Below are 57671 nucleotides of genomic sequence, written 5' to 3'. Positions count from 1 at the left end.
CACTCGCCGCCCAGGGCACCGCGCTCACGGACGGGGCCACCGGCCTGTCCACCGGCGCGACGAGCCTGGCTGCCGGCACCTCCTCCCTCGCCTCCGGCGCCTCGACGCTCTCCGAGGGGGCGGCCGGCCTGTCCACCGGTGCGACGAGCCTGAGCGGCGGCGCCTCGCAGGTGAGCCAGGGCGCTGTCTCGCTCGCGGACGGGCTCACGAGCCTCACCAGCGGGGTCACCACCCTGTCGAGCGGGGCCGCCTCCGCCTCGGACGGGGCCACGCAGCTGTCCGACGGCGCCTCCCGCCTCACTGAGGGCACCGGCGGGCTCGTCACCGGCTCCGCGGACCTCGCGGACGGAGCCACCCAGCTCTCCGACGGCATCGGTACTGCCGCGCAGGCCCTGCCCTCCTACACCGAGGAGGAGGCCTCCGCCCTGGCCGGGGCGCTCGCCCAGCCCGTCGCCGTCGACGCCACCGGTGCGACGGGGGCCGACGAGCGCACCTCGGTGGCGCCGGGCGCGGTCGCCCTGGCCCTGTGGGTCGGTGCGCTCGTGTGCGTCGCCGGCCTGGGGGTGCTCACCCGCCGCCGGGTCGAGTCGGCCATGACGCCGGCCCGCCTGGCGGTCACAGAGCTGCGGCCCGCCCTGGCGCTCGCCGTGGTCCAGGCGGTGCTCCTCGTGGCCGCCATGCTCCTGGCCGGGGTTGAGGTCGGTGGGGCCGGGGCGGTGGCCCGGGTCGGTGCCCTCGCCGTCGTCGGCGCCCTGGCGATGACGGCGCTGCACGCGGCGCTGGTCGCGGCGCTCGGCAACCGTGCCGGCACGGCCGTCTCCCTGCTCCTGCTCGTCCTGCAGGCCGTCATCGTGATGTCCGTGCCGACCGGGGTGCTGGCGGGCCTGGCCGAGGTCCTTCCGGCCACGGTCCTCGCGCAGACGCTGCGCGGCGTGGTGCTCGGAGCGGCCGGGAGCACCGGGGTGGGCGGTGCGCTCGCCGTGCTCGGTGCGTGGGCGGTGGCGAGCGTCCTCGTGCTCACACTGGCGGTCAGGCGCCGCCGGGCGACGAGCCTCGAGGCGCTGCGCCGTCAGGGCAGCCCCGACGTCGTCCCCGCCTGACGCGCCCCAGCTCCTCGGTTTGCGCTCGAACGTACGGCAAACTTCCAGGGAGCTCGAGCGCGAACCGAGGAGCTGGGCGGGGTCTCAGGGCAGGGGCAGCTCGTCGACGCGGTTGTCGTTAGGGGCCCTCGTCCAGCACCGTCCACACGCGCACGGCCGTCAGCCTCAGCCCCATCCGCACCGCACCGGGCGCCACCTGCGGCGCAGCCTCCACCTCGACGTCGGCCTCCGCACTGAACCAGCCCCTGTGCGGGGCCGGCGTCGGCCCGCTGAGCGTGGCCCGGGGCAGCAGCCCCACCTGCCTCACCTTCGCGGTCCCCGACGTCGCCAGCACGCACACCCTCCCGCTGCGGCCCAGCGGGTCCGCGAACACCGTCACCGGGCGGCTGCGCGGCCCCCGGCACCCGAGGTCGTCATCATGACGACGCTCCCGGGCGCCAGCAGCTCGCCCGCACCGGGCAGGGCGGAGCCGGGCACCGTCCCAGAGACCATGGCCGGCTCCTCCCGGTCCCGGCGCCTCAGGCCGCGCCCCCGCCGTCGGGCACGACGACGTCCCACTGGTCGCGCTCGGCCAGGAAGGCCCGCACCGCCTCCTGCGCCTCAGCCAGGCTGTGGTTCGCCCCCCAGCCGCACTGGACCTCGTTCGCCGCCGGGACCTCCTCGGCCTCCAGCACGTCCCGCAGGGTCACCTCGAGCAGCGCCGTGAGCTCCTGAGGCTCGACGCCGAGGGTCAGGGCGTAGAAGCCCGTCTGGCAGCCCATCGGCGAGAAGTCCACGAGCCGGTCCGTGTGGTTGCGCATGAGCTCGGCCACCAGGTGCTCGATGGAGTGCACGGCCCGCATCCCCAGGTGCTCGACATTGGGCTGGCAGAAGCGCACGTCGTACTTCACGAGCTCGTCCCCGCCGGGCAGGTGCTTGCGGTCCGCCACCCGCACGAAGGGCGCGACGACCTTCGTGTGGTCGAGGTTGAAGGACTCGACGTTCATCCGGGGGCCGTCGGTCAGGGTGCACGACTCGTTCTGCTCGCTCATGGTCCCAGGGTAGGCGGGCGGCGCGGCAGGATGGGGGCGTGCCCGAGACCTCCGCCCAGGCCGAACCGCCCGCCCCGCTCCGCCGCCCTGCGCCGCCCCCGCCCCGCCGCCCGCTGGCCCGCTACGTCCTCGGCGCCCCCGGCGCCCCCACCCTCGTCTACCTCCACGGCATCACCGCCTGCGCCGCCTCCGCCTCCGACGCCCTCGAGCACTGGGCCGCAGCCGGCTACCGGGTCATCGCCCTCGACGCCCGCGGGCACGGCCTGTCCCCCCGGTGGAGCGAGGAGGAGCTGTCCGACGCCGGTGGCATCCTCCTCGACGACCTCCTGCACGCCCTGGCCGACCTCGCCCAGGAGCGCCGCGCCCGCCGCAGCGCCGGCCTGCCGGACGCCGAGACCCGCCCCGTCGTCGTCGGGCACTCCATGGGGGCCGCCACCGCCATGGTCGCCGCCGCCCGGCGCCCCGACCTGCTCAGCGGAGCCGTCCTCATCGACCCCGCCCGCTACGGCACCCGCGGTCCCGACGAGCTGCGCGCCCGCGGCGCCGCCCGGGCCCGGCTGCGCGCCCGGGACCTCACCGACCTGCCCGCCGCCCTGGCCCGGGCCCTGGACGACGACGAGGTGCCCGGCTCCGAGGCCCTGGCCGGCCTCTGGGCCCAGCAGCGCACCGACCCCGCCCTGCTCACCACCGGCGTCGTCGCCCCCGAGGTCCCCTGGGAGCAGGCCATGGCGGCGCTCGCGGTCCCGACCCTGCTCGTCACCGGCGACCGCCCGGGCTCGGCCCGCGTGGGCACCGAGGGCCTGGCGCTCCTGCGCCGCCTGGGCAACCCGTGGGTCGAGCCCGTCCTCGTGCCCGGCGCCGGTCACGACGTGCGCCGCAGCGACCCTCAGGCCTTCCACCGGGCGGTCGACCCCTGGCTGCGCCGCCTCCTGGGAGCCTGAGCCCCACTGGCCCCACAGTCCCACCGGGCCGCGTCTCGAGAACACCCCGAACACTGACGCACCTGTGATCGACCGCATAGGATCGGCCTGTCCCGGCGCTGAGGCCGGGAACCCCGCACCCCGACCGCGGGGCCCGAGGAAGGAAGACCATGCCGACGCCGTCCGTGCGCCGTTCCAGGCCCGCCGCCGTGCGCGACCGCCGCACCACCGCCTCCCGTCCCGCCCGCAGGGAGCCCATGAGCAGGAAGCAGGTGACCGGCCTCGTCCTCGGGGTGCTCGCCTTCCTCCTGCCGCTCGTCCTCGACGTGCCCGACCTCGACGGCATGGGCGAGCGCATGCTCGCGATCTTCCTCCTCGCGATCGTCCTGTGGGTCACCGAGGCCATCCCCCTCGTCGCCACCGCCGTCCTCGTCATCGGGCTCGAGGTCCTGCTCGTGTCCAACCAGGCGCTCCTGCCCGTGCCCGAGGACGCCACCGCCTACTCCAAGTTCCTCGGGGCGCTGGCCAACCCTGTCATCATCCTCTTCCTCGGCGGCTTCCTCATCGCCGACGGCGCCGCCAAGTACCACCTGGACAAGAACCTCGCGGCCGTCCTCATCAAGCCCTTCACCGGCTCGGCGCGCACCACCGTCCTCGGCCTCATGGTCATCACCGCCCTGCTGAGCATGTTCATGTCCAACACGGCGACCACGGCCACCATGTTCGCCGTCATCATCCCCATCCTCGGGGCGCTGCCCTCCGGCAGGCCCCGCGCGGGCCTGGCCCTGTCGATCCCCGTGGCCGCCAACGTCGGGGGCATCGGCACCCCCGTGGGCACGCCCCCCAACGCCATCGCCCTGGGGGCCCTGGCCGAGCGCGGCTACCACATCTCCTTCGCCTCCTGGATGGTCATGGCCGTGCCCCTCATGGTCGTCATCCTCATCGGCGCCTGGCTGCTGCTCATCACCCTGTTCATCCCCAAGGGACTGGGCATCGAGCTCGACATGAAGGCCTCCTGGGCCACCGACCGCAAGGCCGTCACCTTCTACGTCATCGCCGGCTGCGTCATCCTGGCGTGGATGACCGAGTCCCTGCACGGGGTCAACGCCAACGTCGTCGGCTTCCTCGCCGTCGTCGCCCTGCTCGTCACCCAGGTCATGGGCGGCGACGACATCGGCCGGCTCTCCTGGCCCGTCCTGTGGCTCGTCGCCGGCGGCATCGCGCTCGGCGACGGCGTGGGCGCCACCGGCCTGGACGCCTGGATCCTCAGCCTCTTCGACTGGGGCGCCATGCCGGCCCTCGTCGTCGTCATCGTCATGGGGGCCCTGGGTCTGGGCATGTCCAACGTCATCAGCCACTCCGCCGCCTCCAACCTCCTCATCCCGCTGGCGATGGGCCTGGCCACCGGCATCGACGGCCTCGAGCCCGTCACCATCGCCGTCGTCCTCGCCCTGGCCTGCTCGCTGGGCATGAGCCTGCCGATCTCCACGCCCCCCAACGCCATCGCCTACGCCACCGGCGAGGTCAGCACCGCGGACATGGCCAAGGTCGGCGTCGTCGTCGGCGTCGTCGGCACCGTCCTGCTCGTCCTGCTCATGCCCCCGCTCTGGGGCGCCCTGGGGCTGCTGTGAGCGGCCCCGTCGCGCGCACCGCGCACGCCCGCGCGCCGGTCACCGTCGCCGTCCTGTCACCGGGCATGGTCGGCGGGCAGGTGGCACACGAGGCCAGGCGCTCGGTCGGGGAGGTCGCCAACGTCGAGCGCCTGCACTCCCTCAGGGAGCTCATCGCCCTCGTCGACGGGCCCGAGGCCGCCCGGGTCGGGGACGTCGCCGTCATCTTCGCCACCGACGAGGTCGGCCCCCTCGACGACGTCGCCACCGTCCTGGCCGCCCACCCCGCCCTCGCCACCGCCCGCCTCGCCCTGCTCACCGAGCGCACCGCCCTGACCGGCATCGGCCGCGCCTTCGACACGGACCTCGTGCGCGAGGTCATCGCCGTGCCCTGGCGCCCCGGCGCCATCGAGTTCCGGGCCGCCGCCCAGCTGCGCCGGTGGATGCGCGACAACCGCCCCGGCGACGAGCGCACCCGCCGGCTCAGCGCCGGCTCCGCCGCCGGCCTCACCCACGCCCCCCTCATCGAGTCCCTGTCGCACTCCACCGACCGGCTCACCGAGGAGTTCATCGACGCCTGCGAGAAGGTCCTGGGCCCCCGCCCCCGCCTCCAGCTGCCCGCCGGGGTGCGCCTGACCCACCAGGGCCAGCCCGTCGACGCCGTCGGCGTCGTCCTGTCCGGCTCCGTCGCCCTCACCCGCGACACCCCCGTCGGCGAGGTCGTCCTCCACCACGCCACCACCGGGCGCATCGTCGGCCTCGTGTCCCTGGCCGAGCGCGGGCAGGCCTTCGTCACCGCGACCACCACCACCGACGTCGAGCTCATCCTCCTGTCCATCGAACAGCTCGACCGGGCCCTGAAGGAGAACCCGGTCACCGAGCAGATCCTCGCCGCCCTGCTCATCTCCTCCCTCACCAAGCGCCTGTCGCGCTCCGAGATCCTCCAGGTGGAGAAGATCGAGCTGGCCGCCGCCGTCGAGGCCCAACGCGCCGCCACCCAGGAGGCCCTCGACGCCCTCGAGCAGGCCCGCCTCGAGCTGCTGGCGCAGGAGCGCTTCGCCACCCTCGGCGAGCTCGCCGCCGGCGTCGCCCACGAGCTCAACAACCCCGTCTCCGCCCTCGAGCGCGCCAACGACCACCTGCGCGCCGACCTCATCACCATCATGTCCACGCACCCGCAGGGCCCCCTCATCCGCGAGTCCGTCATGGCGGCCCTCAGCCGACCGGCGGTCTCCACCCGGGACGAGCGCGCCGCCCGCCGGGCCCTGGAACGCGTCGTCGGGGACCGCGAGCTCGCCCGGCGCCTGGTCACCCTCGGCATGGACGGGACCACCCCCCGCCAGGAGGTGCAGGCCCTCGTCTCGGACCCGGCCCGCCTCGAGGTGGCGCTCGCGGCCGCCTCCATCGGCCGCGAGGAGCGCAACGTGCGCACCGCCACCGAGCGGGTGCGCAGACTCGTGTCCTCCCTGTCCACCTACGTGCGCCCCGAGGGGGAGATGGACCAGGACGTGGACGTGCGCGAGGTGCTGGAGGACTCCCTGAGGCTCACCGCACACCGGCTGCGCGGCGTCGAGGTCGAGCGCGTCTACGACGACGTGCCCACGGTCCCGGGACGGGCGGGCGAGCTCGCCCAGGTGTGGACCAACATCCTGTCCAACGCCGCCGACGCCCTGTCCGGCGCCGTCAAGGACGCCGAGGCGCAGGGGCGCGCCTTCCGCCCGACCGTCACCGTGCGGGTGGCGGCCGGGGCGGCGGGGGTGCGGGTCGACGTCGTCGACAACGGCCCCGGCATCGCACCCGAGGCCCTGCCGCGCATCTTCGAGCCGCGCTTCACCACCAACCACGGCCAGGTCCGCTTCGGCCTCGGCCTGGGCATGGGCCTGGCCAAGTCGGTCGTCGACGCGCACGACGGCACGATCGACGTCGAGTCCCGCCCCGGGCGCACCTGCGTCCGGGTCGTCCTGCCGACCAGCACCGGCGCCCAGCGCCCCGACCCCAAGGAGCAGCCATGAAGCTCACCATCCTCGTCGTCGACGACGAGCCCGAGGTCCGCGACGCCGTCGTCGGCGACCTGCTGCCCTTCGCGGACGTCGTCCGCGTCGAGCCGGCCGAGGACGTCGAGGACGCCTGGGAGGTCGTGGAGGAGGTGGAGGACGACGGCGACGTCATCGCCCTCGTCCTGGCCGACCACCGCATGCCCGGCACCACCGGTGTCGACATGCTCATCGCCATGGAGGAGGACGAGCGCACCGCCGACGCGCGCAAGGTCCTCGTCACCGGCCAGGCGGACCAGGCGGACACGATCCGCGCCGTCAACGAGGCGGGCCTCGACCACTACGTCGCCAAGCCCTGGCGGCCGGAGGACCTGCAGGCGGTGGTGCGCGAGCAGCTGACGGACTTCGTGGTGGCCACCGGCCTCGACCCGCTGCCGCACCTGCGGGCGATCGACGGCGCCCGGGCCATGGAGATGCTGCGCTGAGCGCGGCTCCTCCTGCGGGCGGAGGGCGTGCGAGCGGACGGCATGACAGGATCTGAGCCATGAGCGACCACCAGCACGCTGTCGCAGGCCGACGGACCCAGGGAGAGGCCACCGTCCTCACCATCGCCGCCCTCGTCGTCGGCTGCGTCGGCATCTACTTCACGCGCAGCCTCATCGGGCCGGCCTTCTTCGCACTGACCCTCGTGCTCACGGTGCGCCCGCTCGTGTCCTGGGCCTCGCGCCACCACGTCCCGCGCCCCGTGTCCGCCCTGGCGGCGGTCCTCATCATCTACACCTTCGTCATCGGGCTGTTCGTCGCCCTGGGGATGGCCATCGCCCAGCTCATCGAGACGCTGCCGCAGTACTCGGCAAAGCTCCAGCAGATCTGGGAGCAGATCCAGGCGCTGCTGGTCTCGCTCGGCATCGAGCAGGACATGCTCCTGGACCAGCTCTCCTCGATGATCTCCACGAGCCGCGTGGTGGACCTCGCCCAGGGGCTCATGGGGCAGCTGACCTCCTTCGGCTCGATCCTCATGGTCATGGCCATGACGGTCGTCTTCCTCATGTTCGACATGTCCCGCATCGAGGTGCGGGCCACGGCCCTGGCCGAGCTCAAGCCGGGGATCGCCTCGGGCCTGGCCGGCTTCGCCCAGTCGGTGCGCTCCTACTGGCTGGTCTCGACGGTCTTCGGCCTCATCGTCGCGGTCCTGGACGTCGTGGCCCTGGGCTTCCTCGGGGTGCCCATGGCGATGACCTGGGGCGTGCTCGCCTTCATCACGAACTACATCCCCAACATCGGCTTCGTCATCGGTGTCATCCCGCCGGCCCTGCTGGCCCTGGTGGACTCCGGGCCCTGGACCGCCCTGTGGGTGGTCGTTGCCTACGTCGTGCTCAACTTCGTCATCCAGTCCCTCATCCAGCCCAAGTTCACCGGTGACGCGGTGGGGCTCAACACGACGACGACCTTTCTGTCCCTCATGTTCTGGTCCAGCGTCATCGGCGCGCTGGGCACGATCCTGGCCGTGCCGCTCACGCTCTTCGCCAAGGCCGTGCTCATCGACTCCGACCCGCGCTCGGCCTGGGTGGGGATCTTCCTGTCCGCCGGGGACGAGCCGGTGGACCGCCCCGAGGCCGTCGGCCCGAGGACCGTCGCCGCCCTCGACCCGGACGGCGACGGTGCGGACGAGGCCGTCGGTGCCGTGTCCGACGAGCTGCGCGAGGCCATCGGGGACCGCCGTGACGGGTCCGACGGCCTCGGGCCCGTCTCCCGGGAGGCCGCAGCGGGCAGCGGGGCCGGGTCCTGCGGTGGGGACCGCACGGGGAGCGCCGGCGCCCCCGCCGACGCATCGGACGGTGCCTCCGATGGCGGGCCCGGAGGCCGGGGCGCGCGGTAGCCGGGCGTGTCGGCCCGCCGCGCGTCATCTAGGCTGAGTGGCGCACTACGCACGCGCCGTGCCTGAGAAGAAGGACCCGCCCATGCCCACCCGCGCCGACTCCGCGCAGCTGCGACTCGTCGTGCGCATCGCACGCATGTACCACGAGCTCGGCATGCGGCAGACCGACATCGCCCGCGAGCTGCACGTCTCCCAGCCGCGCGTCTCCCGCCTGCTCAAGCGCGCCGCCGAGGAGGGCATCGTCCGCACGGTCGTCACGGCCCCGGAGGGGACCTACACCTCCCTGGAGGAGATGGTCGAGGAGCGCTACGGCCTGGCGGAGTGCATCGTCGTCGACTCCGGCGAGGAGGAGGCGGAGGTGGATGTCGCCCTCGCCTCCGCCGCCGCCACCTACCTGGAGACGACCCTCACGGGCGGTGACGTCATCGGCCTGTCCTCGTGGAGCGCCACCTGGCTGGGGGCCGTCGAGCAGCTGCCGGCCTTCCGCGTGGCCGTGGCGGAGAGGGTCATCCAGCTCTTCGGGGGCGTGGGCCACCCCGCGGTCCAGGTCAAGGCCACGCGCCTCATCGACCTGCTGGCCCGCGCCACGGGCGCCGAGGCCGTCTTCTTCCCCTCGCCGGCCGTGCTCGGCTCGCGCGCGGCGGCCGCGCAGCTGGCGGAGGACCCCGCGGTCCAGCGGGTCATGAGCCTGCTGCCCTCGGTGACGATCGCCCTGGTGGGCATCGGCAGCGTGGAGCCCTCGCCGCTGCTGCGCGAGTCCGGCAACATGACGACCGGCACGGACACCCAGGACCTGGTGGCGGCGGGCGCCGTGGGGGACGTGTGCCTGCGCTTCTTCGACGCGGAGGGCCGGCACGTGCCCACGGACTACGACGCCCGGCTCGTGGGCGCGGACCCGGAGCAGCTGCGGGTCATCCCGCGCCGGGTGGCCGCCGCCGGCGGCGAGCGCAAGCACGCGGCGGTGCGCGCCGCCCTGCTCGGCCACTGGGTCAACGTCCTCATCACGGACGTGCGCACGGCCCGTGCCCTGCTCGCGGACTGAGCCGTGGTCCCCTCTGGCAGGCCCTCGCGCCGGGCGAGCATGGCCGATGTCGGCCGGCTCGCGGGTGTGTCCGCGCAGACCGTCTCGCGCTTCTTCAACGACGGCTACGTCTCGGCGGACGCCCGTGCCCGTATCCGGGCGGCGGTGGGGCAGCTGGGCTACGTGCCCAACCGCCTGCCGGTGCAGCTGCGCCGGGCGAGCACCGACGTCATCGGCGTGGTCCTGTTCGGTCCGCTCAACTACGGCAACGCCCGGATCATGACCGGCCTGTACCGGGCGGCCCGCGAGCTGGGGCGGACGGTGATGACGACGCACATGGAGGCGGACCCGGCCTCCTCCTCGGCCCTGTGGAACACGACCCTGAAGGAGGTCGAGTCCTTCGTCGCCTCGAGGGTGGACGGCCTGGTGGTCGCCTCCCCCTACGCGAGCGTGCGGCGCGTGCTCGAGGCGGTGCCGCCCGCGGTGCCGGTGGTGACGCTCGCCGAGCTCGAGGATGACGGGCGTGACGCCGTCGGCTCCTACTCCTACACGGCGGCCCGGGCGGTGGTGGAGCACCTGCTTGAGGAGGGTGCGAGGCGGGTGCTGCACGTGGGGGGCCCGGGGGACCGGGCCCAGTCGTGCACCCGCCGGCTGGCCTGCGAGGACGTGCTGCGGGAGGCGGGGCTGAGCCCGGTGGGGGTCCTCGAGTGCCCGGAGTGGACGGTCCAGGACGCGGCCCGTCTGGCCGAGGGGGTGGAGCCGGGGAGCTTCGACGCCGTGTTCGCAGCGAATGATGACCTCGCCCTGGGCTTCATGAGCGTCATGCGCGAGCGCGGCCTGGTGGCACCGGAGGACTACCTCATCGCGGGCTACGACGGGATGCCGCAGTCGGGCTTCTTCGCCCCGCCCTTGACGACGGCGTACGTGGACTTCGAGCGGATCGGTGAGACGGCGCTGCGCCGGGTCGTGGCTCAGGCCGCGGGGGAGCCGGTGGAGGGCAGCCGCTGGTCGGTGCCGACGCAGGTGCTCGTGCGCGAGTCCACGACGCGGGTGGGGCGCGGGCGGGCCTGACGGGGTCCGCTGGGATGCCTTCTGCGGGCCAGGCGGGGACCTCCGGCTGCGAGCCGGGTGCGGGTGGCTGCGCCGGCCCGTGCTCGGGTGGGGACGATGCGCTCTTGATGATCCAAGCCTCGATGCGTTACGCTTAACATGCACGCATTCAGAGACGAATGCATATTCGCTACCTTGACGGAGACCCCATGACGGACCACGCTCCGACCCCCAGGCGCTGGAGCCTCGGCACCGCCCCCTGGGCGGGCATCGAGACCACCACCCCGCGCAGCCGCGTCATCATCGACAACGACTTCTCAGGCGACCCGGACGACTTCTTCCAGCTTGTCCACCACCTGCTCAGCCCCACCGTCGAGATCCCCCTCGTCGTCGCCTCCCACCTGCGCCCCGATGACCCCATGGACCCCAGCGACCGCACCGCCGAGAACGCCGAGGCCCTGGCCAACACGGTCTGCGACCTCATGGGGCTCGAGCACGACGGCCTCGTCGCACGCGGCTCCAACACCGCGCTGACCGACCGCAGCACACCGCGCAGCGCCCCCGCCGTCGAGCGCATCATCGCCGAGGCCATGCGCGAGGACACCGACCTGCCCCTGTACTACGCGGCCGGAGGGGGCCTGACCGACCTCGCCAGCGCCTACCTCATCGAGCCCCGCATCGCCCGGCGCCTCACCCTGCTGTGGATCGGTGGGAGCGAGCACCCCGGCACCGTCGACGCCCCGCCCCGGATCGAGGACGCCCCCGAGTACAACCTGCGCATCGACGTCACCGCAGCCCAGGTCCTCTTCGACGCCGAGGACCTGCCGATCTGGCAGTTCACCCGCGACATCTACCGCCAGTGCCTCATCTCCGACTCCGAGCTGCGCCTGCGCGTGCGCACCGCCGGCCCCGTCGGCCGCTTCCTCCACGACGCCGTCACCGACGTGCGCGCACGCATGGCCGAGCACGGCGTTCCCGTCGGAGAGACCTACGCCATCGGCGACCAGCCCCTCGTGCTGGCCACCGCCCTGACCTCCCAGTTCCAGCCGGACACCTCCTCCTCCTTCCACGAGGTGCGCCCCTGCCCCTCCATCAGCGACGACGGCGCCTACATCCACCGCCCCGACGGCCGCCCCATCCGGGTCTACCGCCAGGTCGACACCCGCCTCATGTTCGAGGACATGTACGCCAAGCTCGCCGAGCTCGCCGCCTGGCAGCGCGCCTGACCCCACCCAGCCACCAACCCCCATGCGGCAAGGACGCCGCCCAACAGAACAGGAGACCCCCATGACTCCCATGACCACCGTGTCCCGCCGCCACGCCCTCGGCCTGGGCGCCGCCCTCGTCGGCGTCCTCACGATCAGCGCCTGCGGGCGCCAGGGCGGAGGATCCTCCTCCGACGCCAACAGCCTCACGATCTGGCTCGGCGACCTCAACAGCTTCCAGAAGGCCGACGTCGAGCGCTTCATCGCCGCCTTCGAGGCGGCCCACGAGGGCTACACCTGCGCCTTCCAGACCCACTCCACCGACGACCTCAAGGAGGCCATGCGCCAGGTCTCCGGCACCACCGCTGGGCCGGACATCTACTGGTACTGGGAGGGCCCGGGCCTCGGGGGCGAGATGGTCCAGGCCAAGATGAGCGAGGACCTCACCCGCTTCTACGAGCAGTACGGGTGGGAGGACCGCTTCACCTCCGCCTCGCTGGCCGGCATCACCCAGTACGGCGGCTACCACGGCATCCCGTGGACGCTCCAGGCCGAGGCCCTGTACTACAACAAGGACCTCTTCGAGCAGGCCGGCATCACCTCCGAGCCCACCACCTACGCCGAGCTCACCGCCGCCTGCGACGCGCTCGTCGCCGCGGGCATCACCCCCATCCAGTTCGGCGGCACCGTCAACTGGCACGTCATGCGCCTGCTCGACACCCTCATCGAGATGTACTGCGGTGCCGACGTCGCCACCACCCTCGTCACCGACAAGAAGGGGTGGGACACCGAGGCCGGCGTCACCCAGGCCTTCACCGAGCTCAAGCGCTGGGCCGACACCTACTTCAACAAGGGGTACATGTCGATCTCCAACGACGACTCCAACCTGCTCTTCTACAACGGCACCGCAGCCATGGCCCTGGAGGGCACCTGGTTCAACGCCAACGCCGTCGACAACGGCATGGACCCCACCCGCATCGGCATCTTCCCCTTCCCCACCGGCACCGGCCGCCTCTACGGCTTCGGCGAGGGCTTCTACATCAACCCGAGCTCGACCAAGATCGACACCGCCGCGATGTTCCTCGACTTCATCACCTCGACCGAGCAGATGAGCGAGGGGGCCGGCACCTGGGCCGCCATCAGCGTCAACAAGGACGTGCCCGTCGGTGAGGAGAACCCCCTCGACGCCCTGTGGGTCCCGATCCTCGAGTCCTCCGACGAGATGTACAACAACTTCGACCAGGCCCTCAGCCTCAACGAGACCACGGAGTACTGGCGCATCCAGAACGCGGTCCTCATCGGCCAGATGACGCCCGAGGAGGCCGGTCCGGCCATGCAGAGGTTCATCGACGCGAACGCCTGACAGGTGACGGCGGGAGGGGCGCCGCCCCTCCCGCCGCCGACCCCCGTCTGAAAGGTCCCCGCATGTCTGTCTCCCCGGCGCAGCAGCCGACGAGGGGGCGCAAGGAGCACCGCGGCCTGCGCTCACTGCCCTACCTCGCCCCGGCCATCCTGCTCTACGCTGTCTTCCTGCTGTACCCGATGGTCGACTCGGTGCGGCTGTCCTTCTTCTCCTGGTCCGGCTACGCCTCCGACGAGCAGGTCCTCGTCGGCCTGAGGAACTACGTCTACCTCTTCACCCAGGACACGGTCTTCTGGACCGCCCTGCGCAACTCCGTCATCTGGGTGGTCCTGTCCGTCGCCATCCCCATGGTCATCTCCCTGCTCATGGCGCTCGGGCTCAACCAGAGGATCTGGGGCCGCAACGCCTTCCGCTCGATCTTCTACATCCCCAGCGTCTTCGCCTCGATCACGGTCGCGGCGATCTGGCGCTGGATCTACAACCCGACGCTGGGCGTCATCAACCAGCTCCTCGAGGGCGTCGGGCTCGGCGCCTGGGCCCACGAGTGGCTGGGCGACCCGGACACGGCCCTTTACTCGATCTTCGTGGCCTCCATCTGGCAGGGCGTCGGCTTCAACCTCGTGCTCTTCCTCGCCGGGCTGCAGTCGGTGCCCTCCGAGCTCGTCGAGGCGGCCAAGATCGACGGCGCCGGACGGTGGAACGTCTTCTGGAACGTCACCTGGCCCTCACTGAGGCCGACGACGACCGTCGTCGTCATCCTCACGATCATCAACTCGCTCAAGGTCTACGACCTCGTCGTCGGCATGACCGGTGGTGGCCCGGCCCAGTCCAGCCAGGTGCTGGCGCTGTGGTCCTACCAGCAGTCCTTCTCCAACCACAACTTCGGTGCGGGCGGTGCCGTCGCCACCGTGCTGCTCATCCTGTCGCTGTGCCTGGTGATCCCCTACCTGGCCTGGTCCATGAAGGGGGAGGACTGACCATGAGCACCTCAACCGCACCCGTTCTGCCCCGCAACAGGAGGCAGCGCGACTGGGTCCTCGTCGGCCTGTGGGTCGCCCTCGTCGTCGTCGCCCTCACCTGGCTCATGCCCTTCGCCGTCATGCTCCTCACCTCCGTCAAGAGCGGGGCGGACCTGGCCTCCGGCTCGACCATCGGGCTGCCGGAGGAGTGGCTGTGGGGCAACTACCTCACCGCCGCCCAGGTCGGGGACCTGTGGATCACGGGGTCGAACTCGCTGCTCGTCGCGGTCATCAAGGTCCCGCTCGGGCTCTTCCTCGCCACCCTGGCCGCCTACGCCCTGGCTCGCATCCGCATGCGACACCACAAGCTGCTCGTCGCCTTCTTCGCCGTCGGCTCCATGGTGCCCATCCAGGTGGCCCTGGGCCCCATGTTCCAGCTGCTGTTCAAGGCGGGGATGCTCGACACCTACGCGGGCCTCATCCTGCCGTACCTCGCCTTCGGCGTGCCCTACCAGATCTTCATGATGTACGGCTCCTTCCGGGCGATCCCGGACTCCCTCGAGGAGTCCGCCCGCCTCGACGGAGCCTCGAGCCTGCGCATCTACTGGCAGATCTGCCTGCCGCTGGTCAAGCCGACCCTCGCGGCGCTCTTCGTCCTCGACTTCGTGGCCACGTGGAACGAGTACGCGATGGCCTCGACGATCATCCAGTCGGACCTCATGAGCACGATCCCCATGGCCGTGCAGAACTTCTCCTCCCAGCACGGCACGGACTACGGGCCGCTCAACGCCTTCATCATCATGACGGCCATCCCGGTCCTGCTCGTCTACCTCATCTTCCAGCGCTACTTCGTCTCCGGCGCCTTCACCGGGGCCGTCAAGGGCTGAGGGGGTCCTGAGGGGGGCGCTGAGGGAGGCACCGAGGCGCCGTGAGTGGACCACCTACCGCTCCCAGGACAACCTGTCGCCCCAAGGACAACCTGTCGCGTGTTGGACAACCTGAGTGACGCCAACAGGTTGTCCAACGACACGCAGGTTGTCCTCCCGCGCGCACGTTGTCCTCCGGGCACGCAAGGACCGGGCAGGACGAGCCACCGAGCCACCCGGCACGCCGACCTCAAGCCCCACGCTCACGCCGGCACCTCGGCGTTATCTCATCGCACCTCGAGTGATGTGGGCTCGGCCCCTAGTGATGTGCCTTCGAGGGCCAGTTATCTCACAACAGGCCGAGTTATCTCATAACTCGGTCGTTATCTCATGGTGGCCGGGGCGAGTGTGCGGCTCGGCAGGGATCCTGTGTGAGTGCCCGCGCCGGAGAGACGTGCTCGGCCCTTCCGCTCGAGGAGGGGTCGTGCTAGGCTCGATACGGAGATTCAATAACGAATAAACATTCGAGTCGGGTTCGGCTCACCCAGGAAAGGAGCTGTCGACGATGACAGGACCGACGCCCTACGTCCTCGCCCTCGACGAGGGCACCACCAACGCCAAGGCTTTCGCCGTCGCCCCCGACGGCACCGTCCTCGCCTCCGGCTCCGCACCCGTGGCCGTCTCCTACCCCCGCCCCGGCTGGGTCGAGCAGGACGCCGACGCCATCTGGGACGCCCAGTGCACCGCCATCCGCGACTGCCTGGGCTCCCTGCCCGCCTCGGCCGGCGTCCCCGCCGGCATCACCATCTCCAACCAGCGCGAGTCCGTCGTCGTCTGGGACGCCACCACCGGACGGGCCCTCGCCCCCATGCTCGGCTGGCAGGACTCGCGCACCGCCGAGTTCTGCGACTGGCTGCGCTCCCCGGAGCGCGAGTTCGCCGTCGCCTCCACCACGGGCCTGAGCCTCGACCCCATGTTCTCCGCGCCCAAGATGCGCTACCTCCTCGACCAGGTCGGCGACGCCGTCACCGACGGCACCGCCCGCATCGGCACCGTCGACTCCTGGCTCGTCGGGCGCCTGACCGGCCAGGCCTCCTACGTCATCGAGGCCGGCAACGCCTCACGCACCCTCCTGCTCGACCTCGCCACCCTCGACTGGTCCGAGGAGATGTGCACCCTCTTCGGCATCGGACGCACGCTCCTGCCCGCCGTCGTCGCCTCCAACAGCGACTTCGGCACCACCCGCGGCCTCGACCTCCTGCCCGACGGCGTGCCCGTCGTCGGCGTCCTGGGAGACTCCCACGCCGCCCTCTTCGGACACGGCTGCCGCACCACCGCCGAGGGCAAGGCCACCTACGGCACCGGCTCCTCCGTCATGATCCCCTCCGGCGACGACCGCACGACCCGCGCCGGCGTGTCCACCACCCTCGCCTGGCTCACCGACACACCCATGTACGGCCACGAGGGCAACATCGTCGCCTCCGGAACCGCCATGGACTGGACCGCCCGCATGCTCGGCGTCGCCCCCGGCCGCGAGCTCGACGCCCTCGCCGCCACCGTCCCCGGACCCGCCGGCACCACCCTCGTGCCCGCCTTCACCGGCCTGGGCGCGCCCTGGTGGGACCGCAACGCCGTCGGCCTCATCAGCGGCGTCACCGCCGGCACCGAGCGCGGACACATCGCCCGTGCCGCCCTCGACGCCGTCGCCCACCAGATCGCCGACGTCATCGAGGCCCTCGACACCACCGACCTGACCGTCCTGCACGCCGACGGCGGTGCCACCGCCTCCCGGCTGCTCATGCAGCGCCAGGCCGACCTGCTCGGCCGCGACGTCGTCGTCTCCTCCAACGCCGAGGTCTCCGCCCTCGGCGCCGCCCTCATGGGCTTCACCCGCCTCGGCTGGGACCTGCCCACCGCCTGCGACGAGGGCCACCGCTACACCCCCCAGATCACCGACGCCGAGCGGGACCGGGAGCGCCGCCAGTGGGCCCAGGCCCTCGCCCGCTCCCGCACCCACGTCTGACCCGAGCCCCCGACCACCACACAACACCTACGGAGTGAGCACCATGACCGACACCACCACCGGACCCGTCTTCGGCGCAGGCCTGTGGAACTTCGCCACCTACGTCGACCGCTACGCCACCGACGGCTACGGCGAGCCCCGCACCACCCTTGAGCAGATCGACCTCGCGGGCCAGGTCGAGGACATCTCCTACGTCGACATCAACTACCCCTGGACCAAGGGCGTCACCACCGCCGACGTCGCCGCCGCCCTGGAGTGCAACGGACTCAAGGCCATCGGCGTCACCCCGGACATCTACCTGCGCGAGCACCAGCTCGGCGCCTTCACCAACCCCGACCCCGCCAAGCGAGCCTCCGCCATGCGCATCATGCAGGGCGCCGCCGACGCCGTGCGCGAGCTCGGGGCCCGCTACGTCAAGATCTGGCCCGGCCAGGACGGCTTCGACTACCCCTTCCAGGTGGACTACGCCGAGCTCGACCGCCTCGCCGTCGAGGGCATGCGCGACCTCGCCCAGGCCAACCCGGACCTCAAGTTCGTCATCGAGTACAAGCCCCGCGAGCCGCGCACCCACATGTTCTGGTCCTCGGCCGCCAAGACGGTCCTGGGCATCCAGCGCATGGGCGTCGACAACGTCGGCGTCCTGCTGGACTTCGGCCACGCCCTCTTCGGTGGCGAGTCGCCCGCCGAGGCCGCCCAGCTCCTCATCGACCACGGCCTGCTGTGGGGCATGGACGTCAACGACAACTACCGCGGCTGGGACGACGACATGGTCGTCGGCACCGTCCACATCACCGAGGTCTTCGAGTTCTTCCACGTCCTGCGCAAGAACGGCTGGGAGGGCGTCTGGCAGCTCGACCAGTTCCCCTTCCGCGAGGACGTCGTCGACAACGCCACAACCTCCATCCGCTTCCTCAAGGCCCTGTACCGCGCCCTCGAGCGCCTCGACGAGGACGCCCTCGCCGAGGCCCAGAGGCGCCAGGACCCGCTGGCCGCCCAGCGCGTCGTCCAGGACGCCCTGCTGTCCTGCATGGCCTGAGACCCCACCGACCGAGGAGACCACCCATGACTCTCGATGTCGACCTCCCCGTCGTCGGACGCACCGCGCCCGGCGCCACCCGCCAGGAGGTCATCGCCCACCTCAAGGAGGGCGCCCGACTCATCCGCATGAAGGACCTCGCCAACGTCGTCAACGCCGGCCAGGGCCACATCGGCGGCGAGTTCTCCATCACCGACGTCCTGGCCACCCTCTACCTGCACGTCGCCAACATCACCCCGGACAACCTCGACGACCCGGACCGCGACCGCGTCATCCTGTCCAAGGGCCACGCCGCCAACGCCCTGTACTGCACCTTCGCCGCCGCCGGCCTGCTTGACCCCGCCGCCCTGGACACCTTCATCCAGCCGGGCTCGGCCCTCAACGGCCACCCGGCGCGCACCAAGGTGCGCGGCGTCGAGGCCAACACCGGCCCCCTCGGACACGGCCTGCCCATCGCCGTCGGCGACGCCATCGCCGCCAAGATCGACGGCTCACCCCGCCGCGTCTTCGTCCTCACCGGCGACGGCGAGCTCCAGGAGGGCTCCAACTGGGAGGCGCTCATGTGCGCCGCCCACCAGGGGCTCGACAACCTCGTCGTCATCACCGACCGCAACCACCTGCAGCAGGGGGCGAGGACCGAGGACACCAACGACCTGTCCCCGCTGGACGCCAAGGCCCGCGCCTTCGGCGCCCACGTGGTCGAGGTCGACGCCCACGACCACGGCCAGCTCCTCGACGCCCTCCAGGCGCCGCCCCAGCCGGGCAGGCCCACCTACATCATCGCCCACTCCCACAAGGGCCACCCGATCTCCTTCATGAGCGACAACCAGCCGTGGCACCACAAGCTGCCCTCGCTCGAGGAGGCCGAGGCCGCCCTCGCCGAACTGGAGGCCCTGAAGTGACCGAGCTCTTCGACTGCCGTCAGGCCTACGTGGCCACCCTCACCGACATCGCGCGCGACGACGACCGGCTCGTCGTCGTCGTCAACGACTCGGTCGGATCCTCCAACCTCGGGGGCTTCCAGAAGGAGTTCCCGGGCCGCCTCATCAACGTCGGCATCGCCGAGCAGAACCAGGTCGGCGTCGCCGCCGGCCTCGAGAACGGCGGCAAGATCCCCGTCGTGTCCTGCGCGGGCTCCTTCCTGTCCGCCCGGGCCACCGAGCAGGTCAAGATCGACGCCGGCTACTCCCAGCGGCACATGCTCCTGTGCGCCCAGTCCCCGGGCCTGGCCTACGGCCAGCTCGGCTCCACCCACCACAGCGCCGAGGACGTGAGTATCATGCGCTCCTTCCCCGGCATGACCGTCATCATCCCGGCGGACCCCGCCGAGACCGCCGGCGCGCTGCGCTGGGCCTACCACGAGCTCGACGGCCCCGCCTACATCCGCATCTCGAGGATGAAGGTGCCGGCCGTCCACGGCCAGGACTACGAGTTCACCCCCAAGGCCGTCACCCTGCGCGAGGGCACGGACGTCACGGTCATCGCCAACGGCACCACGGTCCACCGGGCCCTGGAGGGTGTCGACCGACTGGCCGCCGAGGGCGTGAGCGCGCGCCTGCTGTCGATCCCGGTCGTCAAGCCGCTCGACGAGGAGGCCGTCCTGGCCGCCGCCCGGCAGACCGGCCGAATCATCACCATCGAGGAGGGCACTATCAAGGGCGGGCTCGGGGGCGCCGTCGCCGAGCTGACCGCCGAGAGGTGCCCCGTGCCCGTCAGGCGCCTGGGCGTGCCGGACGAGTGGGCCCCCACCGGCTCCGAGGCCTGGCTCATGGACCACTGGGGCATCAGCGCCGACGGCGTCGTCGCCGCCGCCCGGGAGCTGCTCGCCTGACAGCGCGCGCCCTGGCCGCCCACCTCCTCGGTTTGCTCGCGAGCACCCCGGGTAAACCCCGTAGGTTCGCGAGCAAACCGAGGAGGTGGAGGTGGGTGCGGGGGTCAGGCCCGACGACGGTGCAGAGCCGCTCCTGCGCCCACCAGCACCGTACTCATGAGACCGAGCAGCACGAGCTCACCGGCACCGGTGCGGGCCAGCGAGCCCGACGTGCTGCCGCGCTGCGCCTGTCCGGCAACGGGGGCGCCGTCGGTGGAGGTGCCGTCCTGCGGGCCACCAGGCTGACCACCGGGCTGCTGCGTGGCGTCCTCGTCCGGGGTCGGGTCGGGTGCCGGCTCCGCACCCGGCTTCTGCGCCTCCACGTAGACGGCGACCGTGCGGGCGGGGACCGTCGCCGTGCCGGTGGCGGCGTCGAAGGTCGCGTGCTTCACCACCGGGTCGGCGCCCTCGGCCTGGACCGAGTGCAGGGTGAAGGTCCGGCCGGCCAGGTCGGTGACCGTCTCGGACACCGGCTCGCCGGTGGCGTTGAAGACGGTCAGCACCGCCCCCACCTCGGGGTCGACGTCCACCGCGCCGGTGACCACGGCGCTCGCTCCCGCGGTGCTGCTGGTCTCGGCCTCAGGACGGTCCTCGATGAGCATCGTGATGACGCCCGGCGTGGCGCCCGGCCCCGAGCTCGGGAAGGTCACCCGCTCCTGGATGAGCTCGGCCGAGCCCAGGTGGAACAGGGACGTCGAGCTGCGCAGGCGCAGCAGGTCGAGGGCCTGCGCCTGGGAGGCCGCGATGTCCTCCGCGCTGGGCTTGAGGGCGGGGTCCTCAAGCAGGGGCCGCATGATGTCCCACTTGGAGCCGTTGGACGAGGCCACCGGCAGGCCGTTGCCGTAGCCGTTGTCCTGGCCCGTCCAGTCGATGGCGTTGAAGTGGTCCCCGGAGTTGTAGGAGTCGCGGTCCAGGGACTTGCTGCGCAGGATCTCGGTGCCGGCCGCCCACAGCGTCGGCGACTGCCCCAGGGCCACGGTCGCCAGCGACAGCGTGCTCATGCGCGCCCGCTCCGCCGTGCTCATGCCCGTCGGCAGCTTGAGCACCCCCAGGTCGTAGAGGGTCTCGTTGTCGTGGGCGTCCACGTAGTTGACGGTCTCCTCCGGGCTGGAGGCATAGCCGGCGGGCTGCCCGTTGTAGTCGATCTGGGAGCCGGACCGCACCGTGCCGTCGTGGGTGGTGAAGGTGTAGCCCGACAGGTTCCCCGCCAGGCCCAGCTGGATGAGGTCGGTGGCGTGACCCAGGGCCGCCAGCTGCTCCTCCTGGCTGCGCGGGTCCATCCCGTTCGGGGCGGTGCACAGGCCCGTGCCGAAGCCCTGGTAGGTGCGGGGGTCCTGGTCGAAGGGCCCGCCGCCGTGGACGGCGTCGCGCAGGCGGTCGTTGAAGGTGCCGATGCCCGTGCCGTTGAGCTGGCCCTGGGTGGCGGTGGTGAACAGCGCGTTGTCCGCGATCTCCCCCATGTTCCAGCCCTCGCCGTAGAGGTAGATGGCCGAGCCGTCCACGCCGTCGGCCTCAAGGGTCAGCTCGTCCAGGGCGGCGCGCAGCGCCTGCATGGTCGTCACCGAGTGGTAGCCCATGAGGTCGAAGCGGAATCCGTCCACGTGGTAGTCGCGCGCCCAGGTGACCACGGAGTCGATCATGAGGCGCTCGGCCATCGCGTTCTCGGTGGCGGTGTTCGAGCAACAGGTGGAGGTGAAGATGTCGCCCTTGGCGTCCAGCCGCTGGTAGTAGCCCGGCACGATCCGGTCGAGCACCGAGGTGGGGGACTGGCCGGCGGCCGCGGTGTGGTTGAAGACCTGGTCGAGCACCACCTGCAGGCCCGTGGCGTGCAGGGCGCCCACCATCTGGCGGAACTGGTAGGTGCGGGCCCCTCCGTCCTGGTGGCCCTCGGTGGCGTAGGAGCCCTCCGGGGCCCGGTAGTGCCACGGGTCGTAGCCCCAGTTGTAGGCGTCGGCGTCGCGCACGGCGGCGACGGCGGCCTGCTGGGCCTCGGAAGCCGGGCCGGCGTCCTCGGGGATGTCCGGCACCTGGTGGCGGCTGCGGTCCTCCCCGATGGAGGCGATGTCGAAGGTCGGCAGCAGGTGCACCGTGTCCACCCCGGCCTCGGCGAGCCGGGTCAGGTGGGTCATCCCCGCCGACTCCGGGTGGGTGAAGGCCAGGTAGGTGCCGCGCTCCGCCTCGGGCACGGTGGTGTCGGCCGCCGAGAAGTCGCGCACGTGCAGCTCGTAGATGGTGCGGCCGGCGTCGGAGTCGACGACGGGGCTGGCAGTCTCTGCCCACTGCCGGGGCGCCAGGTCCGGGTGGCTGAGGTCGACGGCGACCGAGCGCTGCGAGTCCGTGGTCAGGGCCAGCGAGCTGGGGTCGGTGACGGTGTTGGTCTCGACCCGGCCGGTGTCCGGGACGTAGACCTCGACCTCCCACAGGTACTGCGAGCCCGCGGTGATGGCGCCGTCGGCGTTGTCCACGACCCAGCGCCCGTCGGCACCTCGCACGGCCCCGGTGCGCACGGCCTCGCCGGCCACCTGCGGGGCGGAGCCGGTGGCCTGGCCGGTGGCCCAGGTGAGCAGGGTGACCGACTGGGCGGTGGGCGCCCACAGCGCGAAGGAGGGGACGCCGTCGGCGAAGGTGGCCCCCAGCGGGGCGTCGGCCGCGGCCGGGGCGTACAGGGCGTCGATGACGGCGGCGCTCTGCACGCCGGTGAAGGCGGTTACGGCGCCGTCGGCCCGGCGCTCGACGACGGCGACCTGCCCGGTCAGGGCCCGCTCGACCTGGCTGCGGGTCATCAGCGCGGTGCCGTCGGCCTCCGTGAGCGACAGGGCGATGTAGCCGACGAGGTTGGGGTGGTCGTCGATGACGTCGGTGCTCAGGTCCCCGGTCACGCGCAGCGGCGTCTCGGTGCCGCCGGTGACGGCGCCGTCCACCAGGGACGCTCCGCCGTCGGGGGCGGTGACAAGACTGAAGGCGACTGGGGCGGGCGTGCCCGAGGCCACTGCCTGGTCGCGGGTGACGCCCTCGGGCAGGAGGGAGACCGGCCAGGCCAGGGTGGTCTCGTCGACCCAGTAGGCGCGGTTCTCTCCGGTGCCGGCTGCGGGCGGGTCCACCACGGCGATGGTCAGCCGGTGCGTGGACGGGTCGTAGGTGAAGGTGACGTCCTTGCCGGCGCTCGCGGAGAAGGAGTAGTTGGCTCCGCCGGCCACGCCGTCGACGCCGTAGTTCTCGTCCCACGAGCGGCCGTGGGCGACCTTGACCTCGTAGGAGCCGGTCGCCAGGGCGCTGGTGGTGAAGGTGAAGGTGCCGTCGGCCGCCGGTCGCATGAGGGTGGCCAGGCAGTCGGGCGCCCAGTCGGCGGTGCAGCCGAGCTCATCCTGGAAGGAGCCGGGCAATGTGATGTAGGGGGTGGCGGCGTCGGCCCAGGACACGTGGCTCACGGGGTCGTAGAAGAAGGTGACCGGGCCGCCGGAGGTGGTGTAGTGGATATTGGCTCCGCCCGCCACGCCGTTGGCCCCGTAGTTCTCGTCCCACGTGGCGCCGATGGCGACCTTGTACTCGTAGCTGCCGGCGGGAAGGTCGATGGCCGCGGTGTACAGGCCGGAGACCTCGTCGCGGCTCAGGGCGGCGGCGGTGCAGTCGGGCGCCCAGTCGGCGGTGCAGCCCATCTCATCGTTGTGGCTGCCGGGAAGGGTGACCTGGAGAGTGGGCTCTTCGGCCTGGGCGATGGGCGAGGCTGCGGGGCCGACGACGCAGGCCACGAGCGCCAGCACCGCAAGGGCGGCGGTGGGCAGGGCCCGCACACGGGTGTGCCGCCGGGTGGGTCCCGTGGGCCGGCTGGGCCGCGGGGTGTGCAAGAGCTGCAAGAGCACAGTAACTCCTTCGTCTGTGCCGGCGCGCCTCGACAATGAGGCGCGAAGATGTGTGCTGAAGGGGCGGGAGGGTGCTTCTGCCCGTGGTGTCCCGAGCTGTGCACCTCGAGGCAGACTAGGGGGCCGGGCCAGGGGGTGCAAGACTCTTTCAGAGTCTTGCGCCCCTTTTATGTGCAGGTGTGAGAGCGGGGCTCGTCACCACGCGCAGTGGTGGCGAGCCCCGCTCAGTGACGGTCACTGACCGCCTCAGTGGCATCCGCCTCAGGCCGCCGGCACGAGCTCCTCCGCCTCATCGGTCTCGGGCGTGCTGCCGGTCTCGGGCGCCGGTACGGTCGCCGTGGGCGTCTCGACCGGTGCGGGAGCTGCGCTCGGCAGCGGGTCGGTGGAGACCTGCGCGCACAGGGCAGGGGAGGTGTAGACGACCTCGTCGAAGGCCCACTCCTTCTCCCAGGCCGGCAGGATCCTGATGCCGAGGATGACGAGCTGGCCGAACACGCCGACCCCTCCGTTCACTGACAGGTTGATCGTGCACGTGCCGGAGAAGGTGCCGGGATTCTCCAGCGTCGCGCCCGGTCCGCCGGCTCCCGCCACGGCCTTGATGTGCGTGTCGAGCCCGGAGCCCAGGCGGGCGCTGACCCCGATCATGTTGTAGAAGGAGACCTTCTCGGAGGCGGAGATGTCGACGCTGCCGGTGAACTCGCCACCGCCTGCGATGACGGGGTTGCGCACGGTGGAGGTCGGCTCGCCAACGAGGTCGAACTGGCCGTTGCTGTAGTCGAAGCCGGCCTCGATCGCGGCGTCGGCACCGGCCGAGGCGGTGATCTTCGCGCTGGCGTCAGCGGTGACGGTCGCGGTCACGGTCGTGTCGGAGTTGATGACGATCGGGATCGGGCCGATGTAGAAGGAGATCTGCAGGCTGTAGGTCGCGAAGGGGAAGGTCTGCTCGCCCTCGAGCGCCCCGGTCGCCTCGATCGACACGTCGGTGCTCACGAAGGGGCCCACGGTCAGACGCGCGCGGTTGACCCTCAGGCCCTTGGCGTCCCACAGCCAGCTGGAGCAGGCCCCGACGGTCGCGCGCAGGTCGAGCGTGAGGGAGGCATCGCCCTTCCAGTGCTCGCTGTCGAGCGTGGAGGAGTAGGTCGGGTTGACCTGGAAGGTCCGCGAGGCCTCCCTGATGACGGGCTGGGGCCCGGCGGGGGTGGGGGCGGCGGTCGGCTCGGGCTCGGGCTCCGGGGAGGGGCTGGGCGCACCGGGCTCACCGGGCACCTCCGGCTCGGGAGCGGTGGTGGCCGAGTCCTCGTCGGGCTGCGGCTCCTCCTGCTCGTCGGTGCCCGCCTCGGAGACCGGGACCGCGTCGTGGTCGACGAGGTCGACGCCCTCAGCCGGGGTGACGATGGGCTCGTGGGGGACGCCCTCGACCTCGGCGTCGGAGAGCACGATGTGGCCGGCGGCCTCGTCGAACTCGGCGAGCTCGTCAGCCTCCTGCGTGCTGTAGACGACGGACTCGCTCTCAAGACCGGCCGTCGCAGCGGCGGCGTGGTCCTGGATGGTGGCTAGCGCGGCGTCCGGCACCGGGGTGCCGGCGTCAGCGGCGACCACCGAGGACGGGGCGAGCGAGTCGACGGCCTCCAGGACGGCCTCGGGCACGGTGCCGTCGTCGGGGACCAGCAGGACGGTGGCGGACGAGGCGGTAGCGGCCGCCTGGTCGTTGCTGAGCTCGTCCTCGCTGGCGAGGACGGTGACCTTCTCGGGGGACAGGCGCGCGACCTCCTCCGAGACGGGCGCGGTGTCAGCGGGGTCGACGAGGAGCACGTCAGCGTCGTTGGAGGCGGTGCGAGGGCTGTCAACGGTGGTGACGTAGACGACCGGCGTGCCGGCCGCCTGGTAGCGGTGGGACAGGGTCGTGGAGACGAGCGAGGCGGCGTCCGGGCCGGGGGCGTCGGCCGTCGGCGTGCCGATGCGGTAGGCGGCGGAGGTGAGGATCGTGCCGTCATCGGTGACCCCGATGAGGGCCGTGTTCTCAGCAGGACCCGCCTGCTCGCTGCTGGTGCTGGCGCCTGCGGGGTGCAGCAGGGACGGTGAGGGGGTGGTGCCGGTCGTGCTCGAGCCGGACTGGGACGACAGCACGGACGGCTTCGCCTGCGAGCCCGCTGCGGCGTCGGTGATGAAGAGGGTGACCGGCACGGCGCCCCCCCCCACGGCAACAGGGAGGACGGCCGCGGCGACTATGCGGCGGCGGTGCTTCACCATGCGATGGTGATGGTTGAGGGATAGGCGAGACAACGTGTTCCTTCTAGGGTGGTGGTGGCGGGGTCGGCACGCGTCGGGCGCTCTTGCCCGGCTCGTTCCGAGGGGGGAACTGTGACGCACAGCAGGACGCTGTGTCGATAAGCGACAAGACAGTCTCAGAATCTTGTTGATATTGACATAGACTGTCGCGCCCATACGTCGAGGTCCCCGGTCCGTTCGGACACGAACCGGGGACCTCGAGATGAGACAGTGGGGTCACTCGGGCCCCCCTCAGGGCCCGCTCAGCGCTGGACGCGGGCGCCGCCGCCCCCGACCAGGCGCTCGACCTCCGCCTTGGTCGCCATCGTCGTGTCACCGGGCGTCGTCATCGCCAGCGCCCCGTGGGCGGCGCCGTACTCCACGGCCGCCTGCAGGTCACCGAGCTCCATGAGCCCGTAGATGAGACCCGAGGCGAAGGAGTCGCCACCGCCGACGCGGTCGAGGACCTCCAGGCCCGGACGCTCCGTGGAGCGCACGAAGCCGCCCTCGCGGGACCAGGCGATGGCCGCCCAGTCGTTGACGGTGGCGGTGCGCACCTGGCGCAGGGTGGTGGCCGTGACCTTGAAGCTGTCGAACTCGGCGACGACCTTCTCGATCATCCGCTCGAAGGAGGAGGTGTCGAGCTGTGAGAGGTTGGCGTCCACGCCCTCGACCTCGTAGCCGAGCGAGGCCGTGTAGTCCTCCTCGTTGCCGATCATGACGTCCACGTAGCGGGCCAGACGCCGGTTGACCTCCTGGGCCCGCTCCTGGCCGCCGATGCCCTTCCACAGTGAGGGCCGGTAGTTGAGGTCGTAGGAGACGACCGTGCCGTGGCGGCGGGCGGCGTCCATCACCGTCTCGGCGACCTCGGCGGCCGTCTCGGACAGGGCGGCGAAGATGCCGCCGGTGTGCAGCCAGCGCACCCCCTGCCTGCCGAACAGGTCGTCGACGTCGACGTCCTCGGGCCGCATCTGGGCGACGGCGGTGTGCCCGCGGTCGGACACGCCGACGGCGCCACGCACCCCGAAGCCCCGCTCGGTGAAGTTCAGGCCGTTGCGCGTACTGCGGCCGATGCCGTCATAGGGAGCCCAGGAGATGAGGGGGCGCACGCCACCCGCGAGGATGAGGCTCTCGATGAGGCGGCCGACCTCGTTGTCCGCCAGCGCCGTGACGACGCCCGCGCGCAGGCCGAAGCAGCGCGACAGGCCGCGGGCGACGTTGTACTCACCGCCCCCCTCCCAGACCTCGAAGCGGCGGGCGGTGCGCACACGCCCCTCACCCGGGTCCAGGCGCAGCATCACCTCACCCAGGGAGACGACGTCGTAGGCGCAGTCCTCGGCGGGACGCAGGGTGACGGGGGCGGTGCTCATCGGCCGGACTCCTTCGCGATCGTGATGGCCTGGGCGGACAGACGGGTGACCTCGTCCCAGTCGCCGGCCTTGATGAGGTCCTTGCTCACCATCCAGGAGCCGGAGGCGGCGGCGATGACGGGGCTCGAGAGGTACTCGCCGAGGTTCGCGGCGCTCACGCCGCCGCTCGGCAGGAACTTGAGGGTGGGGAAGGGCGCCGCGTAGCTCTTGATCGCGCTCATGCCGCCCAGGACCCCGGCGGGGAAGAACTTGACGACCTCGATGCCCAGCTCGAGGGCGCGCATCATCCAGGAGGCGTCGGAGCATGCGGGCAGCGAGACGAGACCGGCGTCGAGGGTAGCCTTGACGACGTCGGCGCTGAAGCCGGGCGAGACGATGTACTGGGCACCGGCGGCCCGGGCGGTGGCGACCTGGGCGGGGGTGATGACGGTGCCGGCCCCGACGGTCAGGCCCTCGATCTCACTCATGGCGCGGATCGCCTCCGCCCCGGCGGCGGTGCGGAAGGTGACCTCGGCGGTGTGGATGCCGCCGGCCACGAGGGCCCTGCCGACCGCCAGCCCCTCCTCGGCGGAGTCGACGACGACGACGGGGACGACGGGGTTGGCGCGGAGCATCGTGAGTGCGTCCATGGTGGTCCTTCCGGACGGGGCGTGGTCAGGGGGCGCGCAGGGTGCGTCGCCTTCTTCGCCGTCGACGCACCCGCTTGTGCGCGTGCACGATGGTGAGGCTACCGACCGCCTGAGACGGCGGACACAGTTCCAGGAAGTTGCCGCCCGCACGACGGGCCGGGCCAGAGCCCCACCCGGCCCGTGCCCGGCAGCCCGCGCCCCGGCCGCCGTCGGGACTCAGCCGACCAGCGCCGCCTGGTCCAGCACCGTCTGGCGCACGTACTCCACCGGCGCGTAGCCGCCGATGACGGCGTCGTTGACGATGAGGAAGGGCGTGCCCGTGATCCCCAGCTGGTGGGCGTGCTGCGTCGCCTCGGCCACCCGGTCCACCGTCTCCTGGGAGGTCATGTCCGCCCGGAAGCGCTCCAGGTCCTCCACCCCCGCCTGCTCGGCGAAGGCCAGCAGGGACTCCTCGGTGTACTCCGGGTGCCCCTTCGGGTCCGCGGCCGCGTAGACGGCGTCGTGGAGCTCCCAGAAGCGCCCCTGGTTCGCCGCCGCGATCCCCGCCTGCGCCGCCAGCGGCGAGGAGGCCGAGATCTGGGCCAGGTCGCGCCACTCCATGCGCAGCGTGCCGTCCTCCACCAGGTCGGACAGGCCCGGCTCGACGTCCTGGGCGAACATCGTGCAGTACGGGCAGGAGAAGTCCGAGTAGAGGACGAGCACCACCGGTGCGTCCACGTCGCCCTTCGCCTGAGCGTCCTCGGGGTCCCTGCGCACCTCGGCGTGCATGAGCGCCAGGACCTGCTCGTCCGTCACCGACGCTGCGGCGGTCGGCTGCGCTGCCGGCGGTGCGGCGGGCGTCGGGGCCTGCGGGCTCTCCGTCGCGGGCGAGCCTGCCACCACCGGCGAGGTCGCGACCGCCGTCGTCGTGCTCGTGCTCGTGTCGCGCACGACCAGCAGGGCCGCGATGAGGGCCAGCAGCACGGCGATGACGATGAGGACCGTGAGGACCGCCGGGTGCGGGCCCGGCCTGCTGCTCGCGGGGGAGGTGGGCTCAGGGACAGGGGTGGGAACCGTGCTCATGCGGGCAGTCTCTCAGACGAGCGCGGGCGCCGACCTCATCCCTCCACCCGCCGGGCCACCTGGTAGCCCTCGACGTCGAGGACCAGCTCGTACACGGCGCCCGACGACGACGTGCTCATCGCCCACTCGGCCGCGTCGGTGGGCGGGTTGCCCCCCCAGGCCGACGACAGGGAGTCGACGACGACGTAGTCCGTGTCCACCGAGGAGGTCCCCACCCAGTACACCTCCGCGCGCTCCACGAGGTAGGCGAGCAGCCCCAGGTCCGTCTCCACCGTCGAGCCCGGCGCGACCGTCCCGAGCACCTGCCGGGCGGCCGCCGCGCGCGGCGGCTCCTGCCCCCAGCCCTCCTCGAGCATGCCGGCCAGCGCCAGGCGCGGCGCCGTCACCACCCCCAGGACGAGGGGCAGCCCCACCGCCACCACCGACAGCCAGCGCACCGGTACCGCCGCCCGCGTCCACGGGCGGCCGCCCTTGAGACGCACGAGCACGTCCAGCAGCGCCCCCAGGGCGATGGGCATGAGCACCGCGTTGTAGTGCCAGTGCTCCCACTGCCAGTAGGCCTCCTTGGTGGACAGGAGGCGCCACGCCAGCGTCGGCAGCACCAGCGTCATCCACGGCGAGGCCAGGCCTACCAGCCCCGCCGTCATCGCCAGCACTCCTAGCGTCGCGATCTTGACCGACGGGGACAGCAGCCGCGCCAGCAGGCCCCCGGGGGCGGTGGCCGCTGTCGACCCGTCCCCCGCGTTGCCGCCCAGCCCGTACTCCCACGTGCCTGTCGGGGACAGGGCCGGCAGCACCACCGCCACCGTCAGCAGGAAGGAGAGGAGGCCGAAGAGCGCCAGCCCCAGGCCCAGGCCCGTGCCCGTGAGACGGCGGCGCCCCACCCGGACCTGCTCACCGCGGGCCCGCCACGCGATGGCCAGGCCCGCCATGAGGACGGTCAGGCCCAGGTCCTCCTTGACGAGCACCAGCGGTGCCGCCCACAGGGCGCAGGCCGCCCACCGGCCCTCGACGAAGGCGACCGACGCCCAGGCGAGCATCGGCACCGCGAAGGCGATCTCGTGGAACTGGGCCGCCACCGCTCCCTGCACGCCCCACGACAGGACGTAGAAGAGGCCCAGCGCCCCACCCGCCCACGGCCCCACCGTGCGCGCCGCCAGCCGGGTGACGGGCCAGGCGGAGACCGCCAGGAGAAGGTCCTGCACGATGAGCAGCGCCAGCGGGGAGGGCCACAGCGCCCACACGGGGCCCAGCAGCACGAGGACCGGGTGGAAGTGGTCACCCAGCAGGTTGTAGCCCTCGCCCTTGATGGGCACGACCGGCGCCTCGAGGTGCGCGTAGGCCTTCGCCAGCTCGGAGAAGATCGCCAGGTCCCAGCTGGGGACCTGCATCGAGACCCACTGGCCCACCGAGTAGGTGCACATGAGCAGGGCGCCGACGGCGACCGCCACCACCGCGGGCAGGACATCGGCAGCAGGGCGGCAGGCGCGTGACAGGAGACTCATCGCCGCCGAGCCTAGCGACTGGGGCCCGGCGCCCCTGCCCGCCGGAGCGTCAGGTGGGCCGACGTAGGCTGCGCCCAGTGCCATCCCGAGGAGAACGCATGCCGAAGACCGTCGAGGACCTCGTCGCCGAGGGCCAGCTCCAGCGCAGGCTCACCAACCGCCACGTCCAGCTCATCGCCATCGGCGGGGCCATTGGCACGGGCCTGTTCATGGGCTCCGGCAAGACGATCTCCCTGGCTGGGCCCTCGGTGCTCCTCGTCTACGCCCTCATCGGGGCTGTCCTCTTCCTCGTCATGAGGGCACTGGGCGAGGTCATGCTCTCGGACCTGTCCTACAAGTCCTTCGCCGACGTCGCCGCCGACCTCATCGGGCCGTGGGCCGGCTTCCTCACCGGCTGGACCTACTACTTCTCCTGGCTGGTGACCGCGGTGGCCGAGGTCGTCGTCATCACCGGCTACATCCAGTTCTGGTGGCCCGGTGTGCCGCTGTGGCTGCCGCCCGTCGTCACGGTCGCGCTGCTGCTGGCCATCAACCTCACGACCGTCCAGGCCTTCGGGGAGATCGAGTTCTGGTTCTCCATCGTCAAGATCATCGCCATCCTCGCGCTCGTCGTCATCGGCGTCGTCATGGTGGCCGTGGGGTTCACCTCCCCCAACGGGGCCGTCGCCTCGGTCAGCAACCTCTGGTCCGACGGCGGCCTCTTCCCGCGCGGCTTCGGCGGCTTCGCCCGCGCCTTCCAGATCGCCGTCTTCGCCTTCATCGGCACCGAGCTCGTCGGCACCACGGCGGCCGAGGCCAAGGACCCGCACGTCACCCTGCCCAAGGCGATCAACGCGATCCCCGTGCGCATCGTCCTGTTCTACCTGGGGGCGCTCGCGGCCATCATGATGGTCACCCCCTGGCGGGAGGTCTCCCCGGAGAGCAGCCCCTTCGTGTCGATGTTCGCCCTCGCCGGGCTCGGGGTGGCCGCCGGTGTCGTCAACTTCGTCGTGCTCACGGCGGCGGCCTCGAGCGCGAACTCGGGCCTGTACTCGACCTCGCGGATGCTCTACGGGCTGTCCTGGGCCCGCCAGGCGCCCCGCGTGTTCAAGCGGCTGACGGGCCGGTCCGTGCCCGGCTGGTCCCTGCTGGTGACCTGCGCGGGGCTGCTCACCTCGATCCCGCTTATGTACCTGTCCGGCTCGATCATGTCGGCCTTCACGGCGGTGACGACGGTGGCTTCGGTGCTGTTCATCGTCGTGTGGGGCGTCATCGTCGTGTCCTACCTGCGTTACCGCACGCGCTGCCCCGAGCGTCATGAGGCCAGCGCCTTCACGGTCCCCGGTGGGCGGGCGGCCGCCTGGGCGAGCCTGGCCTTCTTCGGCTTCGTCGCCTGGACGCTGACGCTGGCGCAGGACACGCGCCAGGCGCTCATGGCCTCCCCGCTGTGGTTCGTGGTCATGGCGGTGGCCTGGGCCGTCCACCGGCGCCACGCGCGCCGCTGAGGGGGACTGCTGTCACGCATCCCTAGTCAGAGCCTCGGGCCGGGCAGAAGAACGGCGAAATCACGCGGGCGCCTGTGACGCCCGGCGCCTCTGACTAGGGATCAGTGACTCTGCACCTCGTCGCGCGCCTGGGTGAAGGCCGCCACGCACCGGCGCACATCCTCCTCGGTGTGCGCCGCGCTCAGCTGCACTCTGATCCGGGCCCTGCCCTTGGGCACCACCGGGTAGGAGAAGGGGATGACGTACACGCCCAGCTCCAGCATGCGGTCCGCGACGCGCCCGGCCAGCATCGCGCCCTCCGGCCCGGGGAACATCACCGGCACGATCGCGTGGGAGCCGGGCAGCAGGGTGAAGCCCGCCCGCTCCATGAGGGAGCGGAACAGCTCGGCGTTGCGTGCCAGCACCGAGCGCGACTCGTCCGCGTGACGGGCGATCCGCACCGCCCGCAGCGAGCCTCCGACGACGGCGGGGGCCACCGTGTTGGAGAACAGGTACGGCCGGGCCCGCTGACGCAGCAGGTCGACGACCTCCTGAGGTCCCGCGATGTAGCCGCCGCTCGCCCCGCCCAGCGCCTTGCCGAGCGTGCCCGACAGCACGTCCACCTCCACCCCGAAGAGCTCGGGCGTTCCCGCCCCCGTCGCCCCGACGAAGCCGGTCGCGTGGGAGTCGTCCACCATGACGAGCGCACCGTGCTCCTCGGCCAGCGCGACGATCTCGGGCAGCGGGGCGTAGGAGCCGTCCATGGAGAACACGCCGTCCGTGACGATCATGACGCGCGGCGCGCCCGCCGCCCTCGCCGCCTCGAGCTGGGCGCGCAGGTCCTCCATGTCCGCGTTGCGGTACCGGCAGCGGGTCGCCTTGCACAGGCGCACGCCGTCGATGATGGAGGCGTGGTTGAGCTCGTCGGAGATGATCGCGTCCCCGGCGCGCAGCAGGACGTTGAAGATCGCCCCGTTGGCGTCGAAGCAGCTGGAGAAGAGGATCGCGTCCTCGGTGCCCAGCCAGTCCGCCAGCTCGCGCTCGAGCGCGCGGTGCGGGGACTGGGTGCCGCAGATGAAGCGCACCGAGCTCATGCCGAAGCCCCACTGGTCCAGCGCCTCGTGGGCGGCGTCGCGCACACGCGAGTCGTCGGCCAGTCCCAGGTAGTTGTTGGCGCAGAAGTTGAGGGCGGGGCCCTCAGTGGTCTCGATCTCGGAGCCCTGCGCGCTCGTGATCTCCCGCTCGTGCTTGTACAGCCCGGTGGACTCGATGGCGGCCAGCTCCTCGCTGATCTCCTGCTTGAAGGCGAACATCCCTCACTCCTCCCAGTTGATGATGACCTTGCCGCACTCGCCGGAGCGGGCGGCCTCGAAGGCGTCCTGCCACTGCTCGGGGGCGAAGCGGTGCGTGACGAGCCCGCGGATCTCGTTGCGCAGGCGCTCGGACGAGCCCAGCATGAACGACCCCTTGTACCAGGTGTCGTACATCTCGCGGCCGTAGACGCCCTTGATGGTGAGCATGTGGGTGATGACCTTGTTCCAGTCGATCTCGTAGCCCGCCTTGGGCAGCCCCAGCATGGCGATCCTCGCACCGTGGTTGCACACGTCGATCATCTGGCGGGTCGCGGCCGGGGCCCCGCTCATCTCGAGGCCGACGTCGAAGCCCTCCGTCATCCCCAGGTCGCGCATGACCTCACGCAGGTCCTCGCGGCCGGTGTTGACCGTGGTGACCCCGACCTTCTCGGCCAGGGAGAGCCGGTAGTCGGACAGGTCCGTGATGACGACGTTCCTCGCCCCGCAGTGGCGGGCGATGGCGGCGCACATGACACCGATGGGGCCGGCCCCGGTGATGAGGACGTCCTCGGAGGCCAGGGGGAACTGCATCGCCGTGTGGACCGCGTTGCCGAAGGGGTCGAAGAGCGCCCCGAGGTCGGGGTCGATCTGCTCCGACTGCGGCCACACGTTGCGCGCCGGCACGACCACGTAGTCGGCGAAGGCGCCGTCGCGGTTGACGCCGATCGAGTTCGTGCGGATGCACATGTGGCGCCGGCCCGCACGGCAGTTGCGGCAGCGCCCGCAGGTGATGTGCCCCTCGACGCTCACCCGCTGGCCGACGGACAGGTAGTCGGTGTCGTCGTCGGCGGTGGACTCGTCGGTGGCGGTGCCGGTGCCGATCTCGACGATCTCGCCGTAGAACTCGTGCCCGAGCGTCATCGGCGGGTGCAGCTGGGCGGCCGCGAACTCGTCCCAGCCGGCCAGGTGCAGGTCGGTGCCGCACAGGCCGGTGCGCAGGACGCGGATCTTCACCTCCCGGAACCCGGTGGTGGGCTCGGGGACGTCCTGCAGCTCGAGCCCGGGTCCCGGGGCCGGCTTGCGCAGTGCACGCAATGGGATCTCCTTGTGCATGGGCCGCAGCGGCGCGGCCGGGTTCCCCGCCGGGTGGGCGGTCTGCACGGCCCAGCCTAGACGGCGCCGGCGGGACCTACCGGTTCTTGTGCCAGCCGGACCGGGGTGAGGGCGACGGCGTGGGGGCCGGTGCCGGGTCCTTCTTCCACCAGCGGTCGCGGGGCTCACCGGGCTGGGAGGCGGAGAGCCGCTCGACGGCGGCCGCCGCGTTGACGACGCCGCCACCGCAGGAGTCGCGGTCGCAGGTCGTCACCGGGGTCGCGGTCTCCTGCAGGAGCGCCAGGGCCTCGTCCTGGGTGAGGTCCGGGTCGAGGGCCATGAGCAGGGCGATGGTGCCGGCCACGTGCGGCGCCGCCTGGCTCGTGCCCTCCATGAAGGCGTAGGCGTTCTCCGTCGGGGCGGTCTCGCCCATGTTGGACAGGGACAGGACGCCGCCGTCGGCCACGACGTCACCACCCGGGGCGGACAGGTCGACGGCGGAGCCGTAGTTCGAGTAGTACGCCCGTGCGCCGCTGCTGGAGGTCGCGCCCACGGTGATGACGTTGCGGCAGGAGGCGGGGGAGACCAGTGCGGCGTCCTGGTCCTCGTTGCCGGCGGCCACGACGACGACCGAGCCGCGGGCCACGGCCGCGTTGATGGCCTTCTGGTAGAACATCGGGCAGGTGCCGGCCCCGCCGAGGCTCATGTTGATGACCTGGGCCGGGTGGGGGTTGTCCGGCACCCCGTTGACATGGCCGCCGGAGGCCCAGGTGAGCGCGTCGACGGCGTCCGTGGAGTAGCCGCCGCACCTGCCCAGGGCCCGCACCGGCACGATCCTCGCCCCCGGGGCGACGCCCGCGACGCCGGTGCCGTCGTCGGCGGCCGCGGCGATGATGCCGGCGACGTGCGAGCCGTGCCAGGAGGAGGTCTCGGCCTCCCACCCGTCACCGCACTCGTCCTGGGCGACGCCGTCGCCCTCATCGGAGGGGTCGGCGTCACGGCCGTCGCCGTCTCGCCCGATCACCGGGTCCGAGACGAAGTCGTACCCCGGCAGGAGCTGGCCCTCCAGGTCCGGGTGGTCGGCCAGGACACCGGTGTCGATGACCGCCACGGTGACTCCCTCGCCGGTGGAGGTGGCCCAGGCGTCGGTTGCCGCGATGCCGTGGTCCTGGTCCGTGAGGTTCCACTGGTAGGAGAAGTAGGCGTCGTCGGGCACGTGGGTGTCCAGCGGGGTGAGCTGGAGGTCCGGCTCGACGGAGGTGATGGACTCGATCTGCTCCAGGAGGCTGGTGAACTGCGCGACCTGCTCGTCCGTCAGCCCCTCGGCCAGGTCGATGGCGGCCACGGCGCCCGAGTGGGCGGTGATGGCCTCGATGACGACGGAGGCCTGCTCGGCGGCCGCCAGGATCGCCTCCCGCTGCTCGCTCGGCAGGTCCGCGAGGATGTCCTGGCCGTAGGCCTCGACACTGGCCAGGACCTCGGCGGCGGGCGAGCCCTCGTCATAGCTGATGACGAAGCGGTCGGGGTCCGCCTCCTCCGACGGCGGGGCGGTCTGAGCGGTGCCGGGGGCGGCGACGACGTCGGGGGCCTCCGCACCGGTCGTGGGCGTGGCCCCGCCCGCCCCGGTGCCGGAGCCGGTCGGCAGCACGCCGGAGATGACGAGCGCGAGGACGAGTGCGGCGGCGAGGGCGGCCGCGACCAGGACGACGACGATCGGTCTGCGGGTGGAGCGCATGGGGGCACCTTCGGTGGGGGCGGGGCGGTTGCCAGGAAGTCTGGCACGCCCACCGGTCCGTGCCGAGGGGGAGCGGTACCCGGCCCGCTACAGGTCGCCCTTGCGCTGCAGCCGCTGGAGGCTGAGCCAGCCCACGGGGATGGGGATCCAGAAGGTCACGAGTCGGTAGACGATGGCGGCGGACAGGGCCACGCCCGAGGGGATGCCCGCCGCGACGAGGCCCGCCGTCAGCGCGATCTCCACCGGGCCGATACCACCGGGCGAGGGCACCACGCTTCCCACCGTGTTCGAGGCGAGGTAGGTGATCGCCAGGACCGAGAAGGGCAGGGTGTAGCCGAAGGCCCACAGGCTCGCCCCGAAGGCGAGGACGTAGGACAGGCTCAGCAGCAGCGTGCCGCCCACCCCCAGCGCCAGGCGGCCCGGGTTGGACAGGACCCACACCACGCGCGGCCACACCTGCCGGTAGGTCGGCTCGATCTTCTCCCACAGGAAGGAGCGCACCCGCGGCATGAGCAGGGCCGCCGCGACGGCCGCCACGAGCACGACCGCGGCCAGCATGATCCACCCCGACGGCAGGGTGAGCCCCGTCGAGCGGCCCGTGAGCGCCGCCAGCAGGACGAGCAGCACCACCGTGACGGCGAACTGGACCACCTGGACGAGGGCGACGGTCGCGACGCCGATCGCCGTCGGAACGCCCTTGCGTCCCAGGAAGCGCAGGTTGACGGCCGCCCCGCCCACACCCGCCGGGGCGACCAGTGAGACCACCGAGGAGGCCAGGTGCACCTCCGTGGAGCGCAGCACGCCCAGGCGCACCGGGGAGAAGGCCACGAGCGCGAGGCCCGCGCCCACGTAGGTCGCCAGGGAGAAGACGAGGGCCGCCAGGATCCACCAGACGTTCGCCTCGCGCACCGCCTCGCTGATCTGCTCGAGGTTCATGCGGGCCAGCAGGGTCCACAGCGCGGCCAGGGCGACGACCGCCATGACGACGGTGCGGGTGGAGAAGCGGGTGAGTCGGGCGGGCTCGGCGTGCGCCGTCGGGGTGAGGGCCACGAGGGCGTCGCGCAGCTCCTGTAGCACCGTGCCGCGCCGGCCCATCGCCTGGCGGGTGGAGTCCGGCAGCACGACCTTCTGCAGCATCGGGGCTATGGAGGCGAGCTGCTGGGTGCTCAGGGCCCGCGAGGCGGAGGCGATGGCCCGCTCGACGCCGACGGCGGAGGCGATGAGGGCGAGGGCCTGGGCGAGGTCCACGCGCCGGGAGAGCTCGTTGGAGGCGGTCTCGCCGGAGTCCCAGTCGAGCAGCCACACCCGCTCGTGGGCGTCGACGACGACGTGCGTGCCGTCGAGCTCGCGGTGGGCCAGCCCGGAGGCGTGCGCGGCCGCGACCTGCTCCCACAGCTGGTCGAGGACCGCCTCGGGCACGTCGGAGCCCAGGGCGTCGAAGGACCGGGCGCCGGCGACGTGCTCGGTGACGAGGATGACGGACTCCTGCGCCTCGGCCAGGCCGAGGAGGGTGGGGGTGCGCACGCCCACGCGCCTGGCCTCGAGGGTCATGAGGACGGCGTGCTCGGCGGCGGGACGCACCGACAGGTCGCGGGTGGGGGACAGGCCGCGCACGCGCAGACGGTCCCACAGGCCTGCGAGGAAGCCGGCGACCTGGCGGTCGGCGTCCAGGACGGTGACGTCGCGGCGCACGCCCTCGGCGTCCCACACGGCGTAGACCCGGTGGACGGAGGGGCGTCCCTCGGTGAGCGCGGAGGAGCGGGCCTCGGCGAGCGCGGTGGTGGTCTCGACGCCGTCGGCCGGGGTGATTGTGTTCGCCGGGTCCTCGGTGACGGTCCCCTGGTGCGGGGGCTGGGTGGAGGAGGTGGCGGTGGGGCCCGCCCCGTCGGGCCGGGTGGAGGCCGGGTCGGAGGAGGGGCCGACGGCGGGGTCGGCGTCGGGTCCGCTGACCGGGCCGGGCAGGGGGTCGAGGTCCACGGGAGCGGCCAGGGGGGTCTCGCGCACGCGCTCGGTGTAGCCCAGGGGCGCGTCCGTCGTCACCGTCCAGGCGCGCGGGGCCGGGGCCGGGTCCATGCGCACGACGCGCACTGCGTCGACCCCGGCACGGCGCAGGGCGCGCACGAGGGCGACGCCGTGCGCGCGGCGGTCGTCCACCCCGAGGGCCCAGCGCACCAGGAGGCCGACGGCGCGGCCGATGAGCACGGACAGCAGGGCGCCCGGCAGCGTGAGGGCCGAGCGCAGCACCGTCAGCCCGACGATGACCCACACGACGCCCCAGGCGATGCGCACCGTCGTCGCCGTGCGGCGGTCGCCCGCACCGGTGAGCAGGCCGGCGAGGGCGGCGAAGGTCGCCGAGACGCCGATCTGCGCCGTGCCCGAGGCCGTGACCGTCAGGCCCGCGACCAGGGCCTCGGGAGCCCAGGCGACCAGCACCTGGTAGGCGAGCAGGCCGGCGAGCCAGCCGCCGAGCGCGCCGAGGGCTCCCTGCAGGGCGCTGCGCCACGCGCTCTGGAACAGGCGGGTGAGCAGGACCGCCACCGGGATGAGGAAGGTGGCCAGGCCCTCAACCGCCTGAAGGGGCAGGACGAGGATCTGCCTCAGGACCACGGTGAGGACGTTCTGCACGTCCTGGGTGACTCCGGTCGTCGTCTCGTGCGCGTAGATCGCGAGCACGATCATCGACAGGGACCCGACGACGGTGAGGGCCAGGTCGAGCAGGTCCTCGGTGCGGCGCAGGCGTTGCGGCTGGGAGTCGACGAGGAGTGTGTGCGAGCGGACCGTCGGGGTCGGGCGGGGGGCAGGCGAGGAGACCGGTGCCAGGCCGATGCGTGGGATGCCGACGGGGGAGGTGCGGGTGGGGTCGAGGGACGGAGCTGGTTCCGGCTGCGCCGGGTGGGGGGTGTGCGCGCCCGGGGCGTCGGGGCGGGCGGTGGGTGTGCCGGAGGCGTGGGCGGCCGAGGCGTCCGGGGGCGCGGCATCGGTCATGGCTCGAGTCTACGGGCGGGGTGCCGGGCGGTCCTCAATCCGTGGGAGGAGAGGGGGCACGTGCGGGTCGGAGCAGGGGATGAGCGCATCGGTGCTGCGCCTGTGCACCATCGTTGCTCATCGGCGGAGCGAGCCTCACCTCCCGCAGAGGCCGTGGGTGGTCTGGCCCCCGACATCCTCGGTTTGCGTTCGAGGTCCTTGGGGTTGTGGGGTGGTTTGGCGCGCGTGGTGAGGGGTTCGGGGGTGGTGGGTTCTAGTGGCCTTGGGCGTGTTCGGCGTCGTCGGTCAGGACGGAGGTCAGGCGGATGAGGTTGAAGGGGGTGGAGGTCTCGGTGGTGGTGATGGTGCCGGTCACGGGGTGGGCGGTGGTGTCGTCGGCGAGGGTGTAGGTGGCGCTCCAGGTGGTGGTCAGGGACACGATGACGTCCTTGTCGCGCTTCTGGTAGCGGTGGGTCACTGTCTGGTGGGGGTAGGGCTGGCCGGGGTCGGTGGTGGTGGTGCTGGTGGCGTCGCCCCAGCTCCAGGTGTAGGAGGTGGGTGTGGCGGTGACGGTGACGGGTGTGCCGGCCAGGGTGGTGGCAAGGGTCCTGGGTGAGGGGTCGGTGTGGACGATGAGGTCCTTGGTGACGATGACCTGGTCCCCGGGTGGCTGGCGCACCAGGCCTGAGCCACCCACCAGGAGGGTGGACACGTCCGACGCGGTCACCACCAGCGGCACGCCCTGCTCGGCGGCAGGGGTGGCCGGCTCGCACACACGGCCCTGGTTCTTGGTGCGGTCACCGACCACGACCTTGCGAGTGGTGGGCGTGCACGTGCTCCAAGTCCTGGCCTCCGCGACCTGGGCCTGGGCTGCGGAGAAAGGTCCGGAGGCTGCAGCGGGTACGGTGGACTGATCAGCCCAATCAACGGTGACGGTGTCGCCAGTCCCGATGGCTCTGAACACCGGCGTTTTTGTCTTGTCGTCATCGGCTGCAGTGGAGGCTCCTAGCAAGAGACTGAGAGTCGTCAGGCCAACGATCCACGTTCTGGTCCTCGGGAGTCTCATACCGTCTGTCCTGCCTGGACAACCCACGACTGTCCCGTCCAGTGCACCTGGATGAGTAGATTCTCCTGCGCCGCCTGAATTGGTGAGGTGCCTCCGGCTCCATCGTGCTTCATGCTCTCCGGGTAGGAGACGGTCACGGCCACGACCCAGATGGTGTCGTCCTCAGTGGAGGGCCCGTACCCGGTGACGGTGGTCTCCTGCTGCCAGGGGTCCCACCAGCCCCCGTCCTGGTGCAGAGCGGTGGCCTCGTTAACGCCGTTGGTACAGAACCCGCAGTCCTGGGAGCTCATGGCTTGCCAGTCGCTCAGGTCCCCGGTGGCGTGGATGTAGGGCACCAGGTTCAGGAAGTACTCCACCGATGCCATCGCGCCCTCGGGTGTGAACTCGTCCATCCCCTCGGGGCGTTCGGGCGCGGGGGTAGTCAGGGCGGCGTCTTTGAGTGCCTGCTCCTCGGCCGACAAGGATGGCTGCACGCTCGGGCTGGGTGTGGGTGTGGTGGGTTGGGGGCTGTAGCCGGAGGTGATGGGGGTGTGCCGGGGCTGGGGATCGTCGGCTTGGTCGGCCAGGTGGTGCAGGCCTGTGCCTATCAGGGCTCCCAGGACCACGACCGCTACCAGTGCCGCCAACACCTGGGCACCCGGCCCCAGCGTTAGGGACAGGCGCCACCGCCCGCCAGACCCGACGCCGTCGGCGCTCTCATGCCGTTGCTGGGCGCCGTCGGCAGGCTCAGGCTGAGGTGTGTGAAGGCTCATGGGGATCACCACCAAGGGTCAGTCAGGAACACCCGGGGACAGAAGGGGGGCGCCATCACCCCCGCCCCCCGGTGTCAGGAATGAGGAACACCCCGAGCCTAACCACGCCACCACGGAGACCACCACACCCCACCCACCCCCTGTGGACAACCCAGCCCGCGTGCGTGGGACCTGTGCGTGTGACCTGTGCGCGCGGCCGGCAGCGCCCAGCGCCCGCCCCGAACTCCTCGGTTCGCGCTCGAGCTCCCTGGGACTTTGCCGTACGTTCGAGAGCAAACCGAGGAGGTGGACAGAGAGAGGGTGAGGGACGGCCTACGGGCCGGTCACCGTCCTCCGGCCCCGCGCAGCCGCAGCGAGTTCGTCACCACGATGACGCTCGAGGCCGCCATCGCCGCCCCCGCGATCATCGGGTTGAGCAGCCCCGCAGCCGCCAGCGGGATCGCCGCCACGTTGTACGCGAAGGCCCAGAACAGGTTCTGCTTGATGACCCGCAGCGTGTCACGGCTGACCGTGATCGCGTCGACCACGGCTCCCAGGTCCGCGCGCACGAGCGTGATGTCCGCGGCCTCAATGGCCACGTCCGTCCCCGAGCCCATGGCCATGCCCAGCCCCTGCCTGCCCGCCTGCGCCAGCGCGGCCGCGTCGTTGACGCCGTCGCCCACCATCCCGACCACGTGCCCCTGCTCCTGCAGGCGCGCCACCGCGTCGCGCTTGTCCGCGGGAAGCACCTCGGCCATGACGTCCTCGGCCGCGATCCCGACCTGCTCGGCGACATGCGCTGCCGTCCGCGCGTTGTCGCCCGTGAGCAGCACCGGACGCACCCCCAGCCCGCGCAGCTGAGCGATCGCGGCCCGCGACGAGGCGCGCACCGTGTCCCTCACGCCCAGGACCGCGGCGGCTGCGCCGTCGACGGCGAGGACGACGGCGGTGGCGCCACTGGCCTGGAAGGCGGCGACGGCGCGGCCGGCCTCCTCCGGCACGCTCACCCCCTGCTCCTCGAGCCAGACCGGCCGCCCGACGGCGACGCGGTGCTCGGTCCCGTCGAGCACGACGGTGCCGGACACGCCGCGCCCCTCGTGGTTGAAGAAGCCGCGCACCGCGAGGACGTCCCCGAGGCGCTCACGGGCCGCCGACGTGATCGCCTGGGCGACCGGGTGCTCCGAGGCGGCCTCGACCGCGCCGGCGAGCGCGAGAACGGGCTCTGCGAGGGGGTGGGGGGAGCTGTCGAAGGCGTGGAGGGTCTGGCGGGAGCGCTCCGAGGAACGAGGAGCGCGGACGGTAGCCGAGATGGCTCCCCCCACCCCCTCTTCCCGGGAACCCGCGCCCAGCACGACGAGGTCGCGCTCGACGTCGAGGCTCATGCGCCCCTCGGTCACTGTGCCGGTCTTGTCCAGCACCACCGTGTCGAGCGCGCGCGTGGACTCGAGCACCTCGGGGCCCTTGATGACGACGCCGAGCTGCGCGGCCCGCCCGGAGCCGACGAGCAGCGCCGTCGGCGTCGCCAGGCCCAGCGCGCACGGGCAGGCGATGACGAGCACCGACACGCCCGCCATGAAGGCCTGCTGCATCGGGTGCCCGAGCGCCAGCCAGACGAGGACGGTGCCCACCGCCAGGACGATGACCGCCGGGACGAACACGCCCGAGACCCGGTCCGCGAGGCGCTGCACAGGGGCCTTGCCGGCCTGGGCCGCCGTCACCATCCGGCCGATCTGCGCCAGGGTGGTCCCCTCGCCCACGCGGGCGGCCCGCACGAGCAGGGAGCCCGAGGTGTTGACGGTGCCCCCGGTCACCGCAGCGCCCACCGCGACCTCCACCGGCACGGACTCGCCCGTGAGCATGGACTCGTCCACCGCCGAGGCCCCCTCGACGACGACGCCGTCGGTCGCGACCTTCTCGCCCGGGCGCACCTCGAACAGGTCGTCGACGCGCAGCACCTCCACCGGCACCGTCTCCTCGTGGCGCAGGGCGTCGGCGCGCGGGGCTCCGTCGTCGTCGAGCACGTCGATGACGTCGTGGGATCCCGACGGCGACGACAGCCTCACGCGGGTGACCTCCTTGGCGCCCAGCTCGAGCAGGGCGCGCAGCGCGTCCCCCGAGCGGTACTTGGCGCGCGCCTCCGCCCAGCGCCCGAGCAGGAGGAAGGTGGTGACCCACGCGGCCGACTCGAAGTACATGTGCGCGCCGTGACCGGAGTGGCGCGGCAGGAAGGTCATCTCCATCGTCGCGCCGAGCTCGCCGGCCCCGCCCCAGATGAGCGCCCACAGGCTCCATCCGGTGGCCGAGACGACGCCGAGGGACACGAGCGTGTCCATGGTGAAGGCGCCGTGGCGCAGCGCCTGGAGGGCGGCCTTGTGGAAGGGCCAGGCACCCCAGGTCGCCACGGGCAGCGCCATCGCCGCGAGCGCCCACTGCCAGCCGTAGACCTGCAGGGCCGGCACCATCGACACGAGCATCACCGGGACGGACAGGGCCAGGCTGACGAGCGCGCGGGTGCGCAGGTGGTGGGCGCGCTCCAGATGCGAGACGCCAAGGGCCGGCGCGGCGGCCCCGGGGTCCCCAGTGAGCACGGCGGATCCGGTGCCTCCTGCGCCGGTGGTGGGCTCAGGGACTCCGGCGTCGCTGGACCCGCCGGTGGTCTCGTCGGCCGGCCTGGCCGGCGTGCCCGTGCCGGTGGGGTCGCCGGGCAGTGCCTCGCGGCGGGTGACGGTGGCGGTGTAGCCGGCCTTGAGGACGGTGCCCACGAGGGTGTCGTCGTCGACGTCGGCGGTGAGTGTGAGGTGGGCGGTCTCGGTGGCGAGGTTGACCGAGGCCTCGACGCCCTCGAGCCTGCTCAGCTTCCTCTCCACGCGGGCGACGCAGGAGGCGCAGGTCATGCCGCCCACGGCGAGGTCGACGGTGGCGATGGGGGAGGGCGTGCTCATGGGAGGGCTCCTGAGGTCGTGGTGGTGTCACGATCCAGGCCATTGCCGGTGGTCCGCCCCGTGCGCCTGACGTGGGCCCGCGTCATTGCGCGGACGTGGCTGCGGGCTGAGGCGTGGGGGTGGGGCAATGGCCTGGATCGTGACAGAGGACAGGGGACAGGACTACCTCTCATCCCTCTCGATCGCGTCGAGGCTGTAGTCGCCGGCCTCGTCGATGGCCTCGCGCAGCCGGGCGTCGTCGAGGAGGACGTCGGAGACGACCGTGGCGACGGACTGGCCGCCCTTGTTGAGGATGACGGAGACGTTCTTGACACCCTCGAGCGCCTCCAGCTCCTCGGTGACATGGGCGACGCAGTGGCCGCAGGTGAGGCCGGACAGGCGCAGGGTGGTGGTGCGGTCGATTCCGTCGGGGGTGAAGGCGGTCATGGTGTGCTCCTTGGGGGTGTGGGTGTCAGGACCGGACGAGGCGGGCGATGGCGTCGGAGGCCTCACGGATCTTGGCCGTGCCCTCCTCCTCGGAGGACTGGGCGGCGTGCAGGACGCAGTGGCTCATGTGGTCCTCGAGCAGGCCGAGGCTGACGGCCTCGAGGGCCTTGGTGGCGGCGGCGATCTGGGTGAGGACGTCGATGCAGTACGTGTCCTCCTCGACCATGCGGGAGATGCCGCGGACCTGTCCCTCGATGCGGCTCAGGCGTGCGAGGTACTGCTCCTTGGTGCCGGTGTATCCGGGCATGGCCGCTCCTGGTCCGGGGGTGCTGACGCCGCCAAGGTACCCCTTGGGGGTACCGGCCCACAACCCGTACCCCCTAGGGGTATAGTGCTGAGGCCGGCACAGGCCCGTCGGGCTCCCCGACGGCGTCGCCCGCCTCCTCGCCCTGCGGACGGCCGCGTGGGATGCTGGCCCCATGAACGAGCAGCGGGTCACGTCCGTCGACGACACCTCCTGGGCCCCGGCCACCGGCGGCTTCCTCGCCGACGACGCGCCCTTCGGCTCCGTCCTCGGTGACCCCCTCACGGGGTCGCCGATCTTCGACGTCTCCGTCCTCGACGCCACTCCCGGCACCCAGCCGGAGGACGACGTCCTCTACCAGGAGCGGGCAGGCCTCTCCGCCGAGGAGCGCGCCCAGGTCGCCCGCGCCGACCGCCTCAAGGCCGGTGCCGCGAGGCGCGACGCCGCCCACCGCCAGGCCCGCGGCCCTGCCCGCAGGCTCCAGCCTCCCCAGCAGGCCCCTGTGACCGGTGCTCCGCAGTACGGCTATGTCCCGACGGCGCCGCCCTCCGCCCAGCAGCCGGTCCGGCCGGTCCCGGGCCAGCCTGCGCCGGGCCAGTACGGCCGGCCCGTCCCGCAGCCCGCCGTCCCCCGTCGGCCCAGCCGCGACCTCGTGCAGGCCGCGGGCCGCCCGGCCGCCGTCCTGCAGGCGCTCCCCCAGCAGGCGCGCCCCCAGGCCGGCCAGCAGAGGAAGCGCGGTTCCGGCGCGGTGTCCTGGGTCTGGGTCGTCTTCATCGGCCTCATGATGCTGCGCGCCTGCGCCGACTGAGCGGGTGCGCAGCAGCCGGCCGGAGCCGGCCGTCCTCAGTCCAGGTGCGCGACCAGCTGCTCGGCCAGCCCCGTGTACGTGGCGGGGGTCAGGGCCAGCAGGCGCTCCTCGACGTCGGCCGGCATCCCCAGGCCGGAGATGAAGCTGCGCATCGCCTCGGGCGTCACCTTCTTGCCGCGCGTGAGCTCCTTGAGCCGCTCGTACGGGTCCGCCATACCGGTCGCCCCGGCTACCGAGGCCGCGCGCATCGCCTGCTGCACGGGCTCGCCCAGCACCTCCCACGTCGCGTCCAGGTCCTCCAGCAGACGGGCGCGGTCGACGTCGAGACCGGCCAGGCCGTGACGGATGTTGTCCAGCGCCAGCAGGGAGTGGCCGAAGGCGACACCGATGTTGCGCTGGGTGGTGGAGTCCGTGAGGTCGCGCTGCAGCCGCGAGGTCACGAGCGTGGCGGCCAGCGTGTCCAGCAGGGCGCAGGAGATCTCGAGATTCGCCTCGCCGTTCTCGAAGCGGATGGGGTTGACCTTGTGCGGCATCGTCGAGGAGCCGGTGGAGCCCTGCGCAGCGAGGCGCTGGTGGAAGTAGCCCAGCGAGATGTACGTCCACACGTCCGTGGCGAGGTTGTGGGCGACGCGGTTGAAGCGGGCGACGTCGGAGTACAGCTCGGCCTGCCAGTCGTGCGACTCGATCTGGGTGGTGAGCGGGTTCCAGGTCAGGCCCAGGCCCTCGACGAAGCCGCGGGCCACCCGCTCCCAGTCGGCCCCGGGCACGGAGACGACGTGCGCCCCGTAGGTGCCGGTCGCGCCGTTGATCTTGCCCAGGTACTCGGTGCGCTCGACCCGAGCCACCTGGCGCGACAGGCGCCAGGCGAGGACCGCCATCTCCTTGCCGAGGGTCGAGGGCGTGGCGGCCTGCCCGTGGGTGCGGCTGAGCATGGCGGCGTCGGAGTTGTCCCGGGCCAGTGCGGTGAGGTCCTCGACGAGCCCGCGGGCGGCGGGCAGCCACACCTGCTCGACGGCGTCGCGCACCGTGAGCGCGTAGGACAGGTTGTTGACGTCCTCGCTCGTGCAGAAGATGTGGACGATCTCGTGCACGGTGGGCAGGACGCTGCCGGCGGGCGCGGCGTCCAGGCGCCGCTTGAGCAGGTACTCCACCGCCTTGACGTCGTGGCGGGTGACCGCCTCGATCTCGGCGAGCTCGGCGATGTCCTCGGCGCCGAAGCCGTCGACGACGTCGCGCAGGTAGGTCTTGTCCTCCTGCGTCAGGACCGGGGCGCCGGGAAGGACGCGGTTGTCGGTGAGGTGGATGAGCCACTCGACCTCCACCCTCAGCCGGGCCCGGTTGAGGGCCGCCTCGGACAGGTGGTTCGCCAGGGGCGCGGCGACGGCGCGGTAGCGGCCGTCCAGGGGCCCGAGGGCGATGGGAGGGTTCACGGTGGAGAGGTCGACCATGAGGAGGATTCTGCCAGGCGCGGTCGTCAGGCGCCCAGCCGCCCTCCTCGTGTAGTAAGGGTAACCTTACTTGGTGGGGGTGGGGTGCCGGCGAGCCGCTACCCTCGGCCCATGAGCAGCGAGTGGCAGGACAGGTGGGAGGAGCGTTACGCCTCCGTCGGGCGGCTGTGGTCCGGGGAGCCGAACGAGCACCTCACCGACCTCGCCGCCGGCTGGCGGCCCGGCCACAGCCTCGACCTCGGCTGCGGCGAGGGCGACGACGTCCTCTGGCTCGCCTCGCGCGGCTGGCGGGCCATGGGAGTTGACGTCTCCCCGACGGCGGTCGCGCGCCTGCGCTCGAGGTCCGCCGAGCGGGGCCTGACGGGCGTCGAGGGCGCCGTCGTCGACCTCGCCGCCGAGCCGCTCCCAGCGGGCCCCTTCGAGCTGGTGACCTCCTTCTTCGTGCACGGGGGACCGAGCGAGGGCTCGATCCTCCTCGAGGACGTGCTCGTGCAGGCGGCCGCGCGCGTGGTCGCCCGTGGGCGCCTGCTCACGGCCGTGCACTGCGTCAACCCGCCGTGGCACCGCCACCACTCGCGCTCCTTCCGGCCCGAGGTCCTGGCGGCGGACGTCCTGGCCCGCCTGCCCGAGGGCGCGTGGGAGGTCGAGACCTGTGCGGAGCGCTGGCGGGACGTCACCGGTCCCGACGGCGAGGCGGGGCGCCGGTCCGACGGGGTCGTCTGCTGGCGCCGCCTGTCCTGAGGGGCCCGGCCACTAGTCCTTCTGCCGGGGGCCGATGAGGCCGACGACGACGGCCGAGATGACCGACACGATGAGCGAGCCGAGCACCGCGGTGCCGAAGGAGGACACGACGAGCCCGGCACTGGTGGTCTGGCTGATCGCGGAGGTGAGCATGAGCATCGCCCCGTTGACGACGAGGGCGAAGAGCCCGAAGGTGAGGACGTACAGGGGGAAGGCGATCACCTTGGCGACGGGCTTGACGACGGAGTTGACCAGCGCGAGGACGAGCCCGACGAGCAGGTAGATGAGGACGGTGTCCGTGGTCGAGGAGCCGCCCGTGATCCAGATGCCGCTCAGGAGCGAGGCGGCCAGCCACAGGCCGGCGGCGTTGCCGATGGTGCGTGCGATGAGGTCCATGTGCCCGATCCTCCCACGGGGCGCGCGGGGTGGCTGTGGCCTGTGACTCGCTGAGACCTGAGCCCTCACGCTGAGACCTGCGCGGGGAGGTCAGGTGTCGGCGTGAGAGCTCAGTCCTCGACGGCGGCAGTGGGTGACAATGCGGCCCATGAGCGACGAGCCCACCGCCCCCGACGACGTCGAGGTCCCCGCCTGGGTCAACGACCTCGTCCCCGTCGCCGACCTCGCCCGTGGCCACCTGCGCGCCTGCCGGTGGGCAGCGGTCGCCGTCGTGCTCGCCACCGTCTGCGCCGCGTGCGTGAGCACCGGGCCGACCGCGCTCGCCACCGGTCTCCTCGCCGTCTTCGACGCCGCCGGTCTCCTGCTCGCGGGACTGCTCACCGGCCGCCTGCGCCGCCGGAGCGCCCCGACGCCGCCCGGCGGGAGCGCGGTGCCCCTACGCCCCGGCGGGCGCACGCTCGCGGCGCTGGTCGTCCTCGACATCGTGGGCACCGCGCTCGGCCTCGTGGTGCTCGCCGCGGCGGCCCTGTGCGGGATCGACGCCGCCCTCTCCGGTGCGGCCCTGCTCGCCGGCGTGCTCATCGCCGTCGGGGCGGTGGGCGTGCTCGTCGACGAGCTGCTCCCGCAGCAGCACCGGGGGTGGGTCGGCGGTGCCGGCGCCGCCGCGCTGCTCGTGCTGCTCGCCGGCGCGGCCGTGCTCGCCCTCGGGCAGGGCCTGTGGTGGCTGGTGCTCGGGCTCGTCGTCGTCTCCGACCTGGCGGGGCTGCTCGCCCTGCGGGCTGGCCGGCGCCGCGACCTCGGCCCAGCCCGGTAGCCCGGGCACCACAGGCCCCACTCGCGACACCCCGGCGGGTCCTCTGTCCACAGGCCCGCCGACCGCCCTCGCCCACGCACCGGGCCGCCGCCTACCGTCACCGGCATGAACTCGCTCCACCTCGGGGCGGCGCGCACCGGCCTCGAGCAGGCCGTCGCCCTCGTCCCCGCCCTCGTCCCGGACACCTGGACCGGTGGCGCCTCCGAGGCCTGCCAGCGCGAGCTCGACGAGGCCCGCGCCCTCCTCGTCGCCGTCGGACCGCTCCTGGACGAGGCCGCCGGCGCCGTCGCCGCCGTCTCCTGCGCGGACCCGCTCGCCTGCTGGGGCGCGCCGTGAGCACCGACGGCGCCCGGGCCGACCCACCCGCCCCCGACCTCGAGCAGCCCTACGAGACCCGGTGGCCCTCCGGGGTCGGCACCGTGAGCACCCTCGAGCAGCCCTACGAGACCCGGTGGAGCGCCGGTGCCGGCACCGTCACCGCACTCGTCGTCGGCGGCACCTGCACCGTCGACACCACGGACCTCGACCGGCTCGCCCTCGCCCTCACCACCGCGGGCGACCGGCTCGACCAGGCCCGCCTGGACGTGCTCCAGGCCGTCACCGAGGTCGAGGACGCCGTCCTGCCGCTCGTCGTGGAGGACCCGACTGGGTGGGCCGACATGTGGGTCGGCTCCCCGGTGGTGATGAGCGGGTCCCGCCCACTGCCCACCGGCACGACCGGCGGCTGGGCCTGGGACCAGGACGACGGCCTTCCCCAGCCCTCGTGGCCGCGCACGAGCGCCGACGTCTCCCACATGCTCCGCCAGCGCCACGCCGTCACGGCCCTCGAGGCCCTGGCGGACGGCCCCGGCTCCCTCGCCGTCACCGCCGGAGCCCTGCACGACCTCGCGGCGGCGGTGAGCGCGGCCGCCGAGGTCTACTCGGGCGCCGAGTCGGCCGCCCGGGCCCGCTGGGCCACCGGCTCCCTGCCCGCCCTGAGCACCGACGTGCAGACCTACACCTCCTCCCCGACCGCCGCCCTGCTCGGGCTCGGGGTCCTCGAGGCCATCCGCCTGCTCAGCGCCAACGGCGCCTACCTCGACGACCCCGACGCCGACCTCCTCCAGGTCGCGACCCTCCTCAAGGACACGGCCCTGGCCCCCTGGGCCGTCCAGGACCTCATGCTCATCGTCACCGCGAGCCGCTGGGTCCAGCAGGCCGGCACCGGCACCGAGTCCGCCGCCGTGGAGACCTACCTCGCCGACGCCGCCCGCCGCCTCGACCCCGCCGTCACCGAGCGCCTGCCCGAGACCGTCCAGGTCGGCTCGCGCCGCGTCGCCACCTCCAGCCTCACACCGATGCAACGGGTCGCCGCCTACCTCGCCGTCGTCGCAGCCGCCTCCGGGGCGCGCCGGCACGGCGAGCGCACCGGCGTCGTCGTCACCCCGCACGGCGGGAGCCCCGTCACCGTCCCCACCGCCACCGTCGACCCCTTCGCCCTGGGCACCGCCGTCCCCGCCGGTGCTGCCGCCACGGGAAGGTGCGTGAGGTCGCCCGCCACCGCCGCCGACGTCATCCGCTACAGCGCCGGGCTCAAGCACGCGGACACGGACACCTCCACCGGCGTCATCTCCGTCCTGCGCACCGACCACGCGGACGGGACCACCTCCTGGCTCGTCGTCGTGCCCGGCACCACCGACTGGGGCCTGGGCGGCTCCAACCCGCAGGACCTGCTCACCAACCTCGAGGCCGTGGCCGGGCAGCCCACCGACATGGAGAGCGCCGTCGTCACCGCCATGCGGGCCGCCGGCATCCAGGAGGGCGACGCCGTCGGCGTCTACGGCCACAGCCAGGGCGCTATCACCGCCTCCAACGTCGCCGCCGACCCCGCCGTCGCCGAGCGCTTCCGCATCACCCACCTGCTCACCGCCGGAGGCCCCGTCGCCGGGGCGGCGGTCCCCGACAGCGTCACCGTCCTCCACCTGGAGGACACGGCCGACGTCGTGCCCGCCCTGGACGCCGCCCCCACCACCACGAGCACCACGCGCACCACCGTCCTCATCGACACCACCGGGGCCGGCATCGACGGCTACCCCCACGGCACCGAGCACTACGCGCAGGCGGTCGAGCACATGGGCCCGGAGCCGGCCCTCGACTCCTTCACCGCCGGGCTCGCCGCCGTCACCGGGGCCGGGGAGGAGGGGGCCGTCACCACTGAGTACGTCTTCGACGTCGAGCGGAGCACGGGCGTCACCCCGTGGGAGCAGGTGGCACGGGCCGGCACGGACGGGGCCGCGGACAACGGCAGCCTCACCGGGTACCCGGTGGGCGCGGCCGGCACCGTCTTCCCCGGCCTGTCCACCGTCCGCCCGAGGCTCGAGCCCGAGGTCAGCGGCACGGGAAGCGGGTCGGCGAGCCGGTGGTGAAGGGACGCCCGCCCACCCCGGGGCGGCCGGGCGGCGAGGCGTCCAGCAGGTGGTCGGCCACCGCCGCCCGCCCCGACGCCGCGCACGGCGGTGCGAGGATGCCCGCATGAGCGCACACATCCGTCCGGCCGTCACCACCCTGCCCGCCTACGTCCCCGGGGCGCGGCCCGCCCGCGCCGACGTCGCCAAGCTCTCCTCCAACGAGATGCCCTACCCCGTCCAGGACAGCGTCCTCGAGGCGGCGACCACCGCGGCCCGCTCAGCCCACCGCTACCCGGAGATGACCGGCGACGCCCTGCGCGCCGCCCTCGCCGCGCGCCACGGCCTCAGCGCGGAGGCCATCGCCGTCGGCAACGGCTCCACCGCGCTCATCCAGCACCTGCTCGACACGGTCTGCGACGACGGCGACGACGTCGTCATGCCGTGGCGCTCCTTCGAGGCCTACCCGATCTGCGTCGCCGTCGCCGGCGCCCGCGCCGTCACGGTCCCGCTCACCGCCGGTGCGCGCCAGGACGTCGACGCCCTCGTCGGCGCTCTCACCCCGCGCACGCGCCTGCTCATGGTGTGCACCCCCAACAACCCGACCTCGACGGCCCTGAGCGCCGCCGAGCTCGGCGACCTGCTCGAGCGCGTGAGCCAGGACGTGGTTGTCATGGTGGACGAGGCCTACCTCGACTTCGTCACCGACCCCGCCGTCGGCGACGCCACCGCCCTGCTGGCCGCTCACCCCAACCTCGTCGTCTCACGCACCTTCTCCAAGGCGCACGCCCTGGCCGGCATGCGCGTGGGCTACCTCATGGGCGACAGCCGGCTCATGGGTGCCGTCCGCTCCGTCGCGACCCCCTTCGGCGTCAGCCTGCCCGCCCAGGCCGCCGCGCTCGCCGCCCTCAAGCCGCAGGCCCTGGCCGAGACGGCCCGCCGGGCCGGCCTCGTCGCCGCCGAGCGCGACCGGGTGGTGGCGGCGCTGCGCGGCAGCGGGTGGGACCTTCCCGACGTGCAGGGCAGCTTCTACTGGCTCGCCGTCGGCCGGGACACGACGGCGCTGGCCCGGCACTGCGCCGAGGCCGGGATCCTCGTGCGCCCCTTCGCGGGGGAGGGCGTGCGCGTGAGCGTCGGCACGCCCGAGGAGAACGACCGCGTGCTGGGCGCCCTGGCCTCCTGGCGCTCGCGCGCCTGAGCGGCCGGCCCGGCAGGCAGGTTGTCGGTCCGAGCTGTCCCGGCCTACCAGGAGGCGACGGTGAGCAGGAGCAGGACGCAGAAGACCATCTCGACGACCCCCATCGTCCCCGGGCGCAGGCCGCGGTGGCGCTCACGCACGAGCCGCCACTGCGTGCGCGGCAGGACGAGGGAGCGCACCGCCAGCGCCACCCACAGCAGCGCGTGCGCCCAGGGCAGGTACCCGCCCGACGCCGCCCACACCGTCGCCAGCGCGACCACCGCGTGCCACGCGACCGTCCCCGCCAGGAGGCGGTTGTTGAAGCGCTCGCGGATCATCGACTTGATGTAGGGCACCGTCCCGCAGAAGTAGGCGGCTGTCAGCCCGGTCACCAGCCACATCCACGGCCAGCCGGTCAGCTCGCCGTTCGGGCTCGCCCCCGGCAGGCCCGGCACCGGTGTGAGCCCCAGCAGGCCGCCGGCGCCGCCGACCGCCAGGTGGTAGGTCACCGCCGCCATGAGGGAGGCGGCCGCCGTCGTCGACAGGCCGGACAGCAGTGAGCGCTCGCGGCCCTGCCACACCTCCCACAGGGCGACGGCGAACAGCGGCGCGAGCGGCAGCGCCCAGCCGACGAGGTAGGGGGTCGCCGCCAGGGTGGTGAGCCCGAGCAGCCCCGTGAGGCACGTGTACACCAGCAGCGGCGCCAGGATGAGCCGACGGCGTCGTGGCGAGCGGGTGCGCAGCCACTGCGACCAGGCCCAGTACGTGAGGTAGGCGCCCCACCAGGCGGGTATGAGCAGGAGGTTGACCCAGGAGAAGCCGCCGACCACCCAGCCGACCACCGGGGGCAGGGCCAGCATCGACCAGGCGCCGTGCTGGTTGGGGACCCATGCCTTGCGCCCCGGCTGACGCCGGATGCGCTCCTGCTTGGCCCTGGCGGCCTCGACGTGCTCGGCCGCGGTGCGCGGGCGCGGCTCCTCGCGCGGTCTGCCGGTGGCGAGCATGATGTCGTCGGCCGGGCCGGGCCGGGACTGGTGCGAGGGGATGGGGGCGGGCTCACGGCCCTCGAAGCGCTCGGTCACGGACGCAGGCTATCCAGCCCCGCCGTCGGGCCGTAAGCCCCGGCTGGGGCCCGGTGGCGGGCCGGGGCCCGACGATGGGCCGAGGGCCGGCGGGTCAGCGCACGCCGTAGACGACGGTGTGCCCGGCGTCGTACTCGACCGGCTGGGAGGCCCCGTTCCTCAGGGCGACGGCGACGGCGAGCGGTACCCCGGCGGCGGGTCTGACCGTGACCGACGGGACGACCGGCCGCCCGAGGTACGGGCCGCTGTCGAGGCCGACCTCCCAGGTGCCCGGCTCCTCCCCCGAGCCGTCCACCTCCCGGAGCCTGAGGACCGGGTGCGGGCCGAAGAGATCGACCTCGCCCTCGTAGCGCGGCACGGGGTCCCGAGGGACCCGCAGGTCGCGGTGGCGGGCGAGGACCGTGCCGGTCACCGCGTCGAGGGTGGTGCCGCAGCCGAGCCGGACCTCGTCGTCGACGAGGGCCGCCCGGCCCATCGCCCCGGGGACGTCCCCGCGCGTGTAGGTCCAGCGGACCTCACCGGTCCGGCCGTCGAGCGCCTCGACCCGCAGCTCGGTGACGACGATGGGCCCGGCGTCGGCGCTCAGCAGCGCGACGAGGCGCTCGGGGTACTCCCGCGCCCACACCGCCTCGGCGGAGCCGCCGAGCGGGTCGGGGGCGGGATAGGTGGTCTCAGCGGTGAGACGCTGGTCGAGGTGCTCCGGCTCGAGCCGCCAGGACTGCCGGGCGGCCACCCCACCCGCCGCCACGAGGGCGGTGACGGCGGCGGCCCCCACGGCGGCTGAGAGCAGCCGACGCCCGCGGCCGTCGCGTGCACCGGCCGCGTGGGCGGCCTCGCGCTGCGCGGTCCCCGCGGCGACGAGCTCGGCGAGGAGCACGGCGCCGACGAGCAGCATGAGTCCGCACAGGCCCAGCAGCCACGGGTCGGAGAAGGTCGTCGCGCGCAGCTGCGTCCACCAGCGCGAGCCCCACCAGAGGGCGGCGCCGGCCCCGCGCAGGGACAGGTCGCGGTGCCAGTAGACGGCGCCGGTGGCGGGGCTGACCCCGGCGATGACCATGTGCTCGTGCCACGCCCGGGGCCGCTCGTTGGGAGCGGCCGTCCACTGCTCGCCGCCCCTGAGGACGGCGGGGCGGCTGAAGAGCACGATGAGCCCACTGGGGGAGCCGGTGAGGTCCAGGACCTTGCCGGCGGTGGTGACCGATCACCTGCCGTTGGGTCCGGTGGTCGTGGTGAGGTCGGGGTCGGGCCCGGTTCTGAGCTCCCCGGTGTCGAGCAGCGGCGGGACGCCGGTGGTGCGGGTCGCGACGGCGCCGGCCCCCGCGGAGGCCAGGGCGAGGGCCGCCAGGGCGACGGCCCCGCGGCGGGTGGGACCGCTGTGCCCGGCCTTGGGTGCCTCGGCGCTCGCGGTGGGGTGAAGGGGCAGGAGGACGGTCCCGGCGGCGAGCGCCCAGACGGCTTCGACGAGGACCGTGAGCGCGGGGTCGGTGAGGTCGGTGCCGCGCAGCCGCAGGTGGATGAGGCCCGCGCCGGCGAGGGCCGCGGCGTCGAGGAGGTCGAGGTCGAGGACACCGGGCAGGAGCGTCGGGCCGAGGGGGCGGTCGGTGCGGCGGTCGCCGCGGGCCCACAGGCCGAGCGCGCACAGCGCGGCGGCCCCGAGCAGGGCGGCCACGGCGGGCACGACGACGTCGGAGAGGTCCTCGACGCCGAGGTGGCCGGTGTCGAAGGTCTGGTAGACGGCGCCCTCGTGACGGGCGAGGAGCAGGGAGACGGCGGCGCCGGCACCACCGGCGAGGAGGACGACGGCGAGGGCGCGGCGCAGGGCGTCGAGCACCCGCACGGGGCGGGCATCGGTGGGTGTGGGCACGCCTCCCCGCACGCGGGACGGGTGTCAGGCGCTGAGAGCGGCGGAGACGACCTTCTTGGCCTCCTCCTGGACGAGCGCCAGGTGCTCCTCGCCCTTGAAGGACTCCGCGTAGATCTTGTAGACGTCCTCCGTGCCCGAGGGGCGGGCGGCGAACCAGGCGCTCTCGGTGGTCACCTTGAGCCCGCCGATGGCGGCGTCGTTGCCCGGCGCGCGCACGAGGCGGGCGGTGATCGCCTCACCGGCGAGCTCGGTGGCCGTGACGTCCTCGGGGGACAGGGCCGCGAGCTTGGCCTTCTCCGCCTTCGTGGCGGCGGCGTCGATGCGGGCGTAGGCGGAGGCGCCGAAGCGCTCGACCTGCTCGGCGTGCAGCTGCGAGGGCGTCCTGCCGGTGACGGCGATGATCTCGCTGGCCAGCAGCGCCAGGATGATGCCGTCCTTGTCGGTGGACCACACGGTGCCGTCCTTGCGCAGGAAGGAGGCGCCCGCGGACTCCTCGCCGCCGAAGCCCACCGTGCCGTCGAGCAGGCCGGGCACGAAGTGCTTGAAGCCCACCGGCACCTCGATGAGCGTGCGGCCCATGGAGGCGACGACCCGGTCGATGAGAGAGGAGGACACGAGCGTCTTGCCGACGGCGGCCGCTGCCGGCCAGCCGGGACGGTGGGTGAACAGGTACTCGATGGCCACGGCCAGGTAGTGGTTGGGGTTCATGAGGCCGTCCGGCGTCACGATGCCGTGGCGGTCGGAGTCGGCGTCGTTGCCCGTGGCGACGTCGTAGGGGGTGGTGCCGTCGGCGCCCGGGGTCATGGCCCGGCGCAGGGAGGCCATGGCGTTCGGGGAGGAGCAGTCCATGCGGATCTTGCCGTCCCAGTCCAGCGTCATGAAGGACCAGGCCGGGTCCACGGTGGGGTTGACGACCGTGAGGTCGAGCCCGTAGCGCTCGGCGATCGCGCCCCAGTAGTCGATGGAGGCCCCACCCAGTGGGTCCGCGCCGATGCGCACGCCGGCCTCGCGGATCGCCTCGACGTCGATGACGTTCTCCAGGTCCGCGACGTAGGTCTCGAGGTAGTCGTGCTTGATGACCCAGTTGGAGTCCAGGGCATCGGCGATGGGGATGCGCTTGACGTCCTGCCAGCCTCCGGCCAGCAGCTCGTTGGCCCGGGCGGCGATGACGCTGGTGGCGTCCGAGTCCGCGGGGCCGCCGTGCGGGGGGTTGTACTTGAAGCCGCCGTCGCGCGGCGGGTTGTGGGAGGGGGTGACGACGATGCCGTCGGCCAGGCCCGGGCCCGTGGTGCGCACGCCGGCCTCGGTGCCGGCGCCGTTGGCCAGGAGGATCGAGTGGGACACGGCCGGGGTGGGCGTGTAGGCGCCGCGCGCGTCCACGGCCACCGTCACGCCCGCGCCGGTGAGCACCTCGATGGCGGTGCGCCAGGCCGGCTCGGACAGGGCGTGCGTGTCACGACCGATGTACAGGGTGCCGTCGGTGCCCTGGGAGCGGCGGTACTCGACGATGGCGGCGGTGGTGGCGACGATGTGTGCCTCGTTGAAGGCGGTGTCCAGGGAGGAGCCGCGGTGGCCCGAGGTGCCGAAGACCACCCGCTGCTCGGGGACCTCGGGGTCCGGCACGAGGTCGTAGTAGGCGTTGATGACCTCGTCGACGTTGATGAGGTCCTCGGGAAGGGCGGTCTGTCCGGCGCGTGCGTGCATGGACGCCAGTGTGTCACGGGCCACTGGCTACGAGGGACGCCTCCCGGCTGGCGGACGGGGACGTCTCGCACCCGCCCTGCTCCAGCGGCCCGACGGCGTCGGCCCGCCGGCGGTCAACCGAGGTTGTTGACCACCCAGGCGGGCGCGTTGAAGCGGTCGGACACCCACAGCTCCGCGCGCACCACCCGTCCCCCGGCGAGCAGCAGGGAACCACGGTACGCGTGCGCGACGCCGTCGAGCGTGACGGCGTCGGCACCGTCGTCGTAGGCCACCCGGCCTCGGCCGAGCAGGTGCAGGCGCAGCCGTGGGCGGTCGGCGAGAGCCGGCGGGAGCGCGGGCAGAGCGCCGGGCAGCAGGAGGCGCAGGTCCGCCTCGTACTCGCCGGGTGCGCGGCCGGGCAGGGCCACGACCACATCGAGGTGGCGCTGGTCGAGGATGGACAGGGCGCTCGCAGCCGAGTCGGTGTCCACGCACAGGCGGGTCCATGGCAGGGCGACGCGGACGGCGTCGCGCTCGCTCACCATGACGGTGTGCAGCGACCCGACGGCGTGGGACCGGTCCATCACCCGCTGCTCGCGCCCCTGGCGCCCCAGGGCGGTGACGATGCCCGAGGCAGC

47 protein-coding genes (2 of these 47 running past the window's edge) are annotated in these 57671 nt (G+C 72.8%); 23 read left to right on the top strand and 24 right to left on the bottom strand.

Going from position 1 to position 57671, the window contains the following annotated elements; all coding sequences use genetic code 11:
- Positions 1-1100 carry the end of an ABC transporter permease gene (locus H6X67_RS04195; RefSeq protein WP_249369655.1) on the top strand. Its footprint begins 1513 nt before the window's first position, so only the last 1100 of its 2613 coding nucleotides appear in the window; its start codon lies off the left edge, out of view; the stop codon is at positions 1098-1100.
- Between the two features lie 118 nt (positions 1101-1218).
- Here H6X67_RS04195 and H6X67_RS04190 read toward each other — a convergent pair whose 3' ends face one another.
- Both H6X67_RS04190 and H6X67_RS04185 read right to left on the bottom strand, forming a co-directional pair.
- Entirely contained in the window at positions 1219-1398 is a 180-nt protein-coding gene (locus H6X67_RS04190; RefSeq protein WP_249369656.1) for a hypothetical protein, read from the bottom strand.
- Positions 1399-1618: 220 nt separating this feature from the next.
- A complete protein-coding gene (locus H6X67_RS04185) occupies positions 1619-2131 on the bottom strand; it encodes an S-ribosylhomocysteine lyase (RefSeq protein WP_249369658.1) in 513 nt (170 codons plus the stop codon).
- A 38-nt stretch (positions 2132-2169) separates the two neighbouring features.
- Here H6X67_RS04185 and H6X67_RS04180 point away from each other — a divergent pair, with 38 nt between their 5' ends.
- From H6X67_RS04180 to H6X67_RS11990, 15 genes are all read left to right on the top strand, one after another.
- On the top strand, positions 2170-3072 hold the full coding sequence (locus H6X67_RS04180; RefSeq protein ID WP_311765872.1) for an alpha/beta fold hydrolase: 903 nt from the start codon (positions 2170-2172) through the stop codon (positions 3070-3072).
- 149 nt (positions 3073-3221) lie between these two features.
- Entirely contained in the window at positions 3222-4682 is a 1461-nt protein-coding gene (locus H6X67_RS04175) for an SLC13 family permease (protein WP_396121360.1), read from the top strand.
- The gene (locus tag H6X67_RS04170; protein WP_249368577.1) at positions 4679-6673 is read left to right on the top strand and encodes an ATP-binding protein; all 1995 of its coding nucleotides are present in this window, start codon (positions 4679-4681) and stop codon (positions 6671-6673) included. The genes H6X67_RS04175 and H6X67_RS04170 overlap by 4 nt, the downstream gene beginning before the upstream one ends.
- Positions 6670-7140, top strand: a complete 471-nt coding sequence (locus tag H6X67_RS04165; protein ID WP_249368576.1) for a response regulator — start codon at positions 6670-6672, stop codon at positions 7138-7140. The genes H6X67_RS04170 and H6X67_RS04165 overlap by 4 nt, the downstream gene beginning before the upstream one ends.
- A gap of 59 nt (positions 7141-7199) precedes the next feature.
- Positions 7200-8534 carry an AI-2E family transporter gene (locus H6X67_RS04160; protein ID WP_249368575.1) on the top strand — a complete coding sequence of 445 codons (1335 nt, stop codon included), beginning with the start codon at positions 7200-7202 and terminating at the stop codon, positions 8532-8534.
- A gap of 58 nt (positions 8535-8592) precedes the next feature.
- Positions 8593-9576, top strand: coding sequence for a sugar-binding transcriptional regulator (locus H6X67_RS04155; protein ID WP_249368574.1), 984 nt, complete (start codon positions 8593-8595; stop codon positions 9574-9576).
- A gap of 39 nt (positions 9577-9615) precedes the next feature.
- The gene (locus H6X67_RS04150) at positions 9616-10626 is read left to right on the top strand and encodes a LacI family DNA-binding transcriptional regulator (RefSeq protein ID WP_250649181.1); all 1011 of its coding nucleotides are present in this window, start codon (positions 9616-9618) and stop codon (positions 10624-10626) included.
- Positions 10627-10814: 188 nt separating this feature from the next.
- Entirely contained in the window at positions 10815-11831 is a 1017-nt protein-coding gene (locus H6X67_RS04145) for a nucleoside hydrolase (RefSeq protein WP_249368572.1), read from the top strand.
- 61 nt (positions 11832-11892) lie between these two features.
- Positions 11893-13173: an ABC transporter substrate-binding protein gene (locus H6X67_RS04140; protein WP_249368571.1), complete on the top strand. Its 1281-nt coding sequence runs from the start codon at positions 11893-11895 to the stop codon at positions 13171-13173.
- Between the two features lie 62 nt (positions 13174-13235).
- On the top strand, positions 13236-14150 hold the full coding sequence (locus H6X67_RS04135; RefSeq protein WP_249368570.1) for a carbohydrate ABC transporter permease: 915 nt from the start codon (positions 13236-13238) through the stop codon (positions 14148-14150).
- 2 nt (positions 14151-14152) lie between these two features.
- Positions 14153-15019, top strand: coding sequence for a carbohydrate ABC transporter permease (locus H6X67_RS04130; RefSeq protein WP_249368569.1), 867 nt, complete (start codon positions 14153-14155; stop codon positions 15017-15019).
- Positions 15020-15563: 544 nt separating this feature from the next.
- On the top strand, positions 15564-17021 hold the full coding sequence (locus H6X67_RS04125; protein WP_249368568.1) for an FGGY-family carbohydrate kinase: 1458 nt from the start codon (positions 15564-15566) through the stop codon (positions 17019-17021).
- A 43-nt stretch (positions 17022-17064) separates the two neighbouring features.
- Positions 17065-18057, top strand: coding sequence for a TIM barrel protein (locus H6X67_RS04120; RefSeq protein WP_249368579.1), 993 nt, complete (start codon positions 17065-17067; stop codon positions 18055-18057).
- Between the two features lie 26 nt (positions 18058-18083).
- On the top strand, positions 18084-18959 hold the full coding sequence (locus H6X67_RS04115; protein WP_249368567.1) for a transketolase: 876 nt from the start codon (positions 18084-18086) through the stop codon (positions 18957-18959).
- On the top strand, positions 18956-19888 hold the full coding sequence (locus H6X67_RS11990; RefSeq protein ID WP_249368566.1) for a transketolase family protein: 933 nt from the start codon (positions 18956-18958) through the stop codon (positions 19886-19888). Before H6X67_RS04115 ends, H6X67_RS11990 begins: the two co-directional genes overlap by 4 nt.
- 104 nt (positions 19889-19992) lie before the next feature.
- Here H6X67_RS11990 and pulA read toward each other — a convergent pair whose 3' ends face one another.
- The 6 genes from pulA to H6X67_RS04080 all read right to left on the bottom strand — a co-directional run bounded on the left by pulA (position 19993) and on the right by H6X67_RS04080 (position 30621).
- Complete coding sequence (gene pulA / locus H6X67_RS04105; protein WP_249368565.1) at positions 19993-23787, bottom strand: pullulanase-type alpha-1,6-glucosidase; 3795 nt, start codon at positions 23785-23787, stop codon at positions 19993-19995.
- A 261-nt stretch (positions 23788-24048) separates the two neighbouring features.
- Positions 24049-25971: a hypothetical protein gene (locus H6X67_RS04100; protein WP_249377051.1), complete on the bottom strand. Its 1923-nt coding sequence runs from the start codon at positions 25969-25971 to the stop codon at positions 24049-24051.
- Positions 25972-26318: 347 nt separating this feature from the next.
- Positions 26319-27425: a sugar kinase gene (locus tag H6X67_RS04095; RefSeq protein ID WP_249369067.1), complete on the bottom strand. Its 1107-nt coding sequence runs from the start codon at positions 27423-27425 to the stop codon at positions 26319-26321.
- Positions 27422-28054, bottom strand: coding sequence for a bifunctional 4-hydroxy-2-oxoglutarate aldolase/2-dehydro-3-deoxy-phosphogluconate aldolase (locus tag H6X67_RS04090; protein WP_249369068.1), 633 nt, complete (start codon positions 28052-28054; stop codon positions 27422-27424). The genes H6X67_RS04095 and H6X67_RS04090 overlap by 4 nt, the downstream gene beginning before the upstream one ends.
- A gap of 216 nt (positions 28055-28270) precedes the next feature.
- On the bottom strand, positions 28271-29116 hold the full coding sequence (locus H6X67_RS04085; protein ID WP_249369069.1) for a DsbA family protein: 846 nt from the start codon (positions 29114-29116) through the stop codon (positions 28271-28273).
- A 35-nt stretch (positions 29117-29151) separates the two neighbouring features.
- Complete coding sequence (locus H6X67_RS04080; RefSeq protein WP_249369070.1) at positions 29152-30621, bottom strand: DUF2079 domain-containing protein; 1470 nt, start codon at positions 30619-30621, stop codon at positions 29152-29154.
- A gap of 98 nt (positions 30622-30719) precedes the next feature.
- Between H6X67_RS04080 and H6X67_RS04075 the strand changes: the two genes are divergently transcribed.
- A complete protein-coding gene (locus H6X67_RS04075) occupies positions 30720-32105 on the top strand; it encodes an amino acid permease (RefSeq protein WP_249369071.1) in 1386 nt (461 codons plus the stop codon).
- Positions 32106-32206: 101 nt separating this feature from the next.
- Here the strand turns inward: H6X67_RS04075 and H6X67_RS04070 are convergent, their stop codons facing one another.
- The 9 genes from H6X67_RS04070 to H6X67_RS04030 all read right to left on the bottom strand — a co-directional run bounded on the left by H6X67_RS04070 (position 32207) and on the right by H6X67_RS04030 (position 44639).
- On the bottom strand, positions 32207-33397 hold the full coding sequence (locus tag H6X67_RS04070; RefSeq protein ID WP_249369072.1) for a glycine C-acetyltransferase: 1191 nt from the start codon (positions 33395-33397) through the stop codon (positions 32207-32209).
- Between the two features lie 3 nt (positions 33398-33400).
- On the bottom strand, positions 33401-34537 hold the full coding sequence (tdh, locus tag H6X67_RS04065; protein WP_249369073.1) for an L-threonine 3-dehydrogenase: 1137 nt from the start codon (positions 34535-34537) through the stop codon (positions 33401-33403).
- Between the two features lie 28 nt (positions 34538-34565).
- Positions 34566-36203: a S8 family peptidase gene (locus tag H6X67_RS04060; protein ID WP_249369074.1), complete on the bottom strand. Its 1638-nt coding sequence runs from the start codon at positions 36201-36203 to the stop codon at positions 34566-34568.
- Positions 36204-36290: 87 nt separating this feature from the next.
- Positions 36291-39188, bottom strand: coding sequence for a lysylphosphatidylglycerol synthase domain-containing protein (locus H6X67_RS04055; RefSeq protein WP_249377049.1), 2898 nt, complete (start codon positions 39186-39188; stop codon positions 36291-36293).
- 253 nt (positions 39189-39441) lie between these two features.
- On the bottom strand, positions 39442-39975 hold the full coding sequence (locus H6X67_RS04050) for a zinc transporter (RefSeq protein WP_249377047.1): 534 nt from the start codon (positions 39973-39975) through the stop codon (positions 39442-39444).
- A 254-nt stretch (positions 39976-40229) separates the two neighbouring features.
- On the bottom strand, positions 40230-40985 hold the full coding sequence (locus H6X67_RS04045) for a DUF6318 family protein (protein ID WP_249369986.1): 756 nt from the start codon (positions 40983-40985) through the stop codon (positions 40230-40232).
- A gap of 323 nt (positions 40986-41308) precedes the next feature.
- Entirely contained in the window at positions 41309-43906 is a 2598-nt protein-coding gene (locus H6X67_RS04040; RefSeq protein ID WP_249375335.1) for a heavy metal translocating P-type ATPase, read from the bottom strand.
- A 162-nt stretch (positions 43907-44068) separates the two neighbouring features.
- Positions 44069-44332, bottom strand: coding sequence for a heavy-metal-associated domain-containing protein (locus H6X67_RS04035; protein ID WP_249368094.1), 264 nt, complete (start codon positions 44330-44332; stop codon positions 44069-44071).
- 25 nt (positions 44333-44357) lie between these two features.
- Positions 44358-44639, bottom strand: a complete 282-nt coding sequence (locus H6X67_RS04030) for a metal-sensitive transcriptional regulator (RefSeq protein ID WP_249368096.1) — start codon at positions 44637-44639, stop codon at positions 44358-44360.
- A 172-nt stretch (positions 44640-44811) separates the two neighbouring features.
- On the opposite strand from H6X67_RS04030, the gene H6X67_RS04025 reads away from it, so the two are divergent.
- The gene (locus H6X67_RS04025) at positions 44812-45444 is read left to right on the top strand and encodes a hypothetical protein (RefSeq protein ID WP_249368098.1); all 633 of its coding nucleotides are present in this window, start codon (positions 44812-44814) and stop codon (positions 45442-45444) included.
- 35 nt (positions 45445-45479) lie between these two features.
- On the opposite strand, the gene purB is transcribed toward H6X67_RS04025, so the two are convergent.
- Positions 45480-46892 carry an adenylosuccinate lyase gene (gene purB, locus H6X67_RS04020; RefSeq protein WP_249368101.1) on the bottom strand — a complete coding sequence of 471 codons (1413 nt, stop codon included), beginning with the start codon at positions 46890-46892 and terminating at the stop codon, positions 45480-45482.
- Between the two features lie 111 nt (positions 46893-47003).
- Here purB and H6X67_RS04015 point away from each other — a divergent pair, with 111 nt between their 5' ends.
- The gene (locus H6X67_RS04015; protein WP_249368103.1) at positions 47004-47633 is read left to right on the top strand and encodes a class I SAM-dependent methyltransferase; all 630 of its coding nucleotides are present in this window, start codon (positions 47004-47006) and stop codon (positions 47631-47633) included.
- A gap of 12 nt (positions 47634-47645) precedes the next feature.
- On the opposite strand, the gene H6X67_RS04010 is transcribed toward H6X67_RS04015, so the two are convergent.
- Positions 47646-48029: a phage holin family protein gene (locus tag H6X67_RS04010; RefSeq protein WP_249368105.1), complete on the bottom strand. Its 384-nt coding sequence runs from the start codon at positions 48027-48029 to the stop codon at positions 47646-47648.
- Between the two features lie 148 nt (positions 48030-48177).
- Between H6X67_RS04010 and H6X67_RS04005 the strand changes: the two genes are divergently transcribed.
- From H6X67_RS04005 to hisC, 4 genes are all read left to right on the top strand, one after another.
- A complete protein-coding gene (locus tag H6X67_RS04005) occupies positions 48178-48843 on the top strand; it encodes a hypothetical protein (protein WP_249368106.1) in 666 nt (221 codons plus the stop codon).
- Positions 48844-48948: 105 nt separating this feature from the next.
- Positions 48949-49179 (top strand): hypothetical protein, encoded by a 231-nt coding sequence (locus H6X67_RS04000; RefSeq protein ID WP_249368108.1) that lies wholly within the window; start codon positions 48949-48951, stop codon positions 49177-49179.
- On the top strand, positions 49176-51248 hold the full coding sequence (locus tag H6X67_RS03995) for a hypothetical protein (protein ID WP_249368137.1): 2073 nt from the start codon (positions 49176-49178) through the stop codon (positions 51246-51248). Before H6X67_RS04000 ends, H6X67_RS03995 begins: the two co-directional genes overlap by 4 nt.
- A 106-nt stretch (positions 51249-51354) precedes the next feature.
- The gene (gene hisC, locus H6X67_RS03990; RefSeq protein WP_249368110.1) at positions 51355-52425 is read left to right on the top strand and encodes a histidinol-phosphate transaminase; all 1071 of its coding nucleotides are present in this window, start codon (positions 51355-51357) and stop codon (positions 52423-52425) included.
- A 44-nt stretch (positions 52426-52469) separates the two neighbouring features.
- Here hisC and H6X67_RS03985 read toward each other — a convergent pair whose 3' ends face one another.
- The 5 genes from H6X67_RS03985 to H6X67_RS03965 all read right to left on the bottom strand — a co-directional run.
- Positions 52470-53486, bottom strand: a complete 1017-nt coding sequence (locus tag H6X67_RS03985; protein WP_249368112.1) for a YwiC-like family protein — start codon at positions 53484-53486, stop codon at positions 52470-52472.
- 94 nt (positions 53487-53580) lie between these two features.
- A complete protein-coding gene (locus tag H6X67_RS03980) occupies positions 53581-54630 on the bottom strand; it encodes a hypothetical protein (protein WP_249368115.1) in 1050 nt (349 codons plus the stop codon).
- 57 nt (positions 54631-54687) lie between these two features.
- The gene (locus H6X67_RS03975; RefSeq protein ID WP_249368116.1) at positions 54688-55350 is read right to left on the bottom strand and encodes a hypothetical protein; all 663 of its coding nucleotides are present in this window, start codon (positions 55348-55350) and stop codon (positions 54688-54690) included.
- A 24-nt stretch (positions 55351-55374) separates the two neighbouring features.
- Positions 55375-57054, bottom strand: a complete 1680-nt coding sequence (gene pgm / locus H6X67_RS03970; RefSeq protein ID WP_249368117.1) for a phosphoglucomutase (alpha-D-glucose-1,6-bisphosphate-dependent) — start codon at positions 57052-57054, stop codon at positions 55375-55377.
- 113 nt (positions 57055-57167) lie between these two features.
- Positions 57168-57671, bottom strand: the 3' portion of a protein-coding gene (locus tag H6X67_RS03965) for a hypothetical protein (RefSeq protein WP_249368118.1). 417 nt of this gene lie beyond the right edge of the window; the window shows 504 of its 921 coding nt (coding positions 418-921); the start codon falls outside the window, past its right edge; it ends in the stop codon at positions 57168-57170.

The sequence above is a fragment of the Actinomyces sp. AC-20-1 genome (assembly GCF_023369555.1).
Classification (GTDB): Bacteria; Actinomycetota; Actinomycetes; order Actinomycetales; family Actinomycetaceae; genus Actinomyces.
Note: the sequence above shows the minus strand (reverse complement) of the source record. Positions and strands in the feature narration are given on the sequence as shown.

Coding starts and splice junctions, on each gene's coding strand:
- H6X67_RS04015 (WP_249368103.1), top strand. CDS start 47,004: ATGAGCAGCGAGTGGCAGGACAGGTGGGAGGAGCGTTACGCCTCCGTC.
- H6X67_RS04010 (WP_249368105.1), bottom strand. CDS start 48,029: ATGGACCTCATCGCACGCACCATCGGCAACGCCGCCGGCCTGTGGCTG.
- H6X67_RS04055 (WP_249377049.1), bottom strand. CDS start 39,188: ATGACCGATGCCGCGCCCCCGGACGCCTCGGCCGCCCACGCCTCCGGC.
- H6X67_RS04160 (WP_249368575.1), top strand. CDS start 7,200: ATGAGCGACCACCAGCACGCTGTCGCAGGCCGACGGACCCAGGGAGAG.
- H6X67_RS04060 (WP_249369074.1), bottom strand. CDS start 36,203: ATGCGCTCCACCCGCAGACCGATCGTCGTCGTCCTGGTCGCGGCCGCC.
- H6X67_RS04035 (WP_249368094.1), bottom strand. CDS start 44,332: ATGACCGCCTTCACCCCCGACGGAATCGACCGCACCACCACCCTGCGC.
- H6X67_RS04175 (WP_396121360.1), top strand. CDS start 3,222: ATGCCGACGCCGTCCGTGCGCCGTTCCAGGCCCGCCGCCGTGCGCGAC.
- H6X67_RS04045 (WP_249369986.1), bottom strand. CDS start 40,985: ATGAGCCTTCACACACCTCAGCCTGAGCCTGCCGACGGCGCCCAGCAA.
- H6X67_RS04080 (WP_249369070.1), bottom strand. CDS start 30,621: ATGAGTCTCCTGTCACGCGCCTGCCGCCCTGCTGCCGATGTCCTGCCC.
- H6X67_RS04185 (WP_249369658.1), bottom strand. CDS start 2,131: ATGAGCGAGCAGAACGAGTCGTGCACCCTGACCGACGGCCCCCGGATG.
- H6X67_RS04030 (WP_249368096.1), bottom strand. CDS start 44,639: ATGCCCGGATACACCGGCACCAAGGAGCAGTACCTCGCACGCCTGAGC.
- H6X67_RS04140 (WP_249368571.1), top strand. CDS start 11,893: ATGACTCCCATGACCACCGTGTCCCGCCGCCACGCCCTCGGCCTGGGC.
- H6X67_RS04095 (WP_249369067.1), bottom strand. CDS start 27,425: ATGAGCACCGCCCCCGTCACCCTGCGTCCCGCCGAGGACTGCGCCTAC.
- H6X67_RS04165 (WP_249368576.1), top strand. CDS start 6,670: ATGAAGCTCACCATCCTCGTCGTCGACGACGAGCCCGAGGTCCGCGAC.
- H6X67_RS04135 (WP_249368570.1), top strand. CDS start 13,236: ATGTCTGTCTCCCCGGCGCAGCAGCCGACGAGGGGGCGCAAGGAGCAC.
- H6X67_RS04150 (WP_250649181.1), top strand. CDS start 9,616: ATGGCCGATGTCGGCCGGCTCGCGGGTGTGTCCGCGCAGACCGTCTCG.
- H6X67_RS04025 (WP_249368098.1), top strand. CDS start 44,812: ATGAACGAGCAGCGGGTCACGTCCGTCGACGACACCTCCTGGGCCCCG.
- purB (WP_249368101.1), bottom strand. CDS start 46,892: ATGGTCGACCTCTCCACCGTGAACCCTCCCATCGCCCTCGGGCCCCTG.
- H6X67_RS04005 (WP_249368106.1), top strand. CDS start 48,178: ATGAGCGACGAGCCCACCGCCCCCGACGACGTCGAGGTCCCCGCCTGG.
- H6X67_RS04000 (WP_249368108.1), top strand. CDS start 48,949: ATGAACTCGCTCCACCTCGGGGCGGCGCGCACCGGCCTCGAGCAGGCC.
- H6X67_RS04145 (WP_249368572.1), top strand. CDS start 10,815: ATGACGGACCACGCTCCGACCCCCAGGCGCTGGAGCCTCGGCACCGCC.
- H6X67_RS04040 (WP_249375335.1), bottom strand. CDS start 43,906: ATGAGCACGCCCTCCCCCATCGCCACCGTCGACCTCGCCGTGGGCGGC.
- H6X67_RS04085 (WP_249369069.1), bottom strand. CDS start 29,116: ATGAGCACGGTTCCCACCCCTGTCCCTGAGCCCACCTCCCCCGCGAGC.
- hisC (WP_249368110.1), top strand. CDS start 51,355: ATGAGCGCACACATCCGTCCGGCCGTCACCACCCTGCCCGCCTACGTC.
- H6X67_RS04090 (WP_249369068.1), bottom strand. CDS start 28,054: ATGGACGCACTCACGATGCTCCGCGCCAACCCCGTCGTCCCCGTCGTC.
- H6X67_RS04115 (WP_249368567.1), top strand. CDS start 18,084: ATGACTCTCGATGTCGACCTCCCCGTCGTCGGACGCACCGCGCCCGGC.
- H6X67_RS04130 (WP_249368569.1), top strand. CDS start 14,153: ATGAGCACCTCAACCGCACCCGTTCTGCCCCGCAACAGGAGGCAGCGC.
- H6X67_RS04125 (WP_249368568.1), top strand. CDS start 15,564: ATGACAGGACCGACGCCCTACGTCCTCGCCCTCGACGAGGGCACCACC.
- H6X67_RS04075 (WP_249369071.1), top strand. CDS start 30,720: ATGCCGAAGACCGTCGAGGACCTCGTCGCCGAGGGCCAGCTCCAGCGC.
- H6X67_RS04120 (WP_249368579.1), top strand. CDS start 17,065: ATGACCGACACCACCACCGGACCCGTCTTCGGCGCAGGCCTGTGGAAC.
- H6X67_RS04070 (WP_249369072.1), bottom strand. CDS start 33,397: ATGTTCGCCTTCAAGCAGGAGATCAGCGAGGAGCTGGCCGCCATCGAG.
- pgm (WP_249368117.1), bottom strand. CDS start 57,054: ATGCACGCACGCGCCGGACAGACCGCCCTTCCCGAGGACCTCATCAAC.